49 protein-coding genes, 1 tRNA gene and 1 pseudogene (1 of these 51 running past the window's edge) are annotated in these 57671 nt (G+C 36.1%); 34 read left to right on the top strand and 17 right to left on the bottom strand.

Going from position 1 to position 57671, the window contains the following annotated elements; all coding sequences use genetic code 11:
• On the top strand, positions 1–827 hold the 3' portion of the coding sequence (gene tyrS, locus DNG35_RS07815; protein WP_111127584.1) for a tyrosine--tRNA ligase. It extends 481 nt beyond the left edge of the window; the window shows 827 of its 1308 coding nt (coding positions 482–1308); its start codon lies off the left edge, out of view; the stop codon is at positions 825–827.
• A gap of 145 nt (positions 828–972) precedes the next feature.
• Here tyrS and DNG35_RS07810 read toward each other — a convergent pair whose 3' ends face one another.
• From DNG35_RS07810 to DNG35_RS07795, 4 genes are all read right to left on the bottom strand, one after another.
• A complete protein-coding gene (locus DNG35_RS07810; protein ID WP_111127582.1) occupies positions 973–1956 on the bottom strand; it encodes an acyl transferase in 984 nt (327 codons plus the stop codon).
• An 85-nt stretch (positions 1957–2041) separates the two neighbouring features.
• Positions 2042–3784 carry a T9SS type A sorting domain-containing protein gene (locus tag DNG35_RS07805; protein WP_111127580.1) on the bottom strand — a complete coding sequence of 581 codons (1743 nt, stop codon included), beginning with the start codon at positions 3782–3784 and terminating at the stop codon, positions 2042–2044.
• A gap of 126 nt (positions 3785–3910) precedes the next feature.
• The gene (locus DNG35_RS07800) at positions 3911–5818 is read right to left on the bottom strand and encodes a hypothetical protein (RefSeq protein WP_111127578.1); all 1908 of its coding nucleotides are present in this window, start codon (positions 5816–5818) and stop codon (positions 3911–3913) included.
• A 47-nt stretch (positions 5819–5865) separates the two neighbouring features.
• Positions 5866–8637, bottom strand: a complete 2772-nt coding sequence (locus DNG35_RS07795) for a TonB-dependent receptor (RefSeq protein WP_199489107.1) — start codon at positions 8635–8637, stop codon at positions 5866–5868.
• 182 nt (positions 8638–8819) lie between these two features.
• Here DNG35_RS07795 and DNG35_RS07790 point away from each other — a divergent pair, with 182 nt between their 5' ends.
• The gene (locus DNG35_RS07790) at positions 8820–9503 is read left to right on the top strand and encodes a response regulator transcription factor (RefSeq protein ID WP_111127574.1); all 684 of its coding nucleotides are present in this window, start codon (positions 8820–8822) and stop codon (positions 9501–9503) included.
• Complete coding sequence (locus DNG35_RS07785; protein ID WP_111127572.1) at positions 9503–10555, top strand: cell wall metabolism sensor histidine kinase WalK; 1053 nt, start codon at positions 9503–9505, stop codon at positions 10553–10555. The genes DNG35_RS07790 and DNG35_RS07785 overlap by 1 nt, the downstream gene beginning before the upstream one ends.
• Here the strand turns inward: DNG35_RS07785 and DNG35_RS07780 are convergent.
• Positions 10520–11581: a glycosyltransferase gene (locus DNG35_RS07780; protein ID WP_111127570.1), complete on the bottom strand. Its 1062-nt coding sequence runs from the start codon at positions 11579–11581 to the stop codon at positions 10520–10522. The genes DNG35_RS07785 and DNG35_RS07780 overlap by 36 nt on opposite strands.
• A gap of 69 nt (positions 11582–11650) precedes the next feature.
• Between DNG35_RS07780 and trmB the strand changes: the two genes are divergently transcribed.
• The 8 genes from trmB (at position 11651) to DNG35_RS07740 (ending at position 16590) form a co-directional block, all read left to right on the top strand.
• Positions 11651–12325: a tRNA (guanosine(46)-N7)-methyltransferase TrmB gene (gene trmB, locus DNG35_RS07775; RefSeq protein ID WP_111127568.1), complete on the top strand. Its 675-nt coding sequence runs from the start codon at positions 11651–11653 to the stop codon at positions 12323–12325.
• Positions 12326–12333: 8 nt separating this feature from the next.
• On the top strand, positions 12334–12954 hold the full coding sequence (locus tag DNG35_RS07770) for a LysE family translocator (protein WP_111127566.1): 621 nt from the start codon (positions 12334–12336) through the stop codon (positions 12952–12954).
• A complete protein-coding gene (locus DNG35_RS07765) occupies positions 12955–13284 on the top strand; it encodes an MGMT family protein (protein ID WP_111127564.1) in 330 nt (109 codons plus the stop codon).
• A gap of 101 nt (positions 13285–13385) precedes the next feature.
• Complete coding sequence (locus DNG35_RS07760) at positions 13386–14516, top strand: Mrp/NBP35 family ATP-binding protein (protein WP_111127562.1); 1131 nt, start codon at positions 13386–13388, stop codon at positions 14514–14516.
• Between the two features lie 7 nt (positions 14517–14523).
• Positions 14524–14772 (top strand): NifU family protein, encoded by a 249-nt coding sequence (locus DNG35_RS07755; protein WP_111127560.1) that lies wholly within the window; start codon positions 14524–14526, stop codon positions 14770–14772.
• 13 nt (positions 14773–14785) lie between these two features.
• On the top strand, positions 14786–15838 hold the full coding sequence (locus DNG35_RS07750; RefSeq protein WP_111127558.1) for an NAD(P)/FAD-dependent oxidoreductase: 1053 nt from the start codon (positions 14786–14788) through the stop codon (positions 15836–15838).
• A 38-nt stretch (positions 15839–15876) separates the two neighbouring features.
• Positions 15877–16230 carry a four helix bundle protein gene (locus tag DNG35_RS07745; protein ID WP_111127556.1) on the top strand — a complete coding sequence of 118 codons (354 nt, stop codon included), beginning with the start codon at positions 15877–15879 and terminating at the stop codon, positions 16228–16230.
• Positions 16231–16260: 30 nt separating this feature from the next.
• Positions 16261–16590 carry a 2Fe-2S iron-sulfur cluster-binding protein gene (locus DNG35_RS07740; protein ID WP_111127554.1) on the top strand — a complete coding sequence of 110 codons (330 nt, stop codon included), beginning with the start codon at positions 16261–16263 and terminating at the stop codon, positions 16588–16590.
• Between the two features lie 130 nt (positions 16591–16720).
• Here DNG35_RS07740 and DNG35_RS07735 read toward each other — a convergent pair whose 3' ends face one another.
• The 7 genes from DNG35_RS07735 to DNG35_RS07705 all read right to left on the bottom strand — a co-directional run bounded on the left by DNG35_RS07735 (position 16721) and on the right by DNG35_RS07705 (position 22190).
• The gene (locus DNG35_RS07735; RefSeq protein ID WP_111127552.1) at positions 16721–17743 is read right to left on the bottom strand and encodes a transporter; all 1023 of its coding nucleotides are present in this window, start codon (positions 17741–17743) and stop codon (positions 16721–16723) included.
• Between the two features lie 74 nt (positions 17744–17817).
• A complete protein-coding gene (locus DNG35_RS12150) occupies positions 17818–18033 on the bottom strand; it encodes a hypothetical protein (RefSeq protein WP_146228845.1) in 216 nt (71 codons plus the stop codon).
• A gap of 231 nt (positions 18034–18264) precedes the next feature.
• The gene (locus DNG35_RS07725) at positions 18265–19032 is read right to left on the bottom strand and encodes a DUF3050 domain-containing protein (protein ID WP_111127548.1); all 768 of its coding nucleotides are present in this window, start codon (positions 19030–19032) and stop codon (positions 18265–18267) included.
• Between the two features lie 5 nt (positions 19033–19037).
• Positions 19038–20216: an acyl-CoA dehydrogenase family protein gene (locus DNG35_RS07720; protein WP_111127546.1), complete on the bottom strand. Its 1179-nt coding sequence runs from the start codon at positions 20214–20216 to the stop codon at positions 19038–19040.
• 82 nt (positions 20217–20298) lie between these two features.
• Positions 20299–21015: a tRNA1(Val) (adenine(37)-N6)-methyltransferase gene (locus tag DNG35_RS07715; RefSeq protein ID WP_111127544.1), complete on the bottom strand. Its 717-nt coding sequence runs from the start codon at positions 21013–21015 to the stop codon at positions 20299–20301.
• A gap of 72 nt (positions 21016–21087) precedes the next feature.
• The gene (gene rimM, locus DNG35_RS07710) at positions 21088–21615 is read right to left on the bottom strand and encodes a ribosome maturation factor RimM (RefSeq protein ID WP_111127542.1); all 528 of its coding nucleotides are present in this window, start codon (positions 21613–21615) and stop codon (positions 21088–21090) included.
• An 11-nt stretch (positions 21616–21626) separates the two neighbouring features.
• Entirely contained in the window at positions 21627–22190 is a 564-nt protein-coding gene (locus DNG35_RS07705) for a 30S ribosomal protein S16 (protein ID WP_111127540.1), read from the bottom strand.
• Positions 22191–22328: 138 nt separating this feature from the next.
• Here DNG35_RS07705 and DNG35_RS07700 point away from each other — a divergent pair, with 138 nt between their 5' ends.
• Positions 22329–22988, top strand: coding sequence for a DUF6252 family protein (locus tag DNG35_RS07700; RefSeq protein ID WP_111127538.1), 660 nt, complete (start codon positions 22329–22331; stop codon positions 22986–22988).
• 81 nt (positions 22989–23069) lie between these two features.
• On the opposite strand, the pseudogene DNG35_RS07695 reads toward DNG35_RS07700, so the two are convergent.
• Positions 23070–23750, bottom strand: a pseudogene (locus DNG35_RS07695) (ATP-binding cassette domain-containing protein); the annotation flags it as partial.
• 127 nt (positions 23751–23877) lie between these two features.
• Here DNG35_RS07695 and DNG35_RS07690 point away from each other — a divergent pair.
• The 10 genes from DNG35_RS07690 (at position 23878) to rlmN (ending at position 34358) form a co-directional block, all read left to right on the top strand.
• Entirely contained in the window at positions 23878–24963 is a 1086-nt protein-coding gene (locus tag DNG35_RS07690; protein ID WP_111127536.1) for a bifunctional 3-deoxy-7-phosphoheptulonate synthase/chorismate mutase type II, read from the top strand.
• Between the two features lie 6 nt (positions 24964–24969).
• Positions 24970–25920 carry a ribosome small subunit-dependent GTPase A gene (gene rsgA, locus DNG35_RS07685; RefSeq protein WP_111127534.1) on the top strand — a complete coding sequence of 317 codons (951 nt, stop codon included), beginning with the start codon at positions 24970–24972 and terminating at the stop codon, positions 25918–25920.
• A complete protein-coding gene (dtd, locus tag DNG35_RS07680) occupies positions 25917–26369 on the top strand; it encodes a D-aminoacyl-tRNA deacylase (protein WP_111127532.1) in 453 nt (150 codons plus the stop codon). The genes rsgA and dtd overlap by 4 nt, the downstream gene beginning before the upstream one ends.
• 46 nt (positions 26370–26415) lie before the next feature.
• Complete coding sequence (locus tag DNG35_RS07675; protein ID WP_111127530.1) at positions 26416–28329, top strand: DUF3857 domain-containing transglutaminase family protein; 1914 nt, start codon at positions 26416–26418, stop codon at positions 28327–28329.
• Between the two features lie 2 nt (positions 28330–28331).
• On the top strand, positions 28332–30281 hold the full coding sequence (locus tag DNG35_RS07670) for a DUF3857 domain-containing protein (protein ID WP_111127528.1): 1950 nt from the start codon (positions 28332–28334) through the stop codon (positions 30279–30281).
• 2 nt (positions 30282–30283) lie between these two features.
• A complete protein-coding gene (locus DNG35_RS07665) occupies positions 30284–30610 on the top strand; it encodes a nucleotide pyrophosphohydrolase (protein ID WP_111127526.1) in 327 nt (108 codons plus the stop codon).
• Entirely contained in the window at positions 30611–30871 is a 261-nt protein-coding gene (locus DNG35_RS07660; protein ID WP_146228844.1) for a hypothetical protein, read from the top strand.
• Positions 30872–32098, top strand: coding sequence for a 3-phosphoshikimate 1-carboxyvinyltransferase (gene aroA, locus DNG35_RS07655; protein WP_111127522.1), 1227 nt, complete (start codon positions 30872–30874; stop codon positions 32096–32098). It abuts the gene before it with no gap.
• A 95-nt stretch (positions 32099–32193) separates the two neighbouring features.
• Positions 32194–33243, top strand: a complete 1050-nt coding sequence (queA, locus tag DNG35_RS07650; RefSeq protein WP_111127520.1) for a tRNA preQ1(34) S-adenosylmethionine ribosyltransferase-isomerase QueA — start codon at positions 32194–32196, stop codon at positions 33241–33243.
• 68 nt (positions 33244–33311) lie between these two features.
• The gene (gene rlmN / locus DNG35_RS07645) at positions 33312–34358 is read left to right on the top strand and encodes a 23S rRNA (adenine(2503)-C(2))-methyltransferase RlmN (RefSeq protein ID WP_111127518.1); all 1047 of its coding nucleotides are present in this window, start codon (positions 33312–33314) and stop codon (positions 34356–34358) included.
• Between the two features lie 119 nt (positions 34359–34477).
• On the opposite strand, the gene DNG35_RS07640 is transcribed toward rlmN, so the two are convergent.
• Together DNG35_RS07640 and DNG35_RS07635 are read right to left on the bottom strand one after the other, a co-directional pair.
• Positions 34478–35407 carry a T9SS type A sorting domain-containing protein gene (locus DNG35_RS07640; protein ID WP_111127516.1) on the bottom strand — a complete coding sequence of 310 codons (930 nt, stop codon included), beginning with the start codon at positions 35405–35407 and terminating at the stop codon, positions 34478–34480.
• An 81-nt stretch (positions 35408–35488) separates the two neighbouring features.
• Positions 35489–36328, bottom strand: coding sequence for a T9SS type A sorting domain-containing protein (locus DNG35_RS07635; protein WP_111127514.1), 840 nt, complete (start codon positions 36326–36328; stop codon positions 35489–35491).
• A gap of 85 nt (positions 36329–36413) precedes the next feature.
• Here DNG35_RS07635 and DNG35_RS12175 point away from each other — a divergent pair, with 85 nt between their 5' ends.
• The 10 genes from DNG35_RS12175 to DNG35_RS07590 all read left to right on the top strand — a co-directional run bounded on the left by DNG35_RS12175 (position 36414) and on the right by DNG35_RS07590 (position 50767).
• Positions 36414–36557, top strand: a complete 144-nt coding sequence (locus DNG35_RS12175; RefSeq protein WP_158524881.1) for a hypothetical protein — start codon at positions 36414–36416, stop codon at positions 36555–36557.
• Positions 36544–39096 carry an alkaline phosphatase family protein gene (locus DNG35_RS07630; RefSeq protein ID WP_111127512.1) on the top strand — a complete coding sequence of 851 codons (2553 nt, stop codon included), beginning with the start codon at positions 36544–36546 and terminating at the stop codon, positions 39094–39096. Before DNG35_RS12175 ends, DNG35_RS07630 begins: the two co-directional genes overlap by 14 nt.
• Before the next feature lie 12 nt (positions 39097–39108).
• Complete coding sequence (locus tag DNG35_RS07625; protein ID WP_111127510.1) at positions 39109–40089, top strand: polyprenyl synthetase family protein; 981 nt, start codon at positions 39109–39111, stop codon at positions 40087–40089.
• Between the two features lie 72 nt (positions 40090–40161).
• Positions 40162–40722 carry an RNA polymerase sigma factor gene (locus DNG35_RS07620; RefSeq protein ID WP_111127508.1) on the top strand — a complete coding sequence of 187 codons (561 nt, stop codon included), beginning with the start codon at positions 40162–40164 and terminating at the stop codon, positions 40720–40722.
• Entirely contained in the window at positions 40715–41407 is a 693-nt protein-coding gene (locus DNG35_RS07615) for a hypothetical protein (protein WP_111127506.1), read from the top strand. The genes DNG35_RS07620 and DNG35_RS07615 overlap by 8 nt, the downstream gene beginning before the upstream one ends.
• Before the next feature lie 37 nt (positions 41408–41444).
• Positions 41445–42455, top strand: coding sequence for a hypothetical protein (locus tag DNG35_RS07610; RefSeq protein WP_146228843.1), 1011 nt, complete (start codon positions 41445–41447; stop codon positions 42453–42455).
• Between the two features lie 97 nt (positions 42456–42552).
• Positions 42553–44508 (top strand): DNA primase, encoded by a 1956-nt coding sequence (gene dnaG, locus DNG35_RS07605; RefSeq protein ID WP_111127502.1) that lies wholly within the window; start codon positions 42553–42555, stop codon positions 44506–44508.
• Between the two features lie 192 nt (positions 44509–44700).
• Positions 44701–49077: a DNA polymerase III subunit alpha gene (gene dnaE / locus DNG35_RS07600; RefSeq protein WP_111127500.1), complete on the top strand. Its 4377-nt coding sequence runs from the start codon at positions 44701–44703 to the stop codon at positions 49075–49077.
• Positions 49078–49368: 291 nt separating this feature from the next.
• Positions 49369–49686, top strand: a complete 318-nt coding sequence (gene trxA, locus DNG35_RS07595; RefSeq protein ID WP_111127498.1) for a thioredoxin — start codon at positions 49369–49371, stop codon at positions 49684–49686.
• A gap of 151 nt (positions 49687–49837) precedes the next feature.
• Positions 49838–50767 carry a DUF58 domain-containing protein gene (locus tag DNG35_RS07590; RefSeq protein WP_111127496.1) on the top strand — a complete coding sequence of 310 codons (930 nt, stop codon included), beginning with the start codon at positions 49838–49840 and terminating at the stop codon, positions 50765–50767.
• A 327-nt stretch (positions 50768–51094) separates the two neighbouring features.
• On the opposite strand, the gene DNG35_RS07585 is transcribed toward DNG35_RS07590, so the two are convergent.
• Together DNG35_RS07585 and DNG35_RS07580 are read right to left on the bottom strand one after the other, a co-directional pair.
• A tRNA-Asp gene (locus DNG35_RS07585) sits at positions 51095–51168 on the bottom strand.
• A gap of 111 nt (positions 51169–51279) precedes the next feature.
• On the bottom strand, positions 51280–53274 hold the full coding sequence (locus tag DNG35_RS07580) for a nucleoside-diphosphate sugar epimerase/dehydratase (RefSeq protein ID WP_111127494.1): 1995 nt from the start codon (positions 53272–53274) through the stop codon (positions 51280–51282).
• A gap of 524 nt (positions 53275–53798) precedes the next feature.
• Here DNG35_RS07580 and DNG35_RS07575 point away from each other — a divergent pair.
• Complete coding sequence (locus tag DNG35_RS07575) at positions 53799–54569, top strand: polysaccharide biosynthesis/export family protein (RefSeq protein WP_111127492.1); 771 nt, start codon at positions 53799–53801, stop codon at positions 54567–54569.
• 4 nt (positions 54570–54573) lie between these two features.
• The gene (locus DNG35_RS07570) at positions 54574–56952 is read left to right on the top strand and encodes a tyrosine-protein kinase (RefSeq protein WP_111127490.1); all 2379 of its coding nucleotides are present in this window, start codon (positions 54574–54576) and stop codon (positions 56950–56952) included.
• Positions 56953–57671: the final 719 nt, after the last annotated feature.

Here is a 57671-nt window from a genome sequence, read left to right as displayed (position 1 = left end):
GTGAAGAAGGAACAGCAGGAATGTCTTTTACCGAATTTACTTACCAACTTATACAAGGTTACGATTTTTACCATTTGTATAAAACCTATAACTGTATGTTGCAAATGGGCGGAAGCGACCAATGGGGAAATATTACTACAGGAACAGAGTTGGTGCGCAGAATGACCGATGAAGAAGGTGCCAAAGCTTATGCGATGACTTGCCCACTCATCACCAAAGCTGACGGTTCTAAATTCGGAAAAAGTGAAGGTGGGAATATTTGGTTGGACGCCGATAAAACTTCGGTATATAAATTTTACCAATTTTGGTTGAATACTTCTGACGAAGATGCCGAAAAATATATTAAGATATTTACCTTCTTAGATCAAGACACGGTAAATGCTTTGGTGCAAGAACATCAAGAAGCTCCGCATTTGCGTGTTTTACAAAAAGCCTTGGCCAAAGAAGTGACGGTTTTTGTACATTCACAGGAAGCTTTCGAAAATGCAGAAAAGGCATCGAGCATTCTATACAGTAAATCTTTTAAAGAAGACATCAAAACCCTTGACGAAGCCACTTTTTTAGACGTATTTGAAGGCGTTCCTCAGGCTGAGATCTCTAAAGCAGATTTTGAAAAAGGCTTGGATATGATTGCCGCTTTAGCAGCAAAAACCAATTTTTTAAGCAGTAATGGCGAAGCCAGAAGAGCCTTAAAAGAAAATTCGATTGCGGTCAATAAAGAAAAAGTACGTGAAGATTACCTGTTGACTTCAGAAGACTTCATCAACGATAAATATATTGTCATTAATAAAGGGAAGAAGAACACCTATATTATAAAGGTGGGATAAAAAAAGAAGTCCCAAGAAAACTTGGGACTTCAAACTAACTAACCAATCTATTATGAAAAAACTTTCATCTTAGCATTTAATAAGACGAAATAAAAATAAAAAAATTACAGCTAAATTTAATTATTAACAAATTTTAACGAAATTCCTATAAAACCAAGAGGTTGCAACCTCTAATGTCGCTGTTGTCAAAACGTCCTAAAACTTCAAATTGAGTGTTGTTGAGCTTTTTTCCGAGGTCTTGTGTAGCGATAAAAGAGCAAGAATATAAATTGGCTAAATCGATGACGTTAATTCCTCCGTTTTGTTGTTCCGCTTTAAGTGAAAAAGGATCTTCTGGATCGCGAATGAGTACTTTCATATAATTGGGCGTTTCAAAAATACCATCTCCTTTAGAATAGGCTTGTGAAAGTAATTCGGTCATTCCGTATTCGCTGTGAATTTTTGGCACACCAAAACCTTTTTTTAGAATTTCGTGCAACTCTTCACGAATCATTTCTTTTCTCCTTCCTTTCATTCCACCGGTTTCCATAACAATGGTGCTTTTAAGTGAAAAAGAAAACTCTTCGACTAAATCGAGTAAGGCAAAAGAAACCCCAATCAGTAAAGTAGGGATTTTTTTTTGTTCTAACTGATGAAGTTTTTGTGTTAATTCTTTTCTGTTGTCGAGATAAAATCCACTTTCGGGATACTTGCTTTTTTCGATAAATACTTTAGCCATTTGCACCAAGGATGAACCTTCTCTCTCTAGATATGATGGTAGTAAAGCAAGAACTGCAAACTCAGAAATAGCACCATAAAAATGTTGGAATGTTTTTAAAAAGCTTTTTTCGTAAAGCGAATAATCATACACAAAGTGTTTGCTTGTATTTTGTGAAGTCGTTCCGCTGCTGGTGTAGGTTTTCTGGTGCTTTGTATTGGGTTGTGTGGTGACTTGGTGTGTTTTAAAAAACTCAATTGGCAGAAAAGGAATTTGATCAAGTGATAAAACTTTCGTAGGATTTAGTTTGAGGTGATGACAATATTCTTGATATACCAAGTTATTTTCATATTGAAACTCAAAAACTTCGAGAGCGGTTTCTTCAAAGGCTTTTTCGGAGTTGATGTTAAATATTTTTTGTTGTAATCCCATCGAAAAATTTATCCTCACAAATGTAAAAAAATAAAAAAGGCGTCTCGGTAAAGAAACGCCTTTTTGTATAATGGAGTTATGGTGATTACCTCACGATTAATTTTTTTGTAGCTGTCGTATGGTTGTTTTCAACTTTTACGATATACATTCCGTTAGTTAAGCTAGAAACATCTATCGTTTTGTTTTCTAACGATTGAGAAATTACTTGCTTTCCTAAGATATCAAAAATGGTAACTTGAGCATTTGGGCTCTCGTTCATTTCGATGGTTAAAATACCTTGTACAGGGTTAGGATACATCACAAATTCTAATGCAGCCACATTGTTGGTGGCGATAGAAGCATTAAAATCTGCTAAAGATCTTGGTGTAAATTGTGCACTGCCATTAAATTCTGCAGCAATACCTACAATATTGGTATAAGGAGTATCTTGAATTACAGTTCCGATATAATCAGCATCAAAAAAATTTGTTCTTAATACTATTGTAGGAGCACTGGTATCAGCAACGGTATAATTTGTACCTGTTGCAAAAGTAGTGGTTCCATCTCCTTCGGTAATGACAACATTTTGAAATGCTATCAATTCAGACTCATAGTCGTCATAATTACTGCTAAAGTCTGAAATAGTGACAAATTGAATAGCAATACTGTTTCCTGTTGAACTTGCAGGAGCAGTATCTTGTGTAGGTACAAATTGTAATACTCCATTAAACTCAGATAAAGTACCAGTAATATTTGTGATGCCATCAAATTGGTTATACGTCGTAGTGATAGTTCCTGCCTCATCATCTATTAGAATAGCTGCTGTAGCATCTTGTATGTATTTTTGATTTCGATAGGCTTGTTGATAAGTTAAAATAGCTTCTCCAGTAAGTTCAAATTCTTGGTTAGTACCTGAAACTTGAGCTCTTAAAGTAGCGATATCACCCACTTGCATCACAGGAGAACATAGCGGTGAAGTAACATTTCCTGTAATATTACAGTTGCCACTTACACTTGTAATGGTATAACTGACATCGGTTCCTTCAACAGCATTTACAATAATTACACCGGTAGCACTTGTTGAAGGATCGTTAGAATTTGCCATATCTACAGTTCCTCCAACTACCGTTGGGATATAAGTATCTGTTCCACCGCCCGTAAAAGAAGCAGTAATTGTATAATTATCTGTTCCAGTAGTTTCTGTATCACAAGAGACATCTGTAATAGTAATAACTAATGGGCAAGAAGTTGTTCCAGGTACAAACGTCCCAATACCAATGATTGATTCAAAAGTACTTCCTCCTTGACAAGAGCCTTCGCCATTTAATGCACCATTGTTAAATGTCCAATCGCTTTGGTTAAAACTCCCTGTTGCTGTTGTGCCATTATTTCTTTTAGCATAACCATCTTGATATTCCCAAGGCATTCCTGATCCATCTTCAGCATTTACACCATATTGATCTATAACATTACTTGTTGCATCTTCAATTATTCTTATCCCATCATCTCCATTGTTATTAGCAACATTATCTTCAGAAGCATTTGTGGCAGAAGGAAACTCTGTTGGAAAAACTTCTGTAGGTGTTGTTGTATCACTGTAGATATAAATAAAGTCATCTGTTACTGTTCCAAAAGCAGCTAAATTGGATGGGCTACCCCAAGAACCACCATTTGATTGTTTCTCCATTGAGTATAATGAGAAGTCTACTGTGCCGTCTGCATAAACTTCAATCACTTTGGGATTACCTCCAGAGCAATCTCCATCTGCAATCATGGTGATAATAGGTGTCTGAGCAAATGATATTGCTGAAACAAAAATCAAGCTAAATAAAAATGTAATTTTTTTCATGTTTTATGTTTTTAATTCAAACAAAGATAAGCATTAATCTAAAATCTTGCGAATCATTAACTTAATCGTAACAATAAAAAAAGGCTGTAAAAATACAGCCTTTTAATTTATAATCGAGTGAGCAAATTACTCTACCCAGCTAAAATCTGTTTCAACAGTTGTTGATGAACTATAAGTAGTGGTTGTACTCGCATCTGCACCATCTATTTGTACATTGCTCAAGTCTCCACCATCGACCATATCAACATTAGTAGCATAACCAATTAAAGTTAAGCCCGTAATAGTAGCTCCAGATTGTTTTTTAAACTGTAGCCCAATTCCACCAGCTGTCGATACCGCAGTAAAATTGTTGATGCTCGGGTTTGCATTCGTTCCATCAGCTTCTATAGCTGTTGAGAAATTAGAGTTAGTGTGTTTTACAAAAATGTTAGAAATTGTTCCGTTCCAACCTTCTGTCCAGTCGACAGCATCATCCTCTAAATCTTCAACATAAATATTCGTTGCGCTTACCGTTCCTCCAAAAAATTCAACACCGTCGTCAGCACCACCAATAAAAGCGATGTTTTCAATAGTCGTGCCTGAACCTACTGCATATAGGGATAAGCCGTTGTATTGTGACTCAGGATTAATTTGAGCTCCAGATTGCTTAATAATTAAATATTCAATAGAACCTGAGCTGTCAGAGTCATTTGTTCCTCCGTAGATTAAAGAACCTACTTCAGCTTCTGCATTTATACCCGCAGTGGTAGTAGCATCACCTAATATAACTATTCCACCCCAAGTTCCTGCTGTATCAGGACCCATTACTACAGGATTTCCAGCTTCTCCTTGTATTTCGATGTCACCACCCTTTTGTACGGCAATGTAAACATCTGTCCCAGTAGCGGTTACAATATTTGTTCCAGCAGGAATAACTAATTTTGCTCCTTCTTCAACACTTAAAATTCCAGAAAGTCTATAAGAGATTGCAGGGTCTAAAGTTAGAGTGTTTGTAATTTGACCACTTAAAATCTCTTGGTTAGCAGCATCTTGAACCCATTGGAAATCTGAAATATTTACGGTTGCAGGCCCAGTATAGGTCATATTTGGATCAGACTCTAATCCGTCTATAGTTACATTACTAGTTGCTCCACCGTCAACAAAGTCTAAAGAAGTTTCATAACCATTAAGTGAAAGTCCTGTAATAGTCGCTCCAGATTGTTTCTTAAACTGTAAAGCAATACCTCCAGTTGTAGAAACAGCTGTAAAATTGTTAATAGTTGGGTTAGCGTTAGTTCCGTCTGCTTCGATAGCTGTTGAGAAACCTTCAATATCATGTAAAACATAAGTATTGGTTAGCGTCCCATTCCAACCTTCTGTCCAGTCAACTGCATCATCTTCTAAGTTTTCAACATAAATATTAGATGCACTCACGGTTCCACCAAAGAACTCTACTCCATCATCTTGTCCACCTAAAAAAGCAACATTGTTAATGGTCGTTCCAGAACCTACAGCATACAATGATAAACCATTATACTGAGACTCTGGATTGATTTGAGCTCCTGAATCTTTAATAATTAAGTACTCAATAGAACCCGAGCTATCAGAATCGTTTGTTCCTCCGTAAAGAAAACTATTTACTTCAGCCTCTGCATCTATACCTGCAGTTGTAGTGGCATCACCTAAAATAACTAAACCACCCCAGACACCATCTCCTTGTGGTCCCATCACGACTGGGTTAGAAGATGTACCTTGAATCACTATATCAGCTCCTTTTTGAACTGCGATTAGAACACCAGTACCTGTACCTGTGTTAATTCTAGTTCCTGCAGGAATAGTTAAAACGGCTCCACTCTCAACGCTAAGAGCTCCATTTAAAGTATATGCAGTTGAGGCGTCTAAAGTTAAATTTTCTGTAATAGAACCGGTTAGTTCTGTTTCAACCCCTGGATCATCATCACCAGTGCTGTCATCGTCGTTACTACAGCTAATAGCTGTCATACTTAAAATTGTAGCCGAAAATAAAATCGACAGGTTTTTGATTGCTTTTTTCATTGTGTTAGAATTTTAAAATTAAGTTCAAAAAATTAAATTATTGGTTATTAAAATTTATATGAAAGCCCTAAAGAGAGGTCAATTCCTCTAGTATATGAACTTACTGTTTCTGTACGCTCGATACCTTGTTGAGGTCTAACGTTTTGTGTTCTTTCAATTTCTGGATTCAGTATGTTGTTTGCTCTAAAGTTTATACTTAGGTTTTCGTTTATTTGCTTAGAGAGTACGGCATTCAAAGTCACAAAACCTTTTTCAATAATTTCATCGGCATAAAATTCATCTTTTATAGTAACTTGTGTGGGACTACCGACTGCAAAAAGATTATCCGAAGCATAATTGGCGGAAAGGTTAGCGTTAAATTCATTTTCGTTATTTGTAGAAAAATTTAAAGTCGCATTGACAATGTATTCAGAAGCACCTTGCAAACCAGTTTCATCCTTAAAATTATATTTATAGGTTTTAGTTAATACCCCATCTTCATTATAGACATCTTTTAAGTCTTGATTATGCCACATTCTGGTAAAGTTTAAGCCGCCATCTAGAGTTATACCTTCATCTTTTTCATTTTTAACAATTCCGATATTGGCATCTAATTCGATTCCATAAACTGTTGCTTCGTCACCCGCATTTTCATAGGTTAAGTTTCCTGCAGAACCAGGTTCTAAAATCTTACTAATAGGATCTTTAATTATTTTGTAAAAACCAGTCGCTGAAATCAATTCTGCATTGGTTGGGAAGAGTTCCCACTTTAAATCTATATTATAAGCGTTGCTAGCTTCCAATTCTTCATTTCCTTTAACAACTTGACCTCCTGGTTCTACATATTCAAAAGGTGCTATTTCTTTAAATTCAGGTAGCGTTATGGTTTTGCTGGCTGCCAAACGTAGGTTTTGATTATCTTTTAATGCAAATTTTATATTTAAAGAAGGATAAATGTTGCTGTATTCTTTGATCACAGAGGAAGGTCTGTTGGCTGTTTCTAAAAAGTTATTCACATCCCAATCGACATCAATCTCATCTCTTTGATATCTTGCTCCTGCATTGAAGTTAAATTTATTGAAGGCGTAGTTTACAGCAGCAAAGCCAGCGCCCGAATTTAATATTCCCTCATAGACGTCTGCTTTTCTTGTAGTGGTAGTTAGTGAACCGTTATTTATATTTTCTTGTGTAATTGTCCCACTAATATTGTCTATAGAAGAAGGGTTAAGATCGCCATTAACACCATAAAATTTGGATTCAAAATCTCGTGTTTTATTTCTGTAGTTACCCCCGACAGCTATTTTTAGAGACGAAACAGTATCTTTTTCAAAAACTAAGAATTCATTTTTGAGAATTGCATTAAGTTCTTTGTCTTCAATGTTTTGATATGACTTTCTTTGTTGGTAACCACCTGTTCTACCAAATTCAACAAGGTCTTCTTTAAAATTAATTTCATTTCTAATACGATTAGGTTCGTCTGCATTTACCATGTTGTACCCGACTGCCCAGTCTATATTGTTTCTTTCACCTATTTGATGTTTTCCTATAAGTTGATTAACCCAAAGACGGGTTTGTCTTATATTTTGATCTCTAATAAATTGACTTAAAGATCGATCATGGTCATCTTCTTCCATCACAAGTCCTTCACCGTTTCTTCCAAATTCATTTACTTCGTCAGAAACACGATTTATCAAATAACTCACAGCTCTTAAGCTGTTATTTTCATTAAAATTATAATCTAAATTTACTAAAGCAGAAGTCGAAATTTGCTTTCTATATCTCGTAGCATCACTAAACCTAGCTTTAATTTGGTTTTCTTCAAACTGTTGGAAAACACCTGTTCTGTAATCATATTCATTCTTATGAGTAGCGGTTAAAAAGGCTTTAAATTTTTCTCCAAACTTTTTTCCAATATTAAAATTATACTGAAAGTCTAAAGGTACCCCTTGTGTTTCAGGATCCCATCTTTGTTGTGTAAGCGCATCTTCTGTAGATAACTCACTAGAATAAAAACCAAAGTTGATATCTTCCATACCTGCAGAACGCATGAACTCTCCATTTTGCTCCATAGCATTGGTATTAAAACCAACTCTTGTTCCAAACCCAAGTTCTTCAGATCCATTTAAGCCTCTAGATACAATATCAACGCTTCCGGAAACTTGATCTGCGGAATGCATGGAAGAATAAGTCTTACTAATACCAACACTTGAAACAACTCTCGTAGGAAAAAGATCAAGACTGATATTTTTTCTTTCTATATCGTCCGAAGGAATAGGTAATCCATTCATGGTTGTATATAAATAACGGTCACCTAAACCTCTTACATACACATCGCCCGAAGCTTCGCTACTTGTTACCCCGGAGATTTTGGTGGTGGCCGTTGCCGCATCACTCACACCCATCTTGGCAAGTTCTACAGAACCAATACTTTCTTTGATATCTACCGCTTCTTTTTGGTCTAATAAAAGGGCAACCTCCGAATCACGGCGAGCCACAGTCTTAATCACAATCTCGTCTAAAGCTGCTGCACTTGCCCCTAAACTGGTATTTACTTCGGTTACTTTATTGGCGGTTACCACTACGTTGGGTACTTCTACCGTTTCGTAACCAATAAAGCTAAACACCAAAGTATAAGTTCCTACTTCTACGTTTTCGATTTGGTATAGACCATCGAAATCGGAAGTAGTACCTTTGGTGGTGTTTTTTATTTGCACATTAGCAAAAGGCAACGGTTCGTTATTCATTTCTTTGTCGCCAAGTTTTCCAGCAATTGTTCCATACTCTTGGGCATAACCAACTGCTGAGATTAAAATTAAAAGGTTAAAAATTAGTCTTTTCATTATCTGTTTTATTTACGCTGCAAAGAAAATGCAGTCGTCTGCGAAAGGTGTTACGCCTTGGTTAAAAGTGGGGCGGGTTAATGTTAGGAAAACGTTAGCTGTGTTAAGGAGTTTTCAAAATTGTTAACTTATAGTAAATTATATTATCTTTATTTTTACAGCCGAATTGAAAACCTACTATCATGAACAAAAATGACATTACCATACTTTTAGTAGATGACGAACCCGATATTTTAGAAATCATAGATTTTAACCTTTCGGCGGAAGGTTACCACGTGATTACTGCAGAAAATGGTATAGAAGCGGTAAAAAAAGCCAAAAAGAAAAAACCACACCTTATTATATTAGATGTGATGATGCCAGAAATGGATGGTGTTGAAGCTTGCGAGCAAATCAGAAAAATACCTGAACTCGAGCATACCATCATTACTTTCTTAACCGCACGCAGTGAAGATTATTCGCAAATGGCAGGTTTTGATGCAGGGGCAGACGATTACATCACCAAACCTATCAAACCAAAAGTTTTGGTAAGCAAAGTAAAAGCTCTTTTAAGAAGAGTACACAATGAAGAAGATAATACCAATATTGTAGAAATAGGAAATCTTACCATTAATCGTGATGAGTATAAAGTAATTAATGGGAAAGAAGAGATTATTTTACCGAGAAAAGAATTTGAATTATTATCTTTACTAGCTTCACAACCCGGTAAGGTTTTTAAAAGAGAAGATATTCTCAATAAAGTTTGGGGTAACGAAGTAATTGTGGGTGGAAGAACCATCGATGTACACATTAGAAAACTTCGCGAGAAAATAGGTGATAAAAAGTTTAAAACCGTAAAAGGAGTAGGGTATAAGTTTGTAAATTAATGAGACAAGAGTTTAAGCGATCATATAAATTTGCGTTTATAACTTCGTTATTTATAACTCTTTTTGTTACCACACTTAACCTATTTTATCAATATGCTTACTTCGAGATAGACTTTCCATCAATGGTCATTATCACCATTGCGGTTTTTGTTTTTTCCTTTTTAATTATTCAACTCAGAATCGAATTATTTATTTATCGAAGGATAAAATTTTTATTTGATAAGGTCTCACTTTTAGAATCTACCAATCTCGAAGAACAACCCGTGATGACCGATATGCGAACACTTACGCGGGAAATAGAAAAGTTTGCAGAAGGTAAAAAGGTAGAAATTGAAGCTTTAAAAATTCGTGAAAACTACCGTAAAGAATTTATGGGTAACGTTTCGCACGAACTCAAAACACCGCTTTTTACCGTGCAGGGTTATATTCTTACCTTGTTAGATGGCGCTGTAAAAGATAAAAAACTACGTAATAAATATCTAGAAAGAGCAAGTAAAGGGGTCGATAGGTTAATATATATCGTTAGCGACCTTGATATGATTACCCGTTTGGAAGCAGGAAATCTACATGTCAAAAAAACAAAATTTGATATTGTAGAGTTGATAGAAGAGGTGTTCGATTTAATGGAAATGAAAGCGCACAAAAAGAACATTTCGTTGACTTTAGATATGGATTACGAAAACCCGATTTATGTTTTTGCCGATAAAGAAAAAATACAGCAAGTGCTTACCAATTTGGTAGTCAACTCCATAAAATACGGGAAAGAAGGAGGAACCACAGAAGTAAGTATAGAAAGCCTTATAAAAAGTAAAATTATTGTACGGGTGACCGATAATGGTGAAGGGATTAGAAAAGAGCACATTCCGCGTTTGTTCGAGCGTTTTTTTAGAGTCGATAAAAGTGGCTCACGTAAAGAAGGCGGATCAGGTTTAGGGCTTTCTATTGTCAAACATATCATCGAAGCACATAAAGAAAAAATTTACGTCGAAAGTGATTTTGGTGTAGGAAGCGAATTTTCATTTACGCTCGAGGGTGTAAAAGAACCGGCTTAAGTCTTCTTCTAAATGAAGGTAATAATCAAAACCTGAATAGTTGTTGACATCATTTAGCATTTCTACTTTAAACTGACTTTGCTTACATGTAGGAGCAATTTTTCGCTCATGAAATCTTTCCGCTAAATATTCTTGCTCAGTTTGCCCCGGCGTAGGGATAAAAAAAGCTTTTTTCCTCAACTTGGCTAAATCCATAACGGTAGTATAACCAGAACGGGATAAAATAAGTTGACTCTGATTGATGATTTTTTCTAAATCTTTTCCAGTCAAGAAATTATAAATCTCAAAATTACCTTTCACTTCTTTCTGCAAACAATCCTCTACAACACCTCTTACAAAAGCAATTTTACCAGGGTAAGATTTTAGTTCTTTTAAGAGTTTATTTTCCAATAAGGTTCGTTGAGGTTCTGGGCCTGATAAAACCACCGCCAAATCATATAAAACTTTCTCATCTTTTTTTTCAAACCTACTTATCGGGCCGATATAGTTTATTTTAAACCTTGATCTTTTGAGGTGTCCCAATTTACCACTTAAACTTGGAGAAAAAGACACGTCAGGAACCCAACAATTATCAAATTTTTTGATGTAATGCTGATGTAGCTGAGAACTAATTTTTGTGGTAAGCCCAGAAAGAACATTCAATTGATGCGTGATGATTATACTCTTGAGGTGTTTTTGACGTACACCAAGACGATTGTCTGAAATAATCGCTGAGATTTGTTCTTTTTTACAAATTTCCTGCGTAAGCTTTTTCTCCTGCTGGATACTTTTAAAAATTTGAAAACTCTGTAGTACGATTTTAAACTTAAAAAAAGCTCCTTTTTTGGCGTAATGCACACGATAAGAAGGTAATTGGTAAAATTTTAGAAATTCAAACTCCTTTTTTAGCAGTTGTAAAGCCACACCGTCACTCGCGATTATAGGTTCATAACCTTTTTCCAGTAAAGTGTTTATAACAGGAATGCACCGCGTGGCGTGACCTAAACCCCAATTAAGAGGAGCAACCAGAATTCTATTTTTTTGCATTTACCAAAGGTAATTGCCTATTGCTTCTTTTTATTTTACTTAATTTTACCAAAAAATTAAATAATTGTTGTGGGCAGCAAAAATAAACTCAAACGTTTCAGGGAAAACGAAACCTTTTCTAATGTCGTTCAGCCAACTCGAGAAGAAATTGTAGGAGGAGAGTTTCCTCTAAAAGGAAAATGGGCGAAAGATTTTTTTAAAAACGATTTGCCTATTGTTTTAGAATTAGGTTGCGGAAAAGGTGAATATTGCATCGGTTTGTCGAAGATGTTTCCGGAGAAAAACTTTTTGGGTGTCGATATCAAAGGAGCTCGATTTTGGCGTGGTGCCAAAACCGCTTTAGAAGAAGACAATAGAAGAGTGGGTTTTTTACGTACGCAAATAGAATTGGTTGACCAGATTTTTGCAATAAACGAAATAGATGAAATCTGGATTACCTTTCCAGACCCTCAAATCAAATTTAAACGAGCCAAACACCGATTGACCAATCCAGACTTTTTAAAAAAATACGAGAAAATTTTAAAGCCAAAAGGTATCGTTAACCTCAAAACCGATAGTGAGTTTTTGCACGGTTATACCTTAGGTTTGCTAGAGCATCTCGATTACGAAATCTTACACTCCAATCACGATATTTATAAAAATGAGTACAGCCCAAAAGAGATTGTTGATATACAAACCTTTTACGAGAAACAATACCTTGAAAAAAAGAAACCAATTACGTATATTAGGTTTCGAATAAACTAACTGGCATTTTGTTATTAACACAACTATTCTTAATTACGTTTTTCGCAGCATTAGTAGGTGTTTTACCGCCAGGTTTGGTAAATATGACGGTCGCCAAAACGTGCGTTGAAAAAGGAAAAAGGGCAGGGGTTTATGCTGGTTTAGGAGCTTCAACCATTGTCTTTATACAAGCAACTCTTGCTATTTTAATGGCAAAATTCATTTTTGACCATCCTTCAGTACAGAAAAACTTATTGCGTGTAGGTTTAGTGGTTTTTATCATTCTGGCCATTCACTTTTTTATTGCAGCTAAGAAAAAGAGAACAAAAAAGAAGACCTCAGAAAAAGAAGTGGGTAGAAGTTTCCTTAAAGGAATGATGATTGCTTCACTCAACGTTTTTCCGATACCTTATTTTGTGGCAGTAAGCTCGGCCATCAATAGCAACGATAAGTATATCTACGACAAGACAACCATTTTTTTATTTGCGCTTGCTGCTTGTTTGGGCACTTTTACGACACTCTATATCTATGTGGTTTCGTTTATGAAAATAGAAACCCATACTCAAAAGTTTTCTAAGTTTTCCAACTATTTTATGGCAGCTTTGATGCTGGTTTTAATTTTGGTTACACTTTTCAGGCTTTTTTTCTAAATGAAACATAAAAGTTTTTATGATAAAGTTTATGCGATAGCTCGTCAAATTCCTTACGGGAAAGTGACCAGTTACGGAGCCATAGCCAAGGCGATAGGTTCACCAAAGAGTGCTAGAGTGGTTGGCTATGCGATGAATAATTCATCCGAAAAAGACGTGCCAGCTCATCGTGTGGTCAACAGAATTGGGATGTTAACAGGAAAACACCATTTCAATGGAAGTAACCTGATGCAGCAACTGCTAGAAAGCGAAGGCTTAAAAGTAGTGAATCATCAAATTCAAGATTTTGAGCAACATTTTTGGGATCCGCAAGAAGCGATAAAAACCTAAATTTACACATCAATAATTTCGATCGTCCAAGCCTTAATTATTAAAGCTTTACTTCTTATATTTGCACTTTAGAATAATTCTAATTAATTAAAATTTACTGAATGAAAATTCAAAAAACAGCTATTGAAAAAGCGCTAGCTAAAATTAGCGTTTCGGGAGAAGGACAAAATATGATGGAAAGTGGTGTGATCAAAAACATCAACGTTTTTGGAACAGAGGTAATTGTAGATGTACAATTGGCTACACCAGCAATGCATATCAAGAAAAGAGCAGAAGACGATATCAAAAAAATCATACGACAGGAAGTTTCGCAAGAAGCAGAAGTAAACGTAAATATTACCGTAGAGGCCAAGAAAAATACCAACGAGATCAAAGGAAAAGCTATTCCTGGAATCAAGAATATCGTTGCAGTAGCTTCAGGGAAAGGCGGAGTAGGTAAATCTACCGTGACCGCAAATTTAGCTGTTTCGTTAGCCAAAAACGGATTTAAAGTAGGTTTGCTTGATGCCGATATTTATGGCCCATCGGCAACCATCATGTTTGATGTAGAAAGAGAAAGACCACTTTCGGTCACTGTCGATGGAAAATCAAAAATGAAACCGATCGAAAATTACGGGGTAAAAGTACTTTCTATAGGTTTTTTTACCAAGCCTAACCAAGCCGTAATTTGGCGAGGACCAATGGCAGCAAAAGCACTCAACCAGATGATTTTTGATGCCGCTTGGGGCGAACTGGATTTTCTCCTAATCGATTTACCACCAGGAACAGGCGATATTCATTTGTCGATTATGCAGTCTTTGCCTATTACAGGCAGTGTGATTGTGAGCACACCACAAAATGTTGCCTTGGCAGATGCCAAAAAAGGAGTAGCAATGTTTCAGCAAGAAAGCATCAATGTTCCTGTTTTAGGAATCATAGAAAATATGGCTTATTTCACACCAGAAGAATTGCCTAACAACAAATATTATATCTTTGGAGAAAAAGGGGCTAAAAACTTAGCAGAAGATATAGAAATACCTTTTTTAGGGGAAATACCCTTAGTGCAGAGTATTAGGGAAGCTGGAGATATTGGTAGGCCGGCAGCACTGCAAGAGGACACTCCCGTTGCGGAAGCGCTAAAAGAAATCACCAAAAAAGTGGTGGAACAAACGGTAAGACGTAACAAAAACCTTGCTCCTACTGAAGCAATAAAAATAACGACGATGGCAGGTTGTGCTGCTGTTAATAACTAAGATCAAGATGGCAAATCAAGAACTAAGAGATAATATCGAAAAGGCATTAGAAGAAATCAGACCTTTTTTAAATAATGACGGTGGAGACATCAAACTTATTTCTATAGACGAAAAAAACAATGAGGTAAAAGTACAACTTCAAGGCAATTGTGTAGGTTGTAACGTTAATCAAATGACTTTAAAATCGGGTGTAGAAATGACGATTAGAAAGTACGCACCTCAGATAGAGAAAGTCATCAACGTTGTAGAAGCATAAAAGTTTGTCATTAATGATAAAAACTGATATTCTTATTATAGGAGCTGGTCCTACAGGGCTGTTTACCGTATTCGAAGCGGGTTTATTGAAGTTAAAATGCCATTTAATAGATGCTTTGCCACAGCCTGGCGGACAATGTGCAGAGCTCTATCCAAAAAAACCTATTTACGATATTCCCGCATTTCCAGAAGTTTTAGCAGGTGATTTGGTTGATAATTTAATGGAGCAAATCAAGCCTTTTGAGCCAAGTTTTACCTTAGGGGAAAGAGCAGAAACCATCGAAAAACAAGACGACGGAACTTTTATTGTCACCACCAATAAAGGAACCAAGCATCACGCTCCAGTAGTAGCGATTGCAGGTGGTTTAGGGAGTTTCGAACCTCGTAAGCCTTTAATCGATAATCTGGCTTTTTACGAGGATAAAGGTGTGAGCTACATGATTAAAAACCCAGAGATTTACCGTAATCAGAAAGTGGTGATTTCTGGTGGTGGTGATTCAGCACTCGATTGGAGTATTTTCTTGGCCGATGTTGCTTCAGAAGTAACACTAGTACACCGAAGAAACGAATTTAGAGGTCATCTCGATTCGGTTGATAAAGTAAAAGAACTTAAAGATTTAGGCAAAATCAATCTAATTACTCCAGCTGAAGTAGAAAAAATTTACGGAGAAGAAAAAGTAGAAGGAGTTGTCGTTAAGAGAGGAGACGAAGAAATTAACCTTGCAGTAGATCATTTTATTCCGCTGTTTGGGCTTTCGCCGAAATTAGGACCTATTGCCAATTGGGGATTGGAAATTGAGAAAAATGCCATCAAAGTAGATAACTCATTAGATTACCAAACCAACATTCCAGGAATTTATGCGATTGGTGATGTCAATACTTATCCGGGAAAACTAAAATTAATTCTTTGCGGATTTCACGAGGCAACTTTGATGTGCCAGAGTGCCTATCAACGAATCCATCCAGATAAAAAATATGTCATGAAATATACCACCGTTGGCGGTGTAACTGGTTTCGACGGAACCAAAAAAGAAGCGCCAAAAGCCGTGGTAAAAGCGATAGATTAAACTGGTAATTAGGAAATAGGACTTAGTAATTAGATTTAATGGCAGTTCAAAGGTTTGAAGATTTACAGGTTTGGAATAAGTCGCAAGACTTAGCGGTTAAAACTTTTCAAGAATTTGAAAACTGTAAATTATTCAGCTTGAAAGATCAAATTTTTAGAGCATCTGTTTCTATTTCAAATAATATAGCAGAAGGGTTTGAAAGAAATTCGAATAAAGATTTTACAAGATTTTTATTTATCTCTTTAGGTTCTGTGAGTGAAGTTAGATCAATGCTGTATTTAGCTTGTAGGTTACAAATAATTGATGAACCTAGTTTTAATCAATTAAAATCATTAACCGATGAGATTTCAAAAATGCTTTACGGTTTAATTAAATCTATGAAAATGAACTAACTCCTATTTCCTAACTCCTAACTCCTGATAATTATGGACATAAAAATTACCATCATCGACCGAGAAGGCGAAGCCCATACCGTTGACGCACCAACCGATATGAATATGAACTTGATGGAACTCGTCCGTTCTTACGAACTCGCTCCAGAAGGAACCATAGGTATTTGCGGCGGAATGGCCATGTGTGCTTCTTGCCAATGCTATGTCCTGTCGGAACACAATTTACCCGAAATGACCGATGATGAAGACGCGATGCTTGCCGAAGCCTTTTTTGTACAAAACAATAGTCGCTTGGGGTGTCAAATACAGATCACTTCTGAACTCGACGGACTTCAAATACAATTGGCGCCAGAAGAATAAAGAAACCGTTGAAAAAAGCTTTGTCATCCTGTCCCGCCCCGAGCCCTCGAGATCGGGATTGTTTTAGGATTTTTTTATTGGATAATACCATCTAACTTTTTCAACGGTCTCTTTTGAAACGATCAATTCCTTAGAAAGAATATTGAGTCCCTATGGTAAAGCTTCTTTGCTGTTGCAGTTGTATGCCATTTAGCTTTTGATAAAGCGGTAGATTTATTTCAGCCCCTAATCGTAAACCTTTTAATCTTTTCAAATAAACATTTGCACCCAAGCCATAACCAACAAAAATTCCTCCAGAATTTTCTGTATTGGCAGTTGTAACCATCATCGGCATTAAATCAGGATGTTTGCCTTCAATTCTTTCGGTTGACATAGCCTTTATTCTTCCCGATAGACTTAAAAAATCAGAGGTCTTATAAGCTAACCAAGAAGTTAATAGGTATTGATTACCTGTTTGGTATTCTTCTGTATTCTCGTGTAAGTTTATCAATCCGTTAAGTTGAACACCCCCAGAAAAATTAGTTTTCTGCCATAAATAAGTCAGGCCTATTTCTGTTTGAAAAGACCCAGATCCTAATTGCATAGGATAAGGTAAAAGAACTTCATTGCCTTCAGACATTGCTGTTTCGTCTTTTGTCTCAATAGAGCCTGTCGGAAGTGAAAAACCTATTTTCCCATGGAAAGTTTGGTGATTTTTATTAAAGAACTGATATAATGCTGCTATTTTAATGTCAGACAATCCACTTGAACGAGTCGAAAAATCAGTATCCATACCCATCATTCGCATGGTTAAATCCATATTATTGCTTAAGTAGTTAAACATAGTCATGAGCGTAAGTTTATCTGATGGAGCATACATGATCCCTAACATATGCATGTGCATTTGCATTTGTTTTGGAGCAACCATATAGTTTTCAAAAACCATTTGCTCGTTTATTTCCTCTCCGTCAGATTGTAAATCTTTCATCAGCATATTCATATATCGGTAAGAAAGCATCCATTCATTTTTATGATGCGTATGGTCTCCCATCACCGAAATAGGTGCATGGCCATCAGGTCTATCGCTGCTCCATAAATGATTCTCTTGTTTTTCTTGTGCGTAAAAAGTGCCACCAATCATCAAAGTGAAGGCGACGATAAATATATTTTTCATTGTTGTTTATTGCTTAAATTATGATAATAAAAAGTTTGGGTTCTATGTATAAACCCTTTGATTTTCTACTTTATTTAAACAATAAAATTAGGCGGGTGATCATGTTCTCTTACTTCGAGAAATTTGTATGGGCTAAAGTAAAAAGTAGTGATTTCTGTATGGTCAACTAAACAATCTTGTTTTTTGATTTCTAAAAATTTTACAAACCCAATAGGGTAATTTTCTAACTGTATTCTCGAACGCTGCTCAGACTCATGATCTTCTGGGTTTTGCTTTAAAAGTTGTTGCATCAAGTAGCATTTACCATTACATTTAAGTTGAGGTTGATCTTTGTTGACGCACAGCTTGGTAACAATGTATTGGTAGTTGAAACTATAGTCTAAAACAGGTTCAACTGGCCTCAACATGGCAATAAGATAAATAAGAGTAAATAAAATGGATAATTGCCTATTCAAAACAGAAACGAAGTATAGCGACAAATTTACAATATTCCTTGTAAAATTTAGCTTGAAATAGGGTTTTTAAAGTAGAATTTCTTTCTCAATCTCATCCCAAAGTTCGATGCGTTTTTGGAGTGATGCTATAGACACCTTTTTTACTTCCTCCCACTTTTGGGACTCGTCCCCACAAAGTTCTTCAATCATTTTCAAAGCCATAGGTCCATGTTCGTCTTCGTCCAATTCAATGTGACGGTCAAAATAATACTTAAAAAGGCTTAAATCATCCTTTGGAAAGTTTTTTTGTACTTCTTTTATAATGGATTGAAACATACTTGGAATCAAATCTTCTCGACCAAACGTGAAAGCGGCCGCTATTTGATGAGGTTTTTTCGTGTCAATAATATTAAAGGTGAATTCTAAGAAAATTTTGATGCTTATGGGAATGTCAGATTCTTGAATGAGTAAATAAATGTCTTTTCCACTTTCAATAGCATTGATAAAACGATGGATAATTGTCGTATCCGCACCGCTTTTTTCCATGGCATCTAGATACATTTCGTAATGGCTTTGTCGCTTGCCTTTTTGATTAATGTCCGTTTCTTCTGCTAATACAATTTCATTGATTAGGTACCTTACCTCAGGGTTCCCTACCGGAAACCAAGGGGTTTGTGTATTGGTAAGTGTATTTTGTAGTGCTTTGAGCAGTGACATAAAATCCCAAACAGCAAAAACGTGGTGCTGCATAAAGATGCGTAGGTCTTCAGGGGTTTTTATTTGTGTATATAAAGTATGCTGTAGCAATTGTTTTTGATACGGAGCAATTGCTTGTTCAATATTTTTAATCGACATGTAGTTTATTTAAAAGCAGAAATACCAGTAATATCCATACCGGTAATTAGTAAATGAATATCGTGTGTCCCTTCGTAGGTAATTACACTTTCAAGGTTCATCATATGACGCATAATACTGTATTCGCCGGTAATTCCCATTGCGCCAAGAACTTGTCTGGCTTCACGTGCAATTTTGATGGCCATATCCACGTTATTGCGCTTTGCCATTGAAATTTGTGCTGTCGTCGCTCGGTTTTCATTTTTCAATTGCCCGAGACGATAGGCTAACAGTTGTGCTTTGGTGATTTCGGTAATCATTTCAGCTAGTTTCTTTTGTTGTAATTGGTAAGCGGCAATAGGTTTTCCAAACTGAATACGCTCTTTGGCATAGCGCAAAGCCGTATCATAACAATCCATCGCAGCACCAATGGCTCCCCAAGCGATACCGTAACGAGCTGAATCAAGACAACCCAGTGGAGCCCCAAGTCCGTTTTTCCCTGGCAATAAATTTTCTTTTGGGATTTTCACATCTTGAAAAATAAGTTCTCCTGTAGCCGAAGCTCTTAGTGACCATTTATTGTGTGTTTCGGGTGTTGTAAAACCTTCCATACCACGTTCTACAAGCAAACCGTGAATTCTTCCTTCTTCGTTTTTTGCCCAAACTACGGCAACATCACAAAAAGGAGCGTTAGAAATCCATAGTTTAGCACCATTCAGTAAATAATAATCTCCTTTATCCTTAAAATTGGTGGTCATACCGCCAGGATTAGAACCGTGATCAGGTTCGGTGAGACCAAAACTTCCCATCCATTCACCGGTAGCAAGTTTAGGTAAATATTTTTTGCGTTGTGCTTCGTTACCATATTTCCAGATAGGGTACATCACTAGAGAAGATTGTACCGAAGCGGTGCTTCTTACCCCACTATCACCGCGTTCTATTTCTTGCATGATCAAACCGTATGAGATTTGGTCGAGCCCTGCACCGCCATATTCTACAGGAATATATGGGCCAAAGGCACCAATTTCACCCAGTCCCTTGATAATGCTTTTTGGGAATTCTGCCTTTTGAGCGGCATCTTCTATGATGGGAGAAACCTCTTTTTTTACCCAATCTCTTGTTGCAGTTCGCACTACTTTGTGTTCTTCAGTTAATAAGTCGTCGAGTTGGTAATAATCGGGAGATTGAAATAGGTCTTGCATGATTGTTTTTACGTTAGTTTTTATGTTAGTATAAAATTAAGGAATGAAGTATTGATAAACAATTAAAACCAGATTGAATTTGGAGCTATAATTTTAAATAAAAGTCTTTCACTAGGTTTTTATAAGCTTCGGTGTAGTGATGTCTTTCGGTTTCGATGATCAGTTTGTCTTTTTCTATCGTTTCCACGGAAGTAAAACCAAACTGCAACAAACATCTTTTGATGGGGCTATTTTCGTTGCCTTTTACAAAAGTCACTCTTTTTAAGTTCAGTTTTTCAGCTTTCGCGAAAGCGAGGAAGGTATCATAATGTTGAGAGGGAATAATAGTGCAAAAAACCCCGTTCTCTGATAGCAATTGGGAAGTATGCTTTAATAATTCCTGAAAGGGAAGCGCCTTGGTAAAACGAGCTTGGTCGCGACGATCGTTTGCTGACGGAAAAGCATCTTCATAAAAGGGCGGATTGCTCACAATCAAATCGTACTTATCCTCTATTTCTTCTGCAAATTCGTCTAAACTGGCGTGGTAACAAAATAGTCGGTCGTTCCAATCACTGGTTTCAAAATTTTCGACACATTGTTCATACGCATCTTCTTCAATTTCGATGGCATCAATGATTTCAGCACCGCTTCGTTGTGCCAACATCAAAGCGATTACGCCAGTTCCTGCACCAATATCGAGTATAGAATAAGTGGTTTTTGGTATTGAAGTCCAAGCGCCAAGCAAAACACCATCGGTGCCAATTTTCATCGCACATTTATCTTGCTGAACTGTAAATTGCTTGAACTGAAAAGGCTTACTCATTCCTAATTCCTATCTACTAATTCCTATCTACTAATTCCTATCTACTAATTACTAATCCCTAATTACTAATTACTATTCCAAATACATGGTTATCAAACCTTCTGGAGTATTGAGGTAAATAGTATGATTGTCTTTATCTAGTTTCTCGATAAAATCATCGTTGATAGGAATAAGAATTTGCTTTTCTTGGTAAGAAATATCAAATAGTGGTTGTGCCGAGTTGTCGATGACACTTTTGATGATTCCAATTTCGCCGTGAGCTTTATCGATCACTTTAAAACCGATGATTTCGTGGTAATAAAACTGGTCGTCGTCTAATTCGGGAAGCATTTCTAACGGTAGATAAACTTCTTTTTTAAGCAAATCGTTAGCATCTTCTTCGGTGTCGATATCTTCAAACTTTACGCGAAGCAACTGACTTTTTTGCAGTGAAATTCGATCAATAAAAAAAGGAATCAGATTTTTGCGGTATTCCACAAAAACTGATTCCAATTCTAAATACTGTTCAGGGTCATCACTATCTACTTTGATAAGTAATTCGCCTTTAAAGCTAAACTTACTAACGATTTTACCCAAATAGAAGCAATCTTCTTTTTGCATCGTTAGGTGCCTTAAGCTTCTTTGCTCTCTTCTGTACTTTCTTCAGCTGGAGCTTCCTCAGCATTTTCTACTTCAGCAGTAGCTTCTGCTTCGGCAGCTTCGGCCTTAGCCTTTGCTGCTTCTTCAGCTTCTTTTGCTTCAGCTTCACGCTTAGCATTAGCTTCTTTTTCTGCTTCAAGCGCCTTAGCTTTGGCATCTTCTTGTGCCTTGGCTAAACCGTCTTTTTTAGAAGCGATTTTCCCTTCTTTTTCTTCCAACCAAGCATTGAACTTTTCTTCTGCTTGTTCTTCGGTTAAAGCACCTTTTCTAACACCACCTAACAAATGGTTTTTTAGTAAAGCACCTTTGTAAGAAAGAATTTTTTTGGTAGTATCTGTAGGTTGAGCCCCATTTTGCAACCATTTTACAGCGCTATCTACATCAAGTTCGATAGTTGCTGGGTTGGTGGTAGGGTTGTAAATACCAATTTTTTCTAGGTATTTACCGTCTCTTTTTGCGCGCGCATCTGCCGCTACTACCCAGTAAAAAGGCTTTCCTTTTTTACCGTGTCTTTGTAATCTTAATTTTACAGGCATAACTGATTAAATTTTGAGGTTCTCGACCTCGATTATTAATAATTTTGCAAAGATACGTTTTAATTTCTTATTGGAAACAAATATTATTTTAAAATTTCTTTTACATTTGTAAAAATCAAATTGTAACGCCCTAAATTTATGAGGAATTTTACCTTAATGTTCATGCTAGCAGCCTTATTCGTAGGTTGCCAAGGTGATTCAGAATTTAATATGCCTTCTATTCAAGGAGAAGTAGATACCGTTTTTTATAGAGCTACCAATACCAGTGCTACCATAAACGATGATGGTTCGGTAACCATAACTGGCCAACACGACGACGGGACGGTAGTTTTAAAATTTGCAGAATACGAAGTTGGTAATTACGGTATCGATGGTAATATGAGCAACACGGCTTCTTTTACCACAGAAGATAATGTAAATTACATTACCAATGACGAAGGCGAAGGAATCATAAATGTAGTGAAAATAGAAAATGGAGAACTGTTTGGTGATTTTTACTTTAATGCTTATAGAGAAGGTGTTGGAGACACCTTAAATTTTAGTAGAGGCTCATTTTTTGGTGTTCCGCTAACCAATCCAACACCACCAACGGGTCCTTCGCAAGCCTGTATAGTTGCACAGGCAGATGCTGCACAGGCAGAAATGACTTTTGATCAAACCAATCCAAATGATACACAGGCAATGACAGACAACTGTAATGCGTACAAAGCAGCCTTAGAATCACAAATGCAAGAATGTGGTGATTCTGATGGAAGTATTCAAGATGAAATTGATACGCTAGGCGATTGTACTTTTTAATATAAAAGTAGGATTATTATAATAAAGCTCACTTGAAAAAGTGAGCTTTTTGTTTTATGTAAACCCTTGTTATGAAGTCAATTCAATAAATATACTTTCTAACGTTTTACCTTTTTCAAGTTCTTCAGTTTGAAGATCGGCGACTTTGTTTCCTTTTTTTATGATGATGATACGGTCGCAAATGGCTTCTACTTCTTGCATAATGTGAGTGGAAAGAAAAACCGTTTTTTCTTTTCCTACTTTTTTAATGAGTTCACGTATTTGCAATAACTGATTTGGGTCTAAACCTGTAGTTGGCTCGTCTAGGATGAGTATTTCTGGGTCGTGAAGTAAAGCATTTGCCAAACCCACTCTTTGGCGATAACCTTTAGAAAGTTGTTCAATTTTTTTATTGGCTTCATTTTCAAGACCAGTCAATTGAATGACTTCTTCAATTCTATTTCTGTTGGTTTGGTAGACATTAGCGTTAAAAGCAAGGTACTCACGCACATACATTTCTGTATAAAGCGGATTGTGTTCTGGTAAATAACCTATAATTTGCTGGATTTCTCTTTTGTGAATGTCTAATTCTTTTCCATTAATGGAGATTTTACCTTCGTAATTTTCGATAAAACCAGTGAGAATTTTCATTAAAGTAGATTTCCCGGCACCATTTGGGCCTAAAAAACCAATAATTTCACCTTTTTCAATAGAAAAACTTAAATCATCTAGCGCCTTTTGCGTTCCATAGAATTTGGTGACATTTTCAACAACAATACCCATGCTTATATTTTTTTCAAATTTATGAAATGAATTCAATACGGTAAAAATAAAAGCTCTCTTATGAATTACATGTTTAAATTGTAAAAACAAATGTATCTTCGCATACGTATGATAATAATACATACTCATGAGTAAAGACAGCATTCAAAATAGATGGCTTTCTAAATTTAAACACCAAAACCCGTTTATTATTGCAGGGCCTTGTAGTGCAGAAACCGAAGAGCAAGTGGTGCAAATTGCCCAAGAACTTAAAGATAGTGAAGTTTCTGTTATACGTGCTGGTATTTGGAAACCAAGAACTCGCCCCGGGAATTTTGAAGGCGTAGGCGCAATCGGCTTAAATTGGCTTAAAACAGCTAAAGTGGAAACAGGATTGCAAACCGCTACTGAAGTGGCAAATCCGTATCATGTAGAGTTGGCATTAAAAAACGAAATAGATATTTTATGGATTGGAGCCAGAACGACGGTTTCTCCGTTTAATGTGCAAGAAATTGCAGAAGTTTTACGCGGAACCAATAAAACAGTACTTATAAAAAACCCCGTTAATCCAGATTTATCTTTATGGATTGGAGCCATCGAAAGGTTTTTAAATCAAGATGTCAAAAACTTAGGAGCGATTCACCGAGGTTTTTCGAGTTATAACAATTCTACTTATCGCAATGTTCCCGAATGGCAGATCGCCATCGATTTACAGAGCGAATTCCCGGAAATGCCTATTATTTTAGACCCTTCGCACATTGCAGGAAGAAGAGATTTGATTTTTGAACTCTGCCAAACGGCTTTAGATCTTAATTACAACGGTTTGATGGTCGAGACCCATCACAATCCAGATAAAGCTTGGAGTGATAGCCAACAACAGATTACACCGCAAACACTCTTAAAATTTCTAAGCGAACTCAAAGTAAGAAAGCAACATTCTGATGATGTAAATTTCTCAAAAGATTTAGAAAAATTAAGAGCTCAAATCGATGTCATGGATGATAAACTTATGGAAGTTTTGATAGACAGAATGCAAATTGCAGATAAAATAGGCGGACTTAAAAAAGAACATAATGTAGCGATTTTTCAACCCGAGCGATGGAAACAAATTCTCGAAAAAATGATTGAAAAAGGTGATGGAAAAGGATTGCAAAAAGAATTTATTTTAAATTTATACAAAGCAATCCATCAAGAATCAATTGCGCATCAACAAAAAATTATCCATAAAAACTAAACTTACGTGAACGGAACCGTTTATAAATCTACTGGAAGTTGGTACCTTGTAAAAGGTCAGGACGGTGTGTTTTATAATTGTCGCATCAAAGGAAAATTCAGAATAAAAGGAATTAAAAATACCAATCCCGTTGCGGTTGGTGATCAGGTAGTTTTTAAAATAGACGATGCAGGTGAAGAGAAAACAGGTGTGATCCAAAAGATAGAAGCTCGTAAAAATTATATCATTAGAAAATCGGTCAACCTTTCTAAACAAACCCATATTATTGCCGCTAATATCGATAGGGCTTTTTTGATGGTCACTATAAATAATCCTCCTACATTCACCAGTTTTATCGATCGGTTTTTGGTCACTGCCGAAGCTTATGACATTCAATCGGTAATTCTGTTTAATAAAATAGATACCTATAACGAAGAAGAAGTTTTGGAGGTAAAATTTCTCAAATCACTTTATGAAAATATAGGTTACACTTGCGTGGAAATTTCTGCAAAACAGAAAAATAATGTGGATAAAGTAAAAGAGCTCATGCGAGGAAAAACATGTTTGTTCTCTGGTCATAGCGGCGTAGGAAAGTCTACTTTAATAAATGCTATCGAACCTAACCTCAATCTAAAAACGGCAGAAATCTCTGAACAACATTTACAAGGCCAACACACAACGACTTTTGCAGAAATGTATGATTTGTCTTTTGATGCTAAAATTATCGATACACCGGGGATCAAAGGTTTTGGGATTGTAGAAATAGAAAAAGAGGAGTTAGGGGATTATTTTCCTGAGTTTTTTCAGCGAAAGTATTTGTGCAAATTCAATAACTGTTTGCATATCGATGAGCCTAAATGTGAAGTGAAAAATGCATTGGAAAAGAATGAAATTGCTTGGTCGAGGTACAAGTCGTATTTGCAAATGATAGAAGGAGAAGACGAAAACTATAGAACCGATATTTATACCAACAAATGAGAGTAGTCATACAGCGAGTTTCTGAAGCGAGTGTTAAAATCAATCAAAGAATTGCAGGGGCGATTCAGCAAGGTTTTCTAATTTTATTAGGAATAGAAAATGAAGACACCCAAGAAGACGTCGATTGGTTATGTAAAAAAATCGTTAATTTGCGTGTGTTTCCTGATGAAGAAGGGTTAATGAATAAATCTTTACTGGATATCGATGGAAAAGTCTTGTTGATAAGTCAATTTACGTTACACGCGAGCACTAAAAAAGGAAACCGCCCAAGTTTTATCAAAGCGGCAAAACCTGAAGTCGCGATTCCATTATATGAGAGTTTTAAAATTTCGTTAGAAAGCTTGTTGCGTAAAGAGGTTGCCACAGGAGAATTTGGAGCAGATATGAAAGTTTCGCTCATTAACGATGGTCCGGTAACCATAATTATAGATTCGAAAAATAAAGAATAAGAAGTGTTTGTTTTTTTATAGTTTTGGCAAAAGAAAAGCATAGTTGATGAAATATAGACTGATTTATATCCTAACCTTTATTTTACTTTCTAAAAATATAACGGCACAAGAGGGTTACCTTATTACAGATTTTGAATTAAAAGAAAATAGAGGTGTGAATGCTTTTATTCGAGAATATGTAAGAGAGATAGAAATCAATAGTATAGACCAAATGACAATAAGTGATTATAAGGTCATTACCGTTTATAACCAAAAAGGAAATGAAGCTGTACAGGCTTATGCTTGGTATGACGATTCCAGAAAAGTAAAAAATATTTCTGCAGAAGTTTTTGATGCTTCAGGAAATAAACTAAAATCATTTAAAGCTAGAGATTTTAATGATAAAGCTGCTGTAGATAATAGCTCATTATATCAAGACAGTAGGGTGAAAGCTTTACCCTTTAACCCCATTTCATATCCTTATACAGTAATCTTTGAAAAAACAATTGTTTCAGAAAATACAGGCTTAATTCCTACTTTTTATTTTGTAAATCGTTCTGATGTAAAGGTGAAAAACTCAAAGTATATTTTTAAATACGATACCAAAAAAAATAAAGCTTATTTTAAAGAGAATTCTTTTGAGGGTTTAGGTATAAATAAGACGATTACAGCTGATGGGTATGAATATGAAATTAATGAGATGCCTTCTTTTAAGAGTGAGGAGTTGAGTATTGATCCTTCTAGAAGGTTTCCTAATATTATGACGAGATTAGAAAATTTCAATTTATATAAATATAAAGCGCAGGGAATAACAAGCTGGGATGCGTTAGGAAGTTGGTATTATGCTGAATTATTAAATGGAAAATCTGATTTAAGCGAAGAAACGCTTAATGAAATTAAAAGTTTAACCAAAGATTTGACCAGTAAACGAGAAAAAGCTGCTGCAGTATATAACTATGTTCAAAATAATTTTCGATACATTAGTGTGCAAATTGGTGTCGGAGGCTTACAGCCCATTTCTGCAGAGGAAGTAGATGAGAAAAAATATGGAGACTGTAAAGGCTTGTCTAATTATACAAGATCGCTGTTAGAAGCAATAGGTATAGAATCCTATTTAGCGATTATAGAGGCGGGAAGGAGTAAAGTTAATGTTACCAAAGACTTCCCCAATTTTATAGATGGAAACCATATGATTTTGGCAATTCCAGAAAAAAATAATACTTATAACTGGATAGATTGTACAAGTAGAACAAATCCATATGCTTTTTTAGGTGATTTTACAGATGATAGATATGCTTTTGTGATAAAACCCTCAGGTAGCGAAATTGTAAAAACACCAGCTTACTCCAACAAAGATAACTATCAAAAATTAGAGGCAAATATTTCTTTTAATACGCAAGGAAAAATTAACGTAGAGGGAAGTCTTTTAACCAAAGGAACTCAGTACAGTAATAGATCCTATGTAGCTAGTTTAGAAAAAGAAGAACTAAAAAAGCGCGATAAAAGATTTTGGAGTCAGATTAATAATTTAGAAGTACAAAACCACACTTTTGTAGAGACAAAAGACAGTTTAAAATTGAAAGAAAAATTTGCTTTTACGGGTACACATTTTGGTGAAGTCATAAACGATCGAATGCTTCTTCAATTAAATATACTTAATCCGTTTAGCCATACACCAAAGCGGTATCATAACAGAGAAAACGATTTTAAAATACAAAGAGGTTTTTATGATGAAGATTTTATAGCGATAGATTTACCAGAAAATTATCAAATAGAATTTGTGCCAGAAGATGTGATTTTAAATTCAGAGTTTGGAAAATACACAAGAAAAATCACGCTAGAGAATGATAAAATTCATGTATATAAATCCTTTTTACTTTCCCAAGGAGAGTACCCTAAAGAAAAATATGAAAGCTATTACGAATTTATAAATCATGTTTCTACAGAAGAAAAAGCAAAAGCATCAATAAAAAAAATCTAAAAATGAAAAGAAACCTACTATTTATTTTATCAATACTACTTACGCAAATTAGTTTTTCTCAAGATTTAAAATATGGAAAAATTTCTGAAGAAATTTTAAAGCAAGATCAAAGTCTAATAGATGCTACTGCAGATGCAGAAATAATAGATTTTGAGAAGAAAATTTACTTTGAACTTACCGGTAATGAATTGATGTTAGTAACAGAAGTTCATAAGCGTATCAAGTTTTACAATACCTCTGATGACGCTCTAAGCCATGCGTCTCATGAAGTTTATCTCTACAAAGGCGAAACAGAAAAGGAGAAGATACACCATTTAAAAGGAGCTACCTACAATTTATCCGGAGATAAAATAGTAAAAGACAAACTTGAGAATAGTCAAGTATTTGAAACCAATCATAACGAATTTAATGATGTTGTGAAATTTACGATGCCTAATGTGCAAGATGGCTCTGTCGTAGAGTATTCATACCATATTAGATCTCCATTTTTTTTCAATATCGAAGAGTTGAGGTACCAAGACGATATTCCCATAAGAGATTTTTATGCAGAGGTTAAGATTCCTACCTATATGCAGTTTAATAGACTCCCTAAAGGTTTTGTTTTTCCTAATGTAAAAGAAGAAAAAGATATTTTTGACAATAAAGCAAATAATAAAGTAAATAAATATGAATACTCTATAAGCAACGTCCCGGCAATCAAGTCAGAAAAATGGGTAGATAATATAGATAATTATATAGCAGGTACTTTATTTGAAATTGTAGCGGTAAGTTACGCCAATGGAGATGTTAAAGTTTATTCCTTGAACTGGAATGATGTAGCTAAAACATTAACAGAGCATGAAGATTACAAAAACGGCTTGACAAAAGATGCTTCCTATAGAGATGAATTAACGACCTACCTTCAAGGAACGACAGATCCAATAGAAAAAATGCATAAAGTGTTGAGGTTTACCAAAGAACACATCTCCTGGAATAATCGATATGGAAAGTATTTTGAAAACGGTATTCGTAAAGCTTTCAAAGAAAAGACAGGAAATGTTGCAGATGTAAATCTAAGTTTAGTTTCTATGTTGCGGCATGCGGGCCTCGAGGCAGTACCAATTGTTTTAACGACAAGAGATTTTATGAGACCAATCATACCTACCATAACACACCTTAATTATGTTGTTGCTTATGTAAAGATAGATGATAAAGATTTTCTTCTTGATGCTACAGATATTTACAGTGAACCAAATATTCTTCCACGTAGAGCTTATAATTACTTTGGTTTAGTGGTAGATCCTTATCAAAATTTATGGAACCAGATTAATCTGCAATCTCCACGAATGGCAATAGGAATCAAACTAGTAAATTTAGAGTTTGATTTTTCAGACAAATCAGTTTTTGGAAGTTTTAAAGAAATGAAGAAAAATCATTATGCTTATTACGCAAAACGACAATACTATAATAGCTCTGAAGAAGAATATATAAGCGAGAAGGAAAAGCAATGGGAAGATTTAGTGATTGAAGAGTACGATATGAATGATGAAGAGTCCCAGAGAGTACAAGAAGATTTTAACTATAAAAAATCAAATGCTTATTCTTTAATAGGTGATGAAATTCTTTTTAACCCATTAATATTTGGGAGGTATAAAACAACTCCTTTTAAAGCAGACGAAAGAAATTATCCAGTAGATTTTTTTGCTCCATACCAAGATAAAATGGTTTTAAACATTAAAGTTCCAGAAGGTTATAAGGTAAAAAGTTTGCCAGAATCAAAACACATAACTTTTGGGAGTAATATAGGTGATTTTAAATATCTAATTACCGAATCAAACGGTTTCATTCGGGTTTCTTTAGAAGAAACTATGAAAAATAATAGAGTGTTTAAAGAAGATTATAAGAGCTTAAAAGAGTATTTTGATAAAATTGTAGAATTACAATCAAAACAAATTGTACTAGAAAAGGTATAACTATGAATATACAAAACGCCCAAAAAGCAGTTGACAATTGGATAAAAGAACATGGGGTTCGTTACTTCAACGAGCTTACCAATATGGCTCAACTAACCGAAGAAGTTGGGGAAGTAGCCCGTATTATTGCTCGTCGCTATGGCGAACAAAGCGAAAAAGAATCTGATAAAAACAAAGATTTAGGTGAAGAACTGGCCGATGTGGTTTTTGTGGTCTTGTGTTTGGCTAACCAAACGGGAGTCAATTTACAAGAAGCTTTCGATAGAAAATTAGATCTCAAAACGAAGAGAGACCACGATCGCCATCAACAAAACAAAAAACTAAAATAAATGTTTAAACAAATCATAAAAATGCCGAGTTTCTGGAAATCAGTATTGATTTTGGCGATGCTCTTTATCATCTTCTACAATTTATTGTATGTAAGTTTACAATACGGCTTTGATTTTGATACCTACTTTACAAATTACGTTTCCAAAAACATTTCAAAGTTTGTGTTTGCAAATGTGCTAAGTGGTGCGGTCTATGGTTTTGTGGTGGTTTATTTTCGGTTTTATCGAAATCTAAAAAACCAACAAAAGAAAAACTCGTAGATGGACTTTCGGGTTCAAATAACACCCAAAGAGCTTAGAGGCGAAATAAATATTTCGGGTTCTAAAAGTGAGTCGAACCGATTGTTGATTTTACAAGCCTTACATCCAGAAGTTCAGATAAAAAACCTGTCTGATGCTCAAGATACCCAAGTTTTACAAACCGCTTTAAAAAGTAAAAGCAATAAAATAAATATCGGTCATGCCGGAACGGCAATGCGTTTTTTAACCGCTTTTTTTGCAACGCAGAACAATAGAGAAGTGGTGTTAAAAGGCTCCGAAAGAATGCACCAACGACCCATTCAACCTTTGGTAGATGCGTTGCAAAAATTAGGAGCAGATATCCAATGCTTGGGAGAAGAAGGTTTTCCACCTTTAAGGATAAAAGGGAAAAAAATAGTAGGAAATGCTATTGAGATGGAGGCTCATATCAGTAGCCAATTTATTACCGCCATTTTATTGATAGCGACCAAATTTGATAGCGTATTTACCATTTCCCTTAACGGAAAAATTACTTCGCGTCCTTATATTTTAATGACGTTGAGCTTGATAGAACAACTCGGAATAAAAACTTCTTTCGAAGGAAATAACATTACAATCTACCCAGCTCGAGTAAGGTCAACTCGATTTGCGGTTGAGCCCGATTGGAGCTCAGCGTCTTATTTTTATAGTATAGTTGCGCTTTCTGAAAGTGCTAAAATTACGTTGCCTAATTTTCAAAAAGAAAGCTTACAAGGGGATGCCAGATTGGTTGAAATCTATGAGCAATTTGGAGTAAAAACTACGTTTGGCGAAACAGGAATTCGATTAGAAAAAGCTTCAAAAGATTTACCTCAAAAAATCAAACTTAATCTCAACCAAACTCCAGATCTAGCCCAGACCATTGCAGTCACTTGCCTAGGTTTAGGGGTCGAGTGTCAACTTACAGGCTTAGAAACTTTGGTTGCTAAAGAAACCAACCGATTAGTGGCGTTAAAAGCAGAAATAGAAAAATTTGGTGCTAAAGTTCTTATAGATAAAGAATCGTTAATACTTACTCCAATTCCGCGGAAGCTAAAAGAAGATGTCACGATAAAAACCTATGAAGACCATAGAATGGCAATGGCTTTCGCTCCGTTGGCTTTAAGAACTTCGTTAACCATACAAAATGTAAAAGTGGTCCAAAAATCTTTTCCGAAATTTTGGGAAGCATTGCAGAAACTAAATTTTGAGCTGATACCCGTAAGCTAATTCTGTGATTTTTAAGAAAAAGTAAGTCATTTACTTGACATCGCCCATGCGATAGTTGTATATTTGCCGTTCTAAAAAAATACACAAAAATGGGGATGAAATTATCTCAGTTCAACTTTGAACTACCAAAAGAATTACTTGCCGAGTATCCATCAGAACACAGAGACGAAGCCAGATTAATGGTTGTAAATAGAAAAGAAGGTACGATAGAACATAAAATGTTTAAAGACCTCATTAACTATTTCGATACCGATGATGTAATGGTGCTTAACAATACAAAGGTATTTCCAGCGAGATTATTTGGTAACAAAGAGAAAACCGGTGCGAGAATCGAGGTTTTTCTTTTAAGAGAATTAAATCCAGAAACCAGATTATGGGATGTTTTGGTAGATCCTGCTAGAAAAATAAGAATTGGGAACAAGCTTTATTTTGGTGACGACGAGAGTTTGGTGGCAGAAGTAATTGATAATACCACTTCACGTGGAAGAACATTACGTTTCTTATATGACGGTTCGTACGAAGATTTCAGAAAGAAATTAACCGAGCTAGGGGAAACGCCACTTCCAAAATACATCAAAAGAGAGGTAGAGCCAGAAGATGCTGAACGTTACCAAACCATTTATGCAAAAAACGAAGGTGCAGTGGCAGCTCCAACTGCTGGTTTGCACTTTTCAAAACACCTCTTAAAAAGGTTGGAAATAAAAGGGGTAAACCTTGCTGAAGTAACACTTCACGTTGGTTTAGGAACTTTTAGTCCGGTAGAAGTAGAAGACCTTTCGAAGCATAAAATGGATAGCGAAGAAGCAATTATTGATAAGACGGCAACTCAAATAGTCAATAAAGCGATTGTAGAAAAAAGAAAAGTATGTGCGGTGGGTACAACCGTTATGAGAACTTTAGAAAGTGCAGTTTCTTCTAATGGGCAGCTTAACGAGTTTCAAGGCTGGACCAATAAGTTTATCTTCCCTCCGTACGATTTTAGTATTGCGAATTGTATGATTACAAATTTTCATACCCCAAAATCAACTCTATTAATGATGATTTCAGCCTTTGCAGGACATGATTTAATGGAGAAAGCTTACGCGGAAGCCATCAAGGAAAAATATAAATTTTACAGTTACGGCGATGCCATGCTTATTCTGTAAATAAGTTAAAAACATTGTAAAAAGCCTGTTTGTAAAAACAGGCTTTTTATTTCTATTATCTTTGCAGTGTGAAACCAGAGAAAAAAGACATACGAGCTTTAACCAAAGAGCAACTCCGTGATTTTTTTGTAAGTCAAGGAGACAAAGCTTTTCGTGGCAATCAAGTCTACGAATGGTTGTGGAGCAAAAGCGCACACTCTTTTGAAGAAATGACCAACATTTCTAAAGAAACACGCCAAATGCTCGAAGACAATTTTGTAATCAACCACATCAAAGTAGATACGATGCAGCGCAGTAATGACGGGACCATAAAAAATGCAGTCACGTTACACGATGGTTTAACGGTGGAGTCGGTACTTATTCCTACCTTTTCACGAACAACGGCTTGTGTTTCTTCGCAAGTAGGTTGTAGCTTGGATTGTAAGTTTTGTGCCACCGCACGATTAAAAAGAATGCGTAACCTCAATCCTGACGAAATATACGATCAAGTAGTAGCAATCGATCAAGAAAGTAGGTTGTACAATCAGATGCCACTTTCCAACATTGTGTTTATGGGGATGGGCGAACCTTTGATGAACTATAACAACGTGCTTAAAGCTATCGAAAAAATAACTTCACCCGAAGGTTTAGGCATGTCGCCTAAGCGGATTACCGTTTCTACATCGGGTATCCCTAAAATGATTAAAAAGCTGGCAGACGACGAAGTAAAATTTAACCTTGCCTTATCATTGCATTCGGCGATAGATGAAGTGAGAACACAAATTATGCCTTTTAATGAGACATTTCCCTTAAGTGAACTTAAAGAATCTTTAGTCTATTGGTATGAGAAAACCAAAAAGAAAGTAACCTATGAATATTTAATTTGGAAGGGAATAAATGATAGAAAAGAAGATATAGATGCCTTGGTTCATTTTTGTAAACTCATACCTTGCAAAGTAAACATCATTGAGTACAATCCGATTGACGATGGTGAGTTTCAACAAGCAGCTGGTGAAGTGACCGAAGCCTATCAAAAAGCTTTAGAGCGAAATCATATTACGGTAACCGTACGTCGCTCTCGCGGAAAAGATATCGATGCCGCTTGTGGGCAATTGGCCAATAAATCTTCTCAATAAATAAAAAAGTCCACTCTAAGAAGAGGGGATTTAGGGGTATGTAATTACATAAATGGTAAATAAAAAACCCGCCTTTTTAGGCGGGTTTTTTATTTTATATAATCAAGTAAAACCTTAAATTATTTCTTTACAAATTTAAAAGATTTTGTTTGACCGTCGATGGTTACTTGACCAACATAAACACCGTTCTGTAGGTTAGCAATGTTTACTTGACCGTTAGTGTTGTTGATTTCAGTTTGATTTACTTTTTGACCTATTAGGTTGTAGATATCAATATTAGAGATAGTACTGTCTGATTTAACATTCAATAAGTCATTAGTTACATAGTGTGTGAAACTGTTGATTTTATTAATATCATTTGAAGCAGTATTGCTATAAGTTAAATTGTCCATGTATACAGAGCTTGCTTGAGCATCTGTCCCAGCATTATCGTGAGCAAATCTAATTCTATTTAAATCAGCAGTAACAAAATTTATACCATCATAAATTTCAGTTCCGTTAAGGAAATATTTTGCGGTTGTTCCTAATTCTACTTTAAATGTAAACCAAGTTAAACCAGTCCATACTTCTCCTGAATCAGTAAATACTAAATCTCCATTAGCATCCTCGTCTGGAACTAATATTGAGCCGTCAGCAAGAAAGGCAATTACAGGGCCTGTACTGTCATCACTTGCAATAAATCTTACCGCAGTATTTACCCCATCAGCACCAGCTGCAAAATTAATGAACATATCGAATTCCATAACCGAGGCAGTATTTGAAATCGTTGTAGATAATGTTTTTAGGGCTCCAACAATAAAACTACTTTGTTGAGGAAAAGCGCTTTCTCTAGAAATTTTAAAAGAAAATGTACCGTCTGAAGCTTCTTCGTCAGAGACCAATTGATTTTGTACAACGCCACCGCTACCGTCACCGACAACTACCCAGCCATCTTGATTGTGAATATTGCCTAAAGTGTATCCTTCTGAAGCTTCGAAAGATATATTAGTTTGTGCGTTCATCGTAAAAGTTGCTGCAAAAGCAACCAATAATAAAGTAATTTTTTTCATTTGAATTTATTTTTTAATTGACCAAATATAAAAAAAATCCGCTTTTAAAGCGGATTTTTCTATAAAAATTATGTTTCTAAACTATTTCTTTACAAACTTGAAAGACTTGGTTTGTCCTTCGATATTAGCTTGTGCAATATAAACACCACTTTGAAGGTTTCCAATATTAACAATTCCGTTATTGCTATTTATTTGAAGATTCTGTATCTGTTTACCTGTAATGTCATAAATGGTTGCCGTTTCAATAGCAGAGGTAGCAGAGGATAAATGCAATTCGTTATTATTGATGTAATAATCAAAGCCATTAAATATTTCGTTTTCTGCTGAAGCAGTGCCTTGATCTCCAGCTGTAATAGCCGTACCAGCTGTTGCTTCATATGCAAAATCTTTGATAGTAATAGTAGAGGCATCCTGTGCAACTTGAATTCTTGCCCAACCATAATGAGTTTGCCCTGCGATATCTATATGTAGACCTACATAACCATCTTGACCATCACAGAATTGACTGCTAGAAAAATAGCATCCATAAAAATTAAGAGTTCCTACTTGACCATTAAAAGCTTGATTGTTTGAATCTATAGTAGCCCCAAATGATAAATTAGAAGGATAGGCGTAATTTCCGTTGAGTGCACCCACTATAGAATTAGAATTAAAAGCTGGGCCAGCGGAAGTGACACCAGATGCAGGAATTGCTAAGGCAAAATTTGCCACACCCTGAGAACTGCCTACGTAAAATGCATAATCATCTGTGCCGTCACCATCGATGTCAAAAAAAGCAACATTACCAGTAGAAACAGTCTCATCTGTTATGTCGGTATACATAATTTGACTGTTTGCAGTAGAGGCACCTAGAACAGCAGCTGAAAAAGCTCCATACTTTATGAGTTTTTTTGATAGTTGAGTAGAGTCATTTTTTTTCATAATATGTTGTTTTTTGTTTAAAAGTTTTTTTCTTTTAAGGTTTCAAAAATTAAAAATAGCGTTTTTTGCTTAAAATTAAAAATATATGGATAAAAAAAAATATAAAATAATCGATATAAAGGATATACCTATAGAAAGTTCATTGGGTCTTTTAGCAGCTGGTGATGTTGTTTTTACAGAGTGGAAAAAGAAAATAAGAAAAGAAAGAAAAAAGAATGAAAAAAAATAAACTGTTATTAATAGGATGGGATGCTGCCGATTGGGATGTTATTTTTCCTCTTATTGCCAAAGGTCAAATGCCCACTTTAAAAAAAATTATAGAAAACGGGGTTTATGGAAACATGAGTACCATGAATCCACCCTTTTCCCCAATGTTGTGGACTTCTGTAGCTACAGGGAAAACCCCAGATAAGCATGGAGTCCTAGGCTTTATAGAACCTCTTGATGATAATTCTGGCATAAGACCAATAACAGTTACCGCTAGAAAGACTAGAGCGTTATGGAACATATTTCATAACCAAGGACTAAAGAGCAACGTTGTGGGTTGGTGGCCAAGTTATCCCGCAGAGCCTATAAATGGGACGGTAGTTTCAGATAAATTTCAAAAAGTTACAGGTGACCCTAAAAAGCAACAGCCTATTCCAGATGATGCTATTTATCCGAAAGAAAAACTGAAAGAGTTTAAAGAGTTAAAAATGTTTCCTCATGAAATAACAAGTGAACATGTATTACCCTTTATTCCCAATGCGGCTTTAGTAGATCAAGAAAAAAATAAGGGGCTTGTGCCTACAGCAAAAATAATTTCAGAGAATGTATCTGTTCACAATGCAGCTACAAGACTGTTGAGAACAAGTGATTGGGATTTTATGGCCATCTATTATGATATGATTGATCATTTTTGCCATGCGTATATGAAGTATCATCCTCCTCAATTGAAAGGAGTTACTGATCAGCAGTATAAAACATATAAAGAGGCAGTAAATGGAGCGTATCGCTTTCAGGATATGATGCTAGAAAGGCTTTTAGATTTAGCCGGAGAAGACGTAACAGTCATGGTAATGTCTGACCATGGGTTTGAATCTGGTCATAAAAGAATGCTTAAGATGCCTAAAGTCCAAGCTGCTGCTGCGATGGACCATCGTCAATTTGGAATTTTTGTAGCGAGCGGCCCCAATATTAAAAAAAATGAGAAGGTTTATGGCTTAGGCTTAATTGATGTAGCACCTACAATTCTATATCACTTTAACCTACCTATAGGCAAGGACATGGATGGAAATGTTGCTCTTGATATTTTTAAAGATTCAAAAAGTAAAATTCAATATGTTAACAGTTGGGACAAAATAGAAGGGGATTTTGGAGAACTAAAAAACCGTGAAGAGAAAAGTGATACGCTTTCTGATGAGGAAACCCTTAATCAGTTAATAGAATTGGGTTATATCGAAAAGCCAGACGGAAAGATAGAGAAAGCTGTAAAAAAAACTAAATGTGATTTAAAACATAATCTAGCTCGAGTTTATATAGGGAAAAAGGATATGGTAAATGCTAAAGAAATATTGTTAGACTTAATCAATGAAGATGAGCAAGATAAGGCACCATTTTATATGGATCTAATAAGTATCTATTTAAAAGAAAAAGACTTTGAAAAAGCAGAAAACTATTTTAACCTTTTAAAAAAATCAAAAACCGAAGTAACTTATAATTTATATTTTATTGAGTCAGAAATATTACAAGGTAATGGAAAACCATTGAAAGCCCTTAAGGTGCTTGAAGATGTGGTAGAGCAGAGCAAAACTAAAAGACCCAATGCTGAGCTTTGGTATAAGATAGGTGTTTTAAGAAATGCATTAAATAATTTTGATGCGGCTCAAATAGCTTTTGAAAAAGCAATTGAGATAGAGTCTGGAAAATCTAAATATCATGTAGCCATTGCAGAAAACTTAATAGATTTAAAAGAATATGAAGAGGCTGCAGAATATGCTTTAACAGCTATTGAACTAGTAAAGTACAATTCTATAGCTCATTACACATTAGGAAGAGCACTAGAAAAATTAGGAGATTTAGAAAATGCTAAGATAGCCTATGAAACAGCATCTAGGTTAAAACCAAAAACTTATTCCAAAGTAGAAAAGGCAATAGAGAATGTTGTGGAAAAAATAAATAAGCCTTTAAACCTTAAAGATAAATCAGCAAGTAAAGGTTGGGATAATCAGATTACTATAGTATCAGGTTTGCCTAGATCTGGAACCTCCTTAATGATGCAAATGATGGACAAAGGTGGTATAGATACTTTAACTGATGGTAAGCGAAAAGCAGACCACTCAAATCCTAAAGGTTATTATGAATATGAAAAAGTAATGAGTTTGCATAAGGATAATTCTTGGCTAAGTGAAGCTCAAAATAAATCTTTAAAGGTTGTTGCTCCGCTTTTAAAATTTTTAGACCCAAAATACAGGTACAAAATTATCTTTATGAAAAGAGATATTGATGAAGTTTTATTATCACAACAAAAAATGATAGGTAAAGATAAAAAAACTATTTCTGTGAGTATGTACAACTCGTTCTATAAGCAATTAGAGTTTGTGGATCATTGGAAAGAAAAACAACCCGGGGTAGAATTAATATATATAGATTACAAAAATGTTTTGGAAAATCCTCAGAATGAAATCAAAAAGGTTGAATCATTCATAGGAAAAGATTTAAATAAAAAGGCAATGGAAAAATGTGTTGATAAATCACTTTATCGAAATAAAGTAGAAGAGGTCAAATAAAATTCTTGTATCTTGAAGCCAATAGAAAAAATAAAACAACCCATAGCCCACGAGATGGAACTTTTCGAAAAAAAGTTCCATCTTTTTATGTCTTCCCGCGTGGCATTGCTCAACCGTATTACCCATTATGTGGTGAACCGTAAAGGCAAACAAATGCGCCCGATGTTTGTTTTTTTGGTGGCTAAAATGATCAGTAACAACAACGAAGTCAACGACAGAACCTATCGTGGTGCCTCGGTCATAGAGCTCATACACACTGCCACTTTGGTGCATGATGATGTGGTGGATGATAGCAATCGACGTCGCGGGTTTTTCTCGATCAATGCGTTATGGAAAAACAAAATTGCCGTCTTGGTAGGTGATTTTCTATTGTCTAAAGGTTTGTTGCTTTCTATCGATAACGACGATTTCGATTTGCTCAAAATTATTTCGGTAGCCGTACGCGAGATGAGCGAAGGCGAACTTTTACAAATCGAAAAAGCAAGACGACTCGATATCACCGAAGAAGTATATTACGAAATCATCCGCCAAAAAACAGCCACGCTCATTGCGGCTTGTTGCAGTTTGGGTGCTGCAGCGGTAAAACCAGCTTCTAAAGACGTCGAAAAGATGCGAAAGTTTGGTGAACTCATCGGCATGGCTTTCCAAATCAAAGATGACTTGTTTGATTATGGCGAAGAAAAAATTGGCAAGCCAACAGGTATCGACATCAAAGAACAAAAAATGACCCTTCCGTTGATTTATGTCTTGAATAATTGTGATGCTAAAGAAAAAAGTTGGCTCATCAATTCTGTCAAAAACCACAATAAAAATTCTAAAAGAGTCAAAGAGGTCATCACTTTTGTAAAAGAAAAAGGCGGATTGGATTACGCGGTCAAAAAAATGAAAGCCTACCAACAAGAAGCCTCAGAGATTCTTCAAAAATACCCAGACTCGCCTTATAAAGAATCACTTGTGACGATGATCAACTATGTCATCGACAGAAAAAAGTAATATTTTTTCTACCTTCAAGGCAACCTTTTTTACCAACTTCTCGTCTATATAAATAGAGACACAAACCGCAAAGTGAAAGTAGTTGCTTTACATAAAAATATTGAGCATATGGTGCAAAAAGCCAAAGAGCACAATCGTTTGGCACAACAGCAGCTATATCATCTCTTGGCTCCAAAAATGTTGAGTGTGTGTAGAATGTATATCAAAGATTTGCACTTTGCGGAAGATGTCATGCTCAAAGGTTTTTTTAAGGTTTTTACCAAAATAAACCAATACAAAAACAAAGGTAGTTTTGAAGCTTGGGTGCGTAGGGTTATGGTGTTCGAAGCCATCGATTTCCTCCGAGCAAAAAAAGAACTGATGCTTACCGATGAAATCGAAAAACACCAAGATAAATTGGAGTTACAGACCGATAGTATAAGCGAAAACGCAGACGAAATACAAAGCCTCATCGATGATTTACCCAGCGGTTATAAAGTAGTGTTTGTGATGTATGCCATCGAAGGTTTTAAGCATCAGGAAATTGCAAAGACATTACGTATTTCGGAAAGCACTTCAAAATCACAACTGCACAAAGCCAGGAAACTTTTACAAGAAAAGTTACAGGACAAAAACGAAAAGTCACATGGATAATTGGGAAAAAAATATCAAAGAAAAGTTAGAAGCAAGGGAAATCACTCCTGCTGCTAGTGGTTGGGATCAACTTTCTAACGAGTTAGCTTCCGCGGAAGCTAAAAGATCCTCAAAAAAATGGTGGTTGGGCATTGCTGCTAGTTTTTTGATTGGAATTTTGGTGACGAGTTTTTTCTTTACGTTAGATAAAGGTAGTGAAGTGAAAGTTACGGAAACCAAACCTGAAAAAATAGAGAATAATCAAGAAACCACTAAAAAAGAAAATCTTCTTTTTGAAGAAATAGAAGGTGAAAAAGTTTATACTGCTGATAAAATAGAACAAGTTTTCCCTAAAGAAGAATTGTTGAAAAATGAAAAGCCAGTAAAAGGTACAGCAGAAAACCATTTATCCAAAACAAAGGAAACAAAAACGATTAAAGTTTTGATGGCTGAAAATAGCAAAGGACCTCAAACTCCGCTTCAAGCGAAAAACATCGAAGAAGAAGTTGATGGTTTATTGGCAGCTGCACAAAAAGAAATTTTAACTGATAAAATTTTAAAAGAAACCAATAATAGTATTAACGCACAAGCATTACTTAATGAGGTAGAAATAGATTTAAACCCTTCTTTAGGAAAACAAATACATAATTTTATAGAAAATAGCTTTTCTCAAATAAAATCACCCATTGCCTTTCTGAAAAATTAACTGTAAACGATATAAATAACTATAAACTATTACCATTATGAAAAAAATATTCTTTATAACATTTTTGTTAACCTCATCAGTTTTATGGTCACAAGTAGAAAAACCTAAAGCTCAAATTAAAATCGAAGAATTGCAAGCTCAAAAAGAGACGGTAGAAAAACTGGAAAAAGAAAAACTGAAACTTAAAGTAAAAACAATAAATGAACGCTTAGAAGCTAGAGAAATAAGTCAAGAAAAAGCTGATGAACTTAAACAAGAGGCAGCAAAATTACACGCGATGAATATTGAAAATCAATATGATTTAATCGATTTGAATATAGATCTAATTAAAAGAAACCAAAGTGAGAGCCTGGCGCAAGATTTTTATATAGATATAGGTGCTGTTCTGACCGATACCAAAAAAATGTCTGCCTTAGATTCCATACCAAGAGTTTTTTTTCCAAATACCTATGTTGGTTTAGGAATTAGCACGGTTGCTAATCAATCACAGGATGCTTATGAAAATGTTGGGTTTAATTTTTTTGCAGGTGTAAAATTTACAACGGTTTTTTCAAGAGCATCTCCAGAATATAGATTAAACTATGGTCTTGAGCTTACGAGTAATATAGTTGGAATTAAAGACAGTAAAATTTTTGTAAACCAAGCCAATCAAGCAGAATTGGTAGAATCGCCGATAGAATTAGATAGATCAAGTTTTAGTCTTGTAAATTTGGTTGTTCCTGTACATTTTGAATTTGGGAAAACAAAAATTGATTATTCAGAAGATCGCGCTATGTATGATTTAAATAGCGATTGGAATTACGGAATAGGAGGATTTTTAGGAGTGAAAATAGGTTTTTCACAAAGTTTTAAATACGAAGACGAAGGAGAGACAGTGAGGCAATCTATTCAAAGGCCGTATAACACAGAAGATTTTCTTTACGGATTAAGTGCTTATGCAGGTTATGGGCCGTTAAAACTTAACATAAGGTATCACTTAAACTCTATTTTTGAAAACTCTAATGCTAATGGAAATATGCTAAGCGCAGCTCTAATCATAGGGTATTAAAAGCAAATTTTAGCTATCTTTTCTTTAAAAGGATGTTTTGATGACATCCTTTTTTTTATTTTCTTACTTTTGAAAAAATAATTACTTCTTAAGAAAAATGATAAAAAAATCGACCATCGATCAAGTCTTTGAAACCGCTCGTGTAGAAGAGGTGATTGGCGATTTTGTACAACTCAAAAAGTCGGGAAGTAATTACAAAGGTTTGAGTCCGTTTACCGATGAGCGTACCCCAAGTTTTATGGTTTCACCGGTCAAACAAATCTGGAAAGATTTCTCCAGTGGAAAAGGAGGCAATGTCGTAGCCTTTCTGATGGAACACGAACATTTTTCGTATCCTGAAGCCATAAAATACCTTGCGAAGAAATACGGTATCGAAATCGAAGAAACCGAACAAACGACAGAAGAAAAAGAAAAAGCAGACAAACGCGAAAGCTTGTTTTTGGTGAGTGAATTTGCCAAAAAATATTTTATGCAAACCTTGCACAATACCGATGCGGGAAAATCGATTGGATTAAGCTACTTTAAAGAGCGTGGTTTTACTTCAGAAACCATCAAAAATTTTGAGTTGGGCTATTCGCTCGACCAATGGGATGCGTTTACCAAAGAAGCTTTAGGGAAAGGCTATCAGTTGGAGTTTCTAGAGAAGACCGGTCTGACGATTGTCAAAGACGACAAGCAGTTCGATCGTTTTAAGGGGAGAATTATTTTTCCGATTCACTCGATGGCAGGTCGAACACTCGGTTTTGGTGGGCGAATTCTCGGAAATAATAAAAACGTAGCCAAGTACATCAATTCGCCAGAGAGCGATATTTACCATAAAAGTAAAGTTTTATACGGTATTTACCAAGCCAAAAAAGCCATTGCCAAAGAAGACAATTGCTATTTGGTCGAGGGTTATACCGATGTGATCCAGATGCATCAGGCCGGTATCGAAAATGTGGTCGCAAGTTCGGGTACCGCTTTAACACCAGAACAAATACGTTTGGTCAAACGACTCACCAATCATATTACCGTACTTTTTGATGGCGATGCAGCGGGTTTACGGGCTTCCATTCGTGGTGTCGATCTCATTTTAGAACAAGGCCTTAATGTAAAAGTTTGTACGTTTCCCGATGGTGAAGATCCCGATAGTTTTGCCAAGAAAAATACGCAAGAAGATATTCAGCGGTATATTGCAGAAAATGCCAAAGATTTTATTCGCTTTAAAGCGGATTTATTATTAAAAGAAGCCAAAAACGACCCCATCAAAAAAGCCAAAACCGTAAGGGATTTGGTCAAGAGTATTGCTTTAATCCCCGATGCGATTAAACAAGAGATTTACTTGAAAGACTCGGCACAGATGATGGAGGTTTCCGAAGAGGTGCTCTACAGTGCTTTGGCTCAAATCAGTTCGAAAAATAAACGGGACGAAGCCAAAAAAGTTCAAACGAAAAAGCCACTTGAAGTCATAAAAGCCCAAGAGGAAAGCTTAAAAGTCAACCACCAACAAATATTGGAAAAAAACATCATTAGTTTATTGCTTTTTTATGGTGATGTCGAAGACGAGTTTGAAGAGTTTGTATTGAAGGAAAATGAGTTGGGAGAAATCAAATTAGCATCTGAAATGATAAAAGCTAAAGTCTACGAAAAAATATTCTTAGACTTACAGGAAGATGAAATCGAATTTACCAACCCTACTTTTAAAAGTTTGTTTCTGAAGATCATCCATGAGTTTCAACAAAAAGAAACACTAAAGGTCGAAACGTTTGTCAACCAACTCACCGAAGAAGAAGCTGCAGAAATGACCACCATTTTGATGCAGCATGAGAAGAATGTGTTGCACCGTTGGGATGATCAGGATATTTATGTAAAAGACAAAAGCGAACTCGAAAGCCGTGAGGTGGTAGAGACCATTTTAAACCTGCGTCGTTTTCTTATTAAGGAAAAAGTAAACGAATTGATGGAGTCTATCAAAGAAAACAAAGAAGACCACCACCAAGATGTTATTCAGGAAACGATGGATTACAAAGGTTTGGAAGTGATTATTTCCCAAAAGCTCAACCGGGTTATCTAAAAAAAAAGATAAAATCCTTATACTAAAAAACATTTCGCTTCGTTTTGAAGAAAAGTATTTTTTTAGAAAACCGTTTTTTGCCCTCAATTATTCAAAAAGACCGCCTGTTAATAAATGGTGGTCTTTTTCATTTTTAGACCGTAAGGATATCTTTATATTTACGATACTTCAAGTATAATAAATAGAGTTTACATGTTTTTAATCTTCGATACCGAAACCACGGGTTTACCTAAACGTTGGGATGCACCCATTACCGACACCGACAATTGGCCTAGAGCGATACAAATAGCTTGGCAGTTGCACGACCAATGGGGAAATCTCATCGAGCATCAAGATTTTTTAATCCAACCCGAGGGTTTTGATATTCCTTATGATTCTGAGCGTATTCACGGGATTTCTACAGAATTGGCACAAGAAAAAGGGGAGGATTTGCAATTGGTATTGGAAAAGTTCAACGAAGCTTTAAGCAAGACCAAATTTGTAGTCGGACAAAATGTAGATTTCGATCTTAACATTATGGGTTGCGAGTTTTACCGAAACGAAACTTCCACGCAACTTAACGATTTACCGGTACTCGACACCTGTACGGAAACCACTGCAGAATTGTGTAAAATTCCCGGAGGGCGTGGCGGTAAGTTTAAATTGCCAACCCTGTCAGAATTACACCAGTTTTTATTCGATCAATCATTTAAAGAAGCCCATAACGCGACTGCCGACGTTGAGGCAACCACGCGTTGCTTTTTTGAGTTGGTGCGCCAACGGGTATTCACAAGAGAAGAGCTGGATGTGGCTCCCGATTATTTTGAGAAATTTTCGGAAGAAAACCCAAAACCGATTCAACTAATTGGTTTAAAGCACATCAACCTAAAAGCCGCTTCTAAAAAAATAAAAGAACAGCTTCAAAAAGAAACGCAGGTTGAGGTTCCTACAAAACAGGAAATCCAAGAAAACCTCGAAAAGTTAGGGGATGTTACTTTTTCGCATTTACATAACCACAGTCAATTTTCGATATTGCAATCTACCATAAGTGTCAACGATTTGGTAGCTGCCGCGACAAAGCAAAAAATGCCTGCAGTTGCATTGACTGATCACGCGAATATGATGGGAGCCTTCAACTTTGTTTCGGCGGCTCATAACCACAATAAAAAAGTTAAAGAACAATTAGAAAAAGGAGCGGAAGACTTTGATGAGATTCCCATCAAACCCATTGTGGGTTGCGAATTTTTTGTATGCGAAAATCGATTGGATAAATCCCGAAAAGACAACGGTTACCAGATAGTATTTCTTGCCAAGAATAAGCAAGGCTATCACAATTTGGCGAAAATGTCTTCCATTGCTTATACCGAAGGCTTTTATTATGTGCCGCGTATCGATAAAGAAACCGTAGAAAAATACAAAGAAAATCTCATTGTCCTTTCGGGGAATTTATACGGAGAGATTTCCAGTAAGATTTTAAACATTGGCGAAAAACAAGCTGAAGAAGCTTTACAGTGGTGGAAAGAACAGTTCCAAGAGGATTTCTATCTCGAAATCATGCGGCACAACCAAGAAGATGAAAATAGGGTAAATGAAGTGTTGTTAAAATTCGCAACAGCCTATCAAGTAAAACTCATTGCCACCAACAACACCTACTATACCACACAAGAGGATGCCAATGCCCACGATATCTTGTTGTGTGTAAAAGATGGCGAAAAACAAGCTACACCCATTGGTCGCGGTCGTGGTTACCGATACGGTTTGCCCAATCAAGAGTATTATTTTAAGTCTTCCGACGAAATGAAATCTTTGTTTAAAGATTTGCCAGAAGCCATTACCAACATCCAAGAAATTGTCGATAAAATAGAGGTTTACCAGCTTTCGAGAGACGTTTTATTACCAAAATTTACCATCCCAGAAGAATTTCAATCGGAAGAAGATGAAAAAGACGGTGGGAAAAGAGGAGAGAATGCTTTTCTAAACCACATTACTTATGAAGGTGCCAAACAGCGCTACAACGAAATCACGCCTGAAATTAAAGATCGAATCGACTTCGAGCTTTCGGTGATTGAAAACACAGGCTATCCGGGTTACTTTTTAATTGTAGAGGATTTTATTCGTGAAGCCAGAAAGATGGGCGTTTCGGTTGGTCCGGGTCGTGGTTCGGCGGCGGGAAGTGTGGTCGCCTATTGCTTGAAGATTACCAATATCGATCCGCTTAAGTACGATTTGCTTTTTGAGCGTTTTCTCAATCCCGATCGTGTGAGTATGCCCGATATCGATATCGATTTTGACGATGAAGGAAGAAGTAAGGTCATGGATTATGTCATCGAAAAATACGGTGCCAATCAAGTAGCGCAAATCATTACTTACGGTACGATGGCTGCTAAATCATCTATTAGGGATACCGCAAGAGTACTCGATTTACCGCTTCAAGATGCCGATAGAATTGCCAAGTTGGTACCCGATATGTCGAAATTGTATAAGATTTTCGCGTTAAGCGATAAAGAAGTACAATCGAAATTCAGAAGTGAAGATGTCGAAAAAATCAACGAACTCAAAAACCTGTCTGAACAAGATGACCTCGAAGGGCAAACGGTAAACCAAGCGAGAATACTTGAAGGCTCGGTAAGAAATACGGGTATTCATGCTTGTGGTGTGATCATTACCCCAAGCGATATTACCAATTATGTTCCAGTGGCAACCGCCAAAGATTCCGACTTGTATGTCACCCAGTTTGATAACAGCGTGGTAGAAAGTGCAGGACTGCTTAAAATGGACTTTTTGGGTTTAAAAACGCTTACACTGATCAAAGACACCGTCAAAATTGTCAAAGCAAAACATGGCATTTTATTAGATCCAGAAACTTTTCCCTTAGATGACGAAAAAACTTACGAACTCTTCCAAAGAGGAGAAACCGTTGGGATTTTTCAATACGAATCACCCGGAATGCAAAAACACTTACGAGAGCTGAAGCCAACGGTTTTTGAGGATCTTATCGCCATGAATGCCTTGTACCGGCCTGGTCCGATGGAATATATTCCCGATTTTGTCGCTAGAAAAAATGGCACCCAAGAGATTACCTACGACCTTGACGCTATGGAAGAATTTTTGGAAGAAACCTACGGAATTACAGTTTACCAAGAGCAAGTAATGTTGCTTTCGCAGAAACTGGCAAGTTTTACCAAAGGTGAAGCCGATGTATTGCGAAAGGCCATGGGTAAAAAAATCTTCTATTTGTTGGAACAACTCAAGCCTAAGTTTTTAGATGGAGGAGAGAAAAATGGACACCCACGTGATGTGCTGGAAAAAATATGGAAAGATTGGGAAGCTTTTGCAAGTTATGCGTTCAATAAATCACACTCGACTTGCTATGCTTGGATAGCCTACCAAACCGCTTACCTCAAAGCACATTACCCGGCAGAATACATGGCGGCGGTGTTATCCAACAATATGAATAACATCAAAGATGTCACTTTCTTTATGGAAGAATGTAGGCGTATGAAACTACCGGTTTTAGGGCCAGATGTGAATGAATCGTTTTACAAATTTTCGGTAAATAAAGACAATGCGATTCGTTTCGGAATGGGAGCGATCAAAGGGGTTGGCGGAGCAGCCGTAGAAACTATAGTTGAAACCCGTAAGAAAGATGGCAATTACCGTTCTATTTTTGATATGGCCAAACGTATTGATTTGCGGGCCGCCAATAAAAAAGCATTTGAGAATCTTGCCCTTGCCGGTGGATTCGATTGTTTTAAAGCTACTCATCGCGCACAATATTTTCATGACGACGGCGATGGGATTCCGTTTCTAGAAAAAGTGATCAAATATGCGGCAAAATACCAAGAAAGTCAGAATTCTTCTCAAGTAAGCCTTTTCGGCGAAAGCAGTGATGTGCAAATTCCAGAGCCGCAAGTTCCTCCTTGTGAAGAATGGGCAACCATGGAAAAACTCAAAAAAGAAAAAGAAGTGGTAGGAATCTATATTTCGGGACATCCGTTGGATGATTTCCAAAACGAATTGAAATATTTCTGTAATGCCACATTACAACATTTTAGAAACTTGGAGCCTTATATCAATAGAGAACTTTCACTGGGAGGCGTGATTTCTGGGGTAGAACATCGCATTGCAAAAAATGGGAAAGGTTGGGCAAAATTTACGGTAGATGATTATGAAGATAGTTGTGAGTTTATGATTTTTGGGGAAGAATACTTAAAGTTTAGGCACTTTTTGGTACCTAGTACTTTTGTGCATATCAAAGCCTATATCAAAGAAGGTTATACTGATAAAAGCGGAAACAAGAGAGCTCCGAGAATTCAGTTTAATTCGTTTAAACAATTACAAGAGGTGATGGAAAGTTTATCCAAAAAGATTACCATACAAATAGATGTCAACAAGTTAAAAGATGAAAAAATTGACAATCTGAATACTTTAATCAAACAGCATAAAGGCAATCATACGCTCAACTTTTTGGTCTATGAACGCAAAGAAAAACTGAAGTTGCAGATGCAAAGTGCCAAACAAAAGGTAAATGTATGTAAAGAATTGTTAGAAAGCTTAGACGAGGAAAGTTTGCAGTATAGAATTAACTAAATTAACCCGCTGCGTATTTTGATAAAATTCTGTCAATTCGAGTGAATTTTACTCTTTTCAAGAGGAAAATTTGTATCGAGAATAAGAATTTTAGCCTTTGAAATACTTCTCGATACAATTCCGCAAAGCGAAATCACACGAAGCAACGAGAATTAAACAAAAATCATTTCTCTATTACAATAACTAATAAAAAACCCTTATATACTTATTGAGCTTTATAATATGAGAAGTCTTCAGAAAAGAAATATATTATGTATTTTTGTAGTAGATAAAATTAAAAATTAAAATAAAATGGCTTTAGAAATAACAGACGCAACCTTTGAAGAAACAGTATTAAATAGCGACAAACCGGTATTGGTAGACTTTTGGGCTGCTTGGTGTGGACCCTGTAGAATGGTGGGGCCAATCATTGATGAGATCAGTAAGGAATACGATGGTAAAGCGGTGGTAGGAAAAGTAGATGTAGATGCTAACCAAGAGTTTGCGGCAAAATACGGCGTGCGCAACATCCCGACCGTTTTGGTTTTTAACAAAGGAGAGTTGGTAGGAAGACAAGTAGGTGTTTCGCCAAAAGATACTTATACCCAAGCGATCGATCAGTTGTTGTAAGATAGAATTCAAAAATAAATTTAGAAAAAGGTTGAGCGGTTGCTGAACCTTTTTTTATTTTTATGAAAAAGTCTAAAGGAGTGATCCCGAGAACTCGGGATTGTATCGAGAACTTTTTTATTTCAATAGAATTATAGATAGAAATCGAGTTATGGAAATTCAGAAAGAACTACAACAAGCATCAGGATTTGAAAACTTAGATCACCTAGCCAGACAAATTGTCGAAGGTTTTATTTCTGGATTACATAAAAGTCCGTTTCATGGGTTTTCTGCCGAGTTTGCCGAGCATAAAATCTATAACCAAGGAGAAAGCACTAAGCATATCGATTGGAAGCTATACGCGAAAACCGATAAGCTTTACACCAAAAAATACGAAGAGGAAACCAATTTACGATGCCATGTGATTATCGACAACAGTTCGTCGATGCATTATCCGATACTACAAAAACAAAATTTAATGCATTACAACAAGATAGGTTTTGCAGTTTTGGCAACCGCAGCACTCATGAAAATCCTGAAAAAACAACGAGACGCCGTTGGTTTAAGTGTTTTTAGTGATGTATATGAGAGTTATTTCCCCGAAAAGGGCAATGAAAGGCATTTTCAGTTGCTGATGCACCGATTGCAAAATACAGTGAATGTGAGCAATAAAAACAAGGCGACCAATACCTACGAAATTTTGCATCAGATTGCTGAAAAAGTAAAAAGGCGTTCACTTATTTTTTTATTTACCGATATGTTTCAGTACGATGAGTCGGAAGAAAGGTTGATAGAAGCCCTGAGACATCTTAAATATAATAAGCATGAATTGGTGCTTTTTCACACTTACGATAAGAAAACAGAATTTGCTTTTGATTTTAACAACCTTCCCAAACGTTACGAAGACATAGAAACGGGCGAAAAAATAGCCTTGTATGCAGCGAACATCAAAGAAGTATACCAAGAAGAAGTTGAAAAGTATTTTAAACAACTAAAAGAAATGTGTTTGCAATACCAAATTGGTTATGTTCCGGTAGATATCAACGAGCGGTTTGAGAAGGTGTTACTCACTTATTTATTAGAGCGGCAGAAGTTTAAGTAAGCGTTTGAAAGTTGAAAGTTGAAAGTTAATAGTTAGTGGTTAATTGTTAATGGTGAATATTTAACTTTTTGGAAGTTGAAAGTTAATTGTTAATGGTGAATAGTTAACTCTTTGAAAGTTGAATTGTAGTACTTTATTGCATTTAGAAAGTTGACTTCTTGACTTTTTAATAAGATTTCCCTTCAAACAAAAAAAGCCCTTCCAACAAATTAGGAAAAGCTCTTCATTGGCTTAATTTACTTAAACCTAGGATACCTTATTACAGGTATCACACAACACAACTTCGTAAAAAAAGCCTCAATAGAAATTGAAGCTTTTTATTGGTTGCGGTCTGGACGAGACTCGAACTCGCGACCCCCTGCGTGACAGGCAGGTATTCTAACCAACTGAACTACCAGACCGTTTGCTTAATTGCGAGTGCAAATATAAACTGTTTTTGTATTCTCGCAAATAAATTTTCTAAAAAAGATAAAAATTTTATTTTTAAAATGAAAGATCTCATCAAATAGTATTTAAGATACCTTTTTGGTAGGGAAATTTTTTGGCTTTGCATAGACCTTACCGTTAAGGTCATCTTGGCATAAAATCTTAGCTTTGGCTTCATCAAAACGAAAGTCATTCACGTCAATTGGAGTATATTCGGGTACTAGTTCGTGTAAACAAAGTACTGCTTTTTCAAAATCATTTAACTTGACATGTTGGAGTAAGTTTGAGAGTAGGTTGTTTTTAGAGGCTGTAAAGGTATGTGTTGCCTGAGCAATCATAATTTTCTTGTGGTGGGTAGGTAATGTTTTTTCAATATCGGCCAATAACTCTTCGTACAGTTTTTCACCGGGCCTTAAACCTGAGAATTCAATTTTGATATCCTCATTAGGAACCAGACCAGACAGACGAATCATTTGTTTGGCTAAATCGATGATTTTTATGGGTGAGCCCATATCAAACACATAAATTTCACCACCTTTTCCCATGGCTCCGGCTTCTAAGACCAGTTGACAGGCTTCGTCGATGGTCATAAAATAGCGGGTGATATCGGGATGCGTTACCGTAACCGGTCCTCCGTTTTTTATTTGCTTTTTAAAATGAGGGATCACAGAACCATTAGACCCCAATACATTCCCAAAGCGAGTGGTAATATAAGTGGTTTGTTGGGTTTCTTTACTCGCCAAAGACTGGATGTAGATTTCGGCTGCTCTCTTCGAAGCGCCCATAATGTTGGTTGGGTTTACGGCTTTGTCGGTACTCACAAACACAAACCTTTCGATATGATATTCTTCGGCAAGCTCCGCCAAATTTCTAGTGCCATGGAAGTTGACGCTTAGCGATTCTATAGGATTGTCTTCCATCATGGGAACATGTTTATAGGCTGCTCCGTGAAAAACTACTTCAGGGTGAAATTTTTCAAAAACTTCACGAATTCTTTTCTTGCTTCTTACGTTGGCGACGACTTTAGTGTAATTAAGCTCCGGAAAATCTTTATCTAAGCTAACCGAAAGCTCATGCAAAGGGGTTTCGGCTTGATCGACCAAAACAATGCACTTGGGTTGGAAAGGAATAAGCTGTCGTACAATTTCGCTTCCAATAGACCCTGCAGCTCCGGTCACCAAAATAGTTTTATTGGCGTATAAACTGAAGAGCTTTCTTTTGTCTAAACTAATGGGCGTCCGTTGTAATAGGTCTTCAATCTTAATCTCTTTGAGTTTAGAAATCGATTTTTTATTGTATAAATCTTCGGGCTTAGGGAGTTTTAAAATTTTATATTTCAATTCTAAAAGTTCAGCAAACAACTGGCTATTTTTATTCCGAAGAATTTCAATCTTCTCTTCCCTAACAATCACCGCATCTATACTGGAACTGGAAGATTTTTTAATCTGATGGATATTGTAGATAGGTAAGCCATGAATTCGGTTGCCCATTTTTTTGTCGCTTGTGTTGATAAACCCCACAATATTAAAAGCATCAGAAAATTCAGAAATCAAGCCTTCAGCCATGGCAATGTCATAGCGATCGGTTCCTAAAATATAAGCCATTTTAGAGTTTTTATTGGCATTGATGGCTTTGTAGATACGTTTGACAATCACTCGAAAGAAAAAGAGTAACGAAAAAGCAATAAAACCATAGACAATGATCCCTGCGTCTAAAATAAGCTTCTCTGCCTGTGTTAAGAAATAAATCCTATTGATGATTAAGAGGCTAAATACCGCAGCGGTGGTCACTTTGAGTTGTGTAATGACATCTTTAAAACTAGAATACCTCACCAAACCGGCAAAAGATTTAAAAATAAGGTAATACATAGCTTGGGTAGCTACGATGGTAAACAGTTGCCAGGTGAGCGTGAGTATTTCAGGATTTGTTTTGACGGAGTTGATCAAGTAAAAGGAAGACTGGGCCGCTATAAAAGAAAGTAAAACATCAATAGTGAAAATATAAGGCCTGGGCACATAGTTTTTCACGAATGGCTTGATAAATTTCAACAAGTACTTCTTTATCGTAGTTTTTCCTTTCATAGGTTAGTCATATTCCTACAGCAAATATATAAACCAAATATATAAATTAGGTAAATATAATATTCTAATTTACAGAATAAAAACAGCATGAAGCGATTTTTTAACCTAAATTTTGTACTTGTAGGTTTTATTTCTCTTCAAAATACTATTGTTTTCAATAACTTTAAGATTTTTTAACCTCTGCTGACTGATATTTTTACCTTATATTTGCAGCCACGTAACACGCATGAACAAATTTTAAGCTTTATTTCGTTAAAAAAGAAAGGGTTTAAAATTTTTAGGGAGACAGCGTAGGGGTGGTAGCTGTTCGCTATGTTACAATTGAAAAGAGTAAAGTTTGTACCTGCTTGTGAGAAGCTTACGCTAAAGCTTAGCGAGCGTGTGCAGATAGGTCGAGTATAAGATTTTAGCTTATGAAATAGTTCTCGATACGATTTTTTAGCAAAAAATCATTCGAACTGACAGTTTTGGAATTGATTTGAGCTAAAATGCATAACAGGTGGTAATTATTAAAACTTAAACGTGTGAAAAAACTAGTACTGTTGTTGAGCTTAGGGCTTTTACTGATGAGCTGTTCTACAAAAAAAGACATTCTCTATTTCCAAGATATCGAAGAGATTAATTTGAAAAGTGTGGATGAAATCTATGAGCATCCTCACATACAAGTCAATGATATTCTAAAAATAGACATCAGTGCCGCCAACGAAAAAAGTTTGATTCCTTTTCAGTTTGATAAGGCATTGATGGGGGCATCGACCCAAGCGCGTCAGATCGACCTCTTAAAGTTGGAAGGCTATTTGGTGCGTGAGAATGGCACGATTAATTACCCTGGGCTTGGGGAACTCAAAGTAACAGGCTATACCACAAGTGAGTTACAAAAGGAATTGGAAAGTAAATTAGCCACTTACATTATAGATCCTACGGTAAGGGTACGTTTGCTGAACTTTAAAATTACCATTATTGGAGAAGTCAAAAATCCAGGTACGTATGAGATTACCGAAGAAACCTTTTCTCTACCGCAAGCCTTGGGAACAGCAGGAGATTTAACCATACAGGGCAAAAGAGAACAAGTGCTGTTGATCCGGCAAGTAGCAGACAAGCGGGAGCAAGTAGTCATCGACTTAACCACCTCTGACTGGATGAATAGCGAATATTACTACTTGAAACCCAATGACATTGTGTATGTTACCCCGAACAGTGCCAAAGTAAAATCGGCAGGGGTGATTGGGAATTTAGGAACCTTGTTGTCCGTATTCTCCATTTTATTAAGTACAGCCATTATCATTTTCAGATAGTTTTATGGAAGAAATCAAAAATCATTACGAAGACCAAGCGGGAGGAGAAGACTTAAAACTACTTATTTATAAGTACCTACAGTACTGGCCATGGTTTTTGCTAAGCATCATAATTTGTTTAATTACTGCGTTTTTATATTTAAGGTACAGCACCAACATTTACGAAACGCAAGCAAAGGTTAAAATTTTAGACGAATCCAATGACGGCGGGGTAGATTTATCGGGTCTAAGTGGTTCGACAAGTTTATTCAACCTGAGTAAAGTCAACCTGGAAAATGAAATCGAGATTTTTAAATCCAGACGCTTGTTGAAAAAAGTGGTGGATGAAGAAAACCTAAATACGAGATTTTATAATGTTGCGACTATCAAATCGGCTTTATTACACAACAAGGAAGTACCGATTAAGATTTTTTGGTACAATAAAGATAGCTTGGCTAATCCATCGGTATTGTTTCGTTTCGAAAGAAGTGTAAATTCCAATACGTTTAAAATCACCCCAAATGATGGAGAGGTCATACACGGAAAATACAATGAATTGGTCTCTTCGCAGGGCTATAGTTTTAAAATTGAAAAAACAACAACAGATAAATCAAATATACTGAGCAAAGAAACCGTACTACATTTTCAATTTATCCCAACAGACAAGGCCATATCTCAATTAAATAAAGGGGTTCTTATCGCTCCGGTAGGAAAAGAAAGTCATATTCTTCAAATCAAATTGCAAGGGGAAAATGCGAATAAGAACGAAGCTATTATCAATAATTTGATCAATCAGTTCAACCAAGATGGGATAGAAGACAAACGTTTGGTGTCCAAACGTACCCAAGAGTTTGTGGAAGACCGTTTGGTGTTTTTAGAGCAAGAGTTGGATACCGTAGAAACAGAAATTGTCGATTTTAAACAAGACAATGATATCTTGACGGTAGAAACCACCGCAGAACAGTTATTGGGCAAAGAAGCGGAGTCTGAAAAAAAGCGGGTAGAAGCCGAAATCCAGTTGGAAATCACCAAAGATTTTAAGGACGTCTTGCTCAGCCAAGAAAAATACAACCTGTTGCCTGCCAACATCGGAATTCAAGACGGTTCGGTCAATAACTTAACCGAGCAGTACAACCGGCTAGTACAAGAACGAAACGCCTTATTGGTCGGTGCTACTGAGTCGAACCCAGCGGTCATCAATATCAACCAGCAATTAGAAAGTATACAGCAAAATATCATCTCCAGCGTCAATGCATATATCAACGCCTTACAGTTGCAATTAAATTCGATACAACGCCAAGAAAATATTTCTAGCGGACAATTGGCCAGCTTACCCGCCAAAGAAAAAATAGGTAGGGAAATCTACCGCCAACAAGACATCAAAGAAAAGCTGTATTTGTTTTTGTTACAACGTAGAGAAGAGGCTGCCTTGAGCTATGCCACGACGGCGCCTACCATTAAGGTAGTGGATTTTGCTTATACAGGATCAGAGCCGGTTTCTCCCAAAAGAATGATTATCCTTTTGGCAGCGCTTATCTTAGGCTTGTTATTGCCCTTCGGATTTTTCTATCTCTACTTTTTATTGGATACGAAGATCAATTCCAAACAAGAAGTATCGCGGTTGCTGCCCCAGGTTTCGGTAGTGGGCGAATTACCACAATTGGATAAAACCTCCCATCAAGTGGTCTTAAAAAATGACCGAAGTATTCTGGCGGAAGCCTTTCGGATTTTACGCACCAATTTAAATTACTTTAAAAACTCCGAAGCAGAAAAAGGCCAAGTGGTTTACGTGACCTCGACCACCAAGGGAGAAGGAAAAACCTTTACCGCAGTCAACCTAGCCAATTCGATGGCATCCACAAAAAAGAAAGTCTTGTTGGTAGGATGTGATTTAAGAAACCCTCAGATCCATACCTATATCAATAAAGATAAAAACCATATAGGGGTCTCTAACTTTTTGTATGATTCGAGCACAGCCCTGCATGACATTATCATCAAGAATAGCTTCGATTTTTCGAATTTGGACGTTATCCTCTCAGGGAGTATTCCTCCCAACCCTGCAGAATTATTGATGAGTACTCGTTTTCAACAACTATTGGAAGAGGCCAAAGCTTTGTATGATATCGTCATTGTCGATTCGGCACCTACCATCTTGGTGACCGATACCTTGCTGATTTCCAAGTATGCTGATCTGACTTTATATATGGTAAGGGCTGGTTATACCGAAACCAAACTTCTGCAGCACATCGAAGACCTTAGAAAAAACAACAAACTCCAGTCTATAGGAATTGTACTGAATGGTGTAAAAGCTGAAGGAGCTTATGGTTATAATTATGGTTATGGTTACGGATACGAAGCCGATAAAGTCAAAGGTTCGCCTGCTTGGATGTTTTGGAAAAGATAGAAATTAGGAATTAGGGAATAGGAGTTAGGAAATAGGAAATAGGAGGTAGGAGTTTGTTAATAGTTTACCCTATTCCGATCTCACTTGGGTACTCGACTACATGCCCATGATGGAATATTAATCTGTCATTCTGATTCCTCTCAAGTACATCTCGACTTACTTTTCAAGCTATCTTTTTAGTGGCGATCTAGTCAGTTTATGTTTTAAAACCCGACTCCTTTTAAGAAATAGCTGTCAATCAAGCGGAAGTGCGTTTTTCGTTTCCTTTTTGGGCCATGCAAAAAAGAAATAATAAAAATTATATCACCACGAGAAACAAAAGAACAAGCAGCTTTAATCCTGTGGATACTTCTGTCAGTTCGAGCCTTGCCTGCCGTTATCACTGAGGAAACTCGAAGTGCAGGCAGGTTTTTTTTAAAAGAAAAAGTACTTGCCTGGCGTAGACCATCAAAAGTAGGTCGAGAACTAGACAGTGATAGAGTAACACTTCACAACTTGCCTGCTGCCTGCTGTCGTCACTGACTCTGTTGAGGTATAGACCCGTAACACGAAAGCAGTCCACTGTCTAAAACCTGAAACAAAACAAAGAGTTGAAAGGATAACAATAAACATAAAAATTCATAAACTCCATTAACCATTAACTGAACTTCCCTGAATAGAGTTGACCGTTATTAAACATTTATTTCATTATTAAAAATAGTAATTGTTTTTTGATGAAA

Source organism: Mesonia sp. K7 (assembly GCF_003233725.1).
Classification (GTDB): domain Bacteria; phylum Bacteroidota; class Bacteroidia; order Flavobacteriales; family Flavobacteriaceae; genus Mesonia.
This window is presented reverse-complemented; position numbering and strand designations above follow the sequence as displayed.

Coding starts and splice junctions, on each gene's coding strand:
- DNG35_RS07810 (WP_111127582.1), bottom strand. CDS start 1,956: ATGGGATTACAACAAAAAATATTTAACATCAACTCCGAAAAAGCCTTT.
- DNG35_RS07805 (WP_111127580.1), bottom strand. CDS start 3,784: ATGAAAAAAATTACATTTTTATTTAGCTTGATTTTTGTTTCAGCAATA.
- DNG35_RS07800 (WP_111127578.1), bottom strand. CDS start 5,818: ATGAAAAAAGCAATCAAAAACCTGTCGATTTTATTTTCGGCTACAATT.
- DNG35_RS07795 (WP_199489107.1), bottom strand. CDS start 8,637: ATGAAAAGACTAATTTTTAACCTTTTAATTTTAATCTCAGCAGTTGGT.
- DNG35_RS07790 (WP_111127574.1), top strand. CDS start 8,820: ATGAACAAAAATGACATTACCATACTTTTAGTAGATGACGAACCCGAT.
- DNG35_RS07785 (WP_111127572.1), top strand. CDS start 9,503: ATGAGACAAGAGTTTAAGCGATCATATAAATTTGCGTTTATAACTTCG.
- DNG35_RS07780 (WP_111127570.1), bottom strand. CDS start 11,581: ATGCAAAAAAATAGAATTCTGGTTGCTCCTCTTAATTGGGGTTTAGGT.
- DNG35_RS07765 (WP_111127564.1), top strand. CDS start 12,955: ATGAAACATAAAAGTTTTTATGATAAAGTTTATGCGATAGCTCGTCAA.
- DNG35_RS07760 (WP_111127562.1), top strand. CDS start 13,386: ATGAAAATTCAAAAAACAGCTATTGAAAAAGCGCTAGCTAAAATTAGC.
- DNG35_RS07755 (WP_111127560.1), top strand. CDS start 14,524: ATGGCAAATCAAGAACTAAGAGATAATATCGAAAAGGCATTAGAAGAA.
- DNG35_RS07750 (WP_111127558.1), top strand. CDS start 14,786: ATGATAAAAACTGATATTCTTATTATAGGAGCTGGTCCTACAGGGCTG.
- DNG35_RS07745 (WP_111127556.1), top strand. CDS start 15,877: ATGGCAGTTCAAAGGTTTGAAGATTTACAGGTTTGGAATAAGTCGCAA.
- DNG35_RS07735 (WP_111127552.1), bottom strand. CDS start 17,743: ATGAAAAATATATTTATCGTCGCCTTCACTTTGATGATTGGTGGCACT.
- DNG35_RS12150 (WP_146228845.1), bottom strand. CDS start 18,033: ATGCAACAACTTTTAAAGCAAAACCCAGAAGATCATGAGTCTGAGCAG.
- DNG35_RS07725 (WP_111127548.1), bottom strand. CDS start 19,032: ATGTCGATTAAAAATATTGAACAAGCAATTGCTCCGTATCAAAAACAA.
- DNG35_RS07715 (WP_111127544.1), bottom strand. CDS start 21,015: ATGAGTAAGCCTTTTCAGTTCAAGCAATTTACAGTTCAGCAAGATAAA.
- rimM (WP_111127542.1), bottom strand. CDS start 21,615: ATGCAAAAAGAAGATTGCTTCTATTTGGGTAAAATCGTTAGTAAGTTT.
- DNG35_RS07705 (WP_111127540.1), bottom strand. CDS start 22,190: ATGCCTGTAAAATTAAGATTACAAAGACACGGTAAAAAAGGAAAGCCT.
- DNG35_RS07700 (WP_111127538.1), top strand. CDS start 22,329: ATGAGGAATTTTACCTTAATGTTCATGCTAGCAGCCTTATTCGTAGGT.
- DNG35_RS07690 (WP_111127536.1), top strand. CDS start 23,878: ATGAGTAAAGACAGCATTCAAAATAGATGGCTTTCTAAATTTAAACAC.
- dtd (WP_111127532.1), top strand. CDS start 25,917: ATGAGAGTAGTCATACAGCGAGTTTCTGAAGCGAGTGTTAAAATCAAT.
- DNG35_RS07675 (WP_111127530.1), top strand. CDS start 26,416: ATGAAATATAGACTGATTTATATCCTAACCTTTATTTTACTTTCTAAA.
- DNG35_RS07670 (WP_111127528.1), top strand. CDS start 28,332: ATGAAAAGAAACCTACTATTTATTTTATCAATACTACTTACGCAAATT.
- DNG35_RS07665 (WP_111127526.1), top strand. CDS start 30,284: ATGAATATACAAAACGCCCAAAAAGCAGTTGACAATTGGATAAAAGAA.
- DNG35_RS07660 (WP_146228844.1), top strand. CDS start 30,611: ATGTTTAAACAAATCATAAAAATGCCGAGTTTCTGGAAATCAGTATTG.
- aroA (WP_111127522.1), top strand. CDS start 30,872: ATGGACTTTCGGGTTCAAATAACACCCAAAGAGCTTAGAGGCGAAATA.
- queA (WP_111127520.1), top strand. CDS start 32,194: ATGAAATTATCTCAGTTCAACTTTGAACTACCAAAAGAATTACTTGCC.
- DNG35_RS07640 (WP_111127516.1), bottom strand. CDS start 35,407: ATGAAAAAAATTACTTTATTATTGGTTGCTTTTGCAGCAACTTTTACG.
- DNG35_RS07635 (WP_111127514.1), bottom strand. CDS start 36,328: ATGAAAAAAAATGACTCTACTCAACTATCAAAAAAACTCATAAAGTAT.
- DNG35_RS12175 (WP_158524881.1), top strand. CDS start 36,414: ATGGATAAAAAAAAATATAAAATAATCGATATAAAGGATATACCTATA.
- DNG35_RS07630 (WP_111127512.1), top strand. CDS start 36,544: ATGAAAAAAAATAAACTGTTATTAATAGGATGGGATGCTGCCGATTGG.
- DNG35_RS07615 (WP_111127506.1), top strand. CDS start 40,715: ATGGATAATTGGGAAAAAAATATCAAAGAAAAGTTAGAAGCAAGGGAA.
- DNG35_RS07610 (WP_146228843.1), top strand. CDS start 41,445: ATGAAAAAAATATTCTTTATAACATTTTTGTTAACCTCATCAGTTTTA.
- dnaG (WP_111127502.1), top strand. CDS start 42,553: ATGATAAAAAAATCGACCATCGATCAAGTCTTTGAAACCGCTCGTGTA.
- dnaE (WP_111127500.1), top strand. CDS start 44,701: ATGTTTTTAATCTTCGATACCGAAACCACGGGTTTACCTAAACGTTGG.
- trxA (WP_111127498.1), top strand. CDS start 49,369: ATGGCTTTAGAAATAACAGACGCAACCTTTGAAGAAACAGTATTAAAT.
- DNG35_RS07590 (WP_111127496.1), top strand. CDS start 49,838: ATGGAAATTCAGAAAGAACTACAACAAGCATCAGGATTTGAAAACTTA.
- DNG35_RS07580 (WP_111127494.1), bottom strand. CDS start 53,274: ATGAAAGGAAAAACTACGATAAAGAAGTACTTGTTGAAATTTATCAAG.
- DNG35_RS07570 (WP_111127490.1), top strand. CDS start 54,574: ATGGAAGAAATCAAAAATCATTACGAAGACCAAGCGGGAGGAGAAGAC.